Raw genomic sequence first — 57,671 nt, 5'->3', positions numbered from 1 at the left:
CAGACTTATACAGACGGTTCCTGAGCTCTTCATCAATAGTGTCATCGAATTTTGTATTCATCTAAAAGCACTCCCTACAAAACGTCAACGCGACTAATCGCCACGTCCTTTTGATCGCCAACGCAAGCCACTCTGAGCAGCTCGATATCGCCTGCCTCATGTCGCTCGTCGAAACCGGCAACCGCGCTATCCAGGCCATATTTAGCTAAATCGCGAATAAACGCTGCAACCATATCTTTCGCCGCAATTCTGCCGACCGCGCGGTGCTTGTTCCTGATGGCAGAGACAGCATGCTCGATAGAATTTAATTCTTCGTCGGTTATCGAAAAACCAAGCGCAACAAATATCGCCCGCACGTCCTCTTTCGCTTGCGGTGCAATATTCCTCCCTCTCACCCAAGCTCGGACCGCGCTTTTCGTTCGCGTTTCCGACACCTCTGAGTAAATCCTGTCTATTATTTCGGCATCTGTGTATCCAGCCATACGTGCGTCCTTAATTGGTTCACGCCATTTATGCGCCACAGCCAGCACGTTGTCGTAGTTTTCTGTGGACCTTTCAGATTCCCTTTTTATATACGACTTATCCGAATGAGTTCGCAAAACCACGTCCCCCGGAAGAAGAGCCGAAGCGGATTTCTGATCGGGCTCTGCACTTTTTCCAGCAAGACAATTGCTGATAACAAGAAGACGGCCACCCTTCCTACCCGAAGTTTTGGCTCTAAGCCAAACGTGAGTTCCATCATGAAACAACACCGGCGTTGCGAGAACTGATTCTTCTCCGTCTTTTGCAATGTCTTTGCTTATTCTCTTTTCCTCTAATTTACTAACGAAAGACGATGGCTGTTCTCCGCAAATAACTTCAGTTTCAACCGGTACACCTGCCCGTCTTGACGGCAAGACTCTATTTATTCTCTTAAGCGGCGAAACGTCCAATGCATCCAATGTCTTATCCGATATTTTGAGACAACGGTTCGTCATTTCATTCCATTGCAAGCGGGCATTTGTCCGCCAACCAACTTCTAGTCCACCGTTTCCATCTTCATATCCATAGAGAACGAGATAGACATTGTTCGCCAAACCGGCATGAAGGGCCTTGACCATAGTCCCCTTGTCATACCATCCGCTAAAAATAACTCGATCCTGGCTGCCGAGATATTTTCCTCGCAGATAGTCTCTTACCGCAATCACTTTAAATTGCTTCGCGCTATATCCGTTTAGCTCAAGTTCCTTTGCCCAATAAGCATAGACTTCGTCAACCCGATTTCTGTCAACAACAAGAATGGTAGACAAGTCATCCTCAATGCCGTCGACAATTAAATCGTATATGACCTGTTCTTTTGGCATTCGATGTCCCGCTCTAAATACAGCAGTTAAAATGCCGCATGCCTCAACGAGCAGATTGTAATCAGGGAGCATCAAAACTCTCGAGTCTTCGATCAATTCACGCGCGGAGTTGATAATGTCACACTGCAAATCGCTGTATTTTTTGTCAGGCGCTTCCGTCATTCGAATTGCAGACCCCAAAACAACATAGATGTCTTGGATTGCCCCGAGGACATCGTCGTCATCCACATCAATGCTGCCCAATGTGTTATATACGATCTCGGCCGCACGCGTTAAGCCCGCCCGTTCATCGGGCACCGGATACACAATTTCATGAGGCTTATCAAGAACCCTGCGCTGGATATCGGACAGAACTGGGTCATCTGACAACAGCGCGGCATTGCAGTCATCCCAGTCAAATAGCAGAAAGCCCTGATCGCCAAGCTGACGCAAACGATCCATAGTCCAACGATCACAGAAGCCTATAGCCTCAATTCCACAATCTTTTAAATCTAAGATGTCGCTTAGAAGTGTTGTGTTCATCAAATCGGGAGTAGAAATGTTCAGGGACACAAATTCAACGGGAAGCGATTCATCCATAGAGATGTCGATTATTTGAGAAATGCTACCTACTCCGTCTACCCGCGGACCAATATAAATGGATGGAGTGCATGCAAAAGGCCATTTAAAGCCACAGTGCTCCTCGCCGTTTTGGTCAACGTAAACCACTGGCATTGCTTCATTCAGGTCGTATTCCCGGCCCCCTATACGCACTTTGCCTTTACAGATGGCAGTCGGTGCATCATTCGCGTATTGGGATGGAGAGGTAACGTAACCAACTGGTTGAACGGTTCTGCCACATTGATTCAAAATGTCTCTGAGTGTTGGGGCAAGCGACTGATAGAGCTCTTCTTCTCTACGCCATGAATTGCGCTTGCGTTTTTTCGTGCTTCGCGTCAACGAGAGTTCCGCGGCAGCGGAAGCGTTGTGGGCAAGCGGAAACTCCCTCACCTCTCTGCTGAGGCCAAGCGATTCATCTTGAGAAGAAAATCTGACTGTTTTTTCGTCAATCGAGGTAATCTTGACGACACAGTTTCCGATCGCGACCTTATCGCCAACCTGAACCTTATGAAGTCCTTGGCGAGGCTCACCAGTCATCAAGTTCTCCAGCGCCGCCAAGAGCACAATAGCGATGGCTTCTCTTTCAAAATCAGGGCAGCTGACAATAAGGCCCGGGCATCCCTTTGTTCGAGCCCTGCGCAGCAAAGACAAGTTCGCCCGCGTGATCGACGTAATTTCAACCTCACCCATATTTGGGAAAGAGAAATGGATATCATTTCCTACGCAAGAATGAGAGTTAAATAGATCAGCGAATGACGCCCTTTGACTACTGTTCACAATACCCTCGTTATCTTGGCCATTCTGTTGTTTGGCCACCCGAAATGAAGCCAGCAACCCCATAACCTTGTCTTGAATTATATTCGGTTTCGTGATTTTTATTGCCAAACTCGGCATATTAACGATGAGCGGTATCTATTCTCTCGCCGCAGGTACAGCGCAAATTGTTGAACAACAATTCGGGTTTAAGACTCAAACACAGTCCGATATATTGCACCTAGACACATAGAGTATGAGACGCTCAAAATGCGGTCGCCTCTCATTCGAATAGCTTAGTTGCAAACGAGCTTTCCGATCTAGCACTTCAACATTTCGAAGACCGCTGATGAAGAATGGAGCAGAAGGAACAGCTTCTTGCATGTCTGCTTTCTTACCGGCTTGTACATCATCCCGTGCATCAGAAAATTTCGGTTGAGTTCGCCTTCGATATCGCGATTGAAGTTGTTTGCATTGTGGAAAAAGTAATCATAGGCAGTTAGGCAATTATTAAGCCAAATCAGAGACATTGCATCACTTTCAAGGCAATCAACACCCCGCTTCGCTTTTTCTAAAGCGGCCTTGCCATTTCGCCTCCTTTCCCCCTTGGGTATCTCAAGTATATTGCACCAGCAGCTCGTACGGCTCATTTTGATCTGACCTTGCTCCACGCCGAATTTGATGCAGAGTTAGGTCTCCACAATCTACCTACCTCCCCTCCGCCTTCAGCTTCAGCAGCAGGTCGCCCAGCTCGGGGCACTTGCTAGAAAGGCACGTCTCGGCTCGCTCGCCCATCCCCCACCGCTGGCGGATCTCCTGGGCGCGCGGACTCACGTGATAGTCCCCCTCCATCATCTGCTTGAGCAGCTTGGCGGTCACGCGCGCATCGGCTAGGGCGCTGTGGGCGTGGCCCGTCGACTCGTCGAACTCGATGCCAAACCACGTTGCCGCGTCGCCCAGCGAGACGCACCCGTGGCTGCCCACATCCATAATCGAGGTGTAAAACGCCTGCAGGTCGGCCCAGTCCGTTGGAAATGCGGAAAGGTCGATGTGCTTTACCTGGCACTCGGTCAAAAGCTGTCGACGGTCCGTCCCGCTCCAGCAAACCACCTGGGCGGAGTAGCGACCGATCCAATCGTTGAGCCTTTTGATCACCACATAGAGCGGATCGGCCATCGCGGTGTCCACGGCCGATATCCCCGTAAGCTCGCGGACGGGAAACGCAACGCCTTCGGTAAATTCCGTCTGCACAAACTGCGAAAACTCGCCCATAACGTTGCCGTGGTAATCGAGCTTAACGGCGCCGACCTCGATAATCTCATTGCGCAGCCCACGGCGCTGGCGCTGCTTTGGCACCGGCGCAAACTCAAAGTCCAGCACGATCTGGCGCGCAAAGTTCGTCGTATCGATAGCCGAGATACCCGGCGTCTTTTCAGCTGACACGGTTATGGCCTCTCTCCGTTGCCTGCCGCCTGCTACATAGGCGGCTACATTGCCGTAAGGATAGGCGCCCGTGCGGACATGAAAGCGGGGCGCAATGCCATGCGCCAAGCACACGCCATGCAGGCGGCCCCAAGGGAGTCGCCCGCTCTATTCAGATGCATGAAAAAGATTGAGGCCCGGTGACTTGAATCAGAGGTCATCCCGGGCCCATCAGAGCTCGTAGAGCTCTTGGTTGCTTTGGTCTCGCTCCTCACCGCGCTTATCGGACTTTCCGAGGCACTTAAGCAGCGTACGAAGCAAAAGAAGAGGGGTCGACACCGTTAAGGCATTGACCCCTTGAACTAAGTAACGGCGCTGCCCAGCTATCACCCTTGGGCTGCCGTCAACTTTATTCTATCCGCGGGCGCTTGGTTTAACAAATGGATTTTCGGCAACGAGGCCTCGGCGCCCGCTCCTGCGTTCGCTCAACTCGTCGCTCTACTCCAGCCACCACTCAACATCCACGGAGCACTCAACCGCAAATGCTAAAGACCACGCGATCGGGCAAAGCCCCATCACCAACAACACAGGACGGACCCTCAGCTTCCTTTACGTTATAGCTAGCTATATTATACTTTCCGATAATATAGCTAGCTATAACGTAATTCGACAAGCGGCGCACGCAAAAGGGGCGGTACACCACCGCACACGGACCGTTCCGGAAGCTCCTGACCGCTCTGGTCTCGCTCCTCACAGCGCTCATCGGACTTTCCGAGGCACTCAAGCAGCTTCCGAAGCATAAAAAGAGGGGTCGACGCCGTTAAGGCATCGACCCCTTAATCTAAACAACGACACTGCCCAGCTCTTCACCACTTGGGCTGCCGTCAGCCTTATTTTACCCACGGGACAAACCCTTTGAAGTGCGGCTTGGCGCCGCATGACGTCGGCGGACGAGGCGATGCGTCCGCCGGCGAATAGCACCAAATTGGTTACTTCTTGCTCTCGGGCAAGACCAGATCCACGGCAGCGTCCTTGGCAGCATCGATGTGCTGAGCCACGACCGGCGTCTGCGGAAGGATCAGGTTGAGCGCGATGGCCATGATGGCGGTGGGGGTTACGGCATTGGAGCCGATGACGGTGGAAACCCAGGTGGGCATGCCCTCGCCGGCAAGGCAACCGTTGGCCATCCAGATACCCAGGCCAAAGACGACGGAGGTACCGACAATGGTGGTGGTGCGCTGCGTGAGGCCCTCGCGGGTGAACATGCGCACGCCGTTCATGGTGATGGTGCCAAAGACGCCGACGGTCGCGCCGCCGATGACAGGCTGCGGGATGGCGGAGAGCACGGCAGAGAGCTGCGGGAACAGGCCGGCGATGGCAAAGACGGACGCGATGATCACAAAGACCCACTTGTTGACGACCTTATTGGAGCAGATGATGCCCACGTTCTGGCCAAGGGCGCTGGTGGGAAGACCGCCCAGCAGGCCGCCGCCGATGCGGCGGAAGGGAGCGAAGGCCTGAAGGGCCGTGTCGATTGCCGAAAGAATGAGCGCCACCTGAATGATGTCGGTGCTCTTTCTCATTCTCAATAATAATTTTTTGTTATCAGACTATTTTTCAGCTGAGACAACGCATTTCCGCAGGTCAGGAAAGTGTCTGGTCAAAATAACATCTAACTTTTCTTTTGGTCGACCGCTTACCGCCAAAATCCTACCGTTCGTCTGTATTACGCAATGTACCTGCGAATATACGAGTCAATAGACACCGTGTTACCATGAGAAAAAATTGTTATGAAACTTCCGATTTCATCCAAAGGAGTTGCCCGTGAACGAGACTGTACGTCGCTTTTTGCCGATGGTCGATTTCCTGGAGCAGATACTCGGCAAAAACAGCGAAATCGTGCTGCACGATTTCTCGGATCCCGACCACGCCATCGTCGATATCCGCAACGGCATCGTGAGCGGCCGCAAGGTCGGCGGTCCCGCCACCGATCTGGCACTCAAGATCATGCACGATCCCAAGTATCGCGACCTGCCGTTTATTACGGGCTACGAGGGGCGCGGTGCCGGTGGCAAGACATTGGAATCCGCAACGTACTTTATTCGCGAGGATAACGAGATCGTCGGCATGCTCTGCGTCAACACCGATCTTTCCACGGTACGCTCCATCAACGCCATGGCTCAGCAGCTCATGGCCTGCTTCGACGCTGTGCCAAGGCAGGCGGAGCCCGCGTCTATCGAGGTCGAAATTCTTTCGGAGTCTACACAGGAGCTCATCGACCACAGCATTTCCGAATTGCTCGAAAGCCGCGGCCAGGATGTCGCCTCGCTTGGGCAGGCCGATCGCGTGGACGTTATTCGCCACCTTAACGGCAACGGCGTATTTATGCTCAAGGGCGCTGTTGCCTGCGCTGCCACCGCACTGGGCATCTCGGAGCCCAGCGTCTACCGCTACCTGCAAAAAGTTCGCAAGGAGGGCTAACGAGCAAAATGGAGCTCGGGCAGTCTTTTTGGGACGGGGCTATTTTAGCTACCCTCCCTCTGCCCACGATTTCGATGAGCCGCAAGTAAAATCAATCCTGCATATAGGGGTAGCTAAAATGGCCCCGTCCCAAAAAGACTGCCCTTGGTGGCTCCGCAAGCGATCCGTCACGTGATAAAAGAACCCTGCAGCTCACACGCGCTGCAGGGTCTTTTTGCATGTCATGTTTAGTTGTTGCCAACGCCTTAGAGAGCGGCGACGACCTCGATCTCGACCAGACCGCCAGCCGGAAGAGCGGCAACCTGGAAAGCGCTGCGCGCGGGGAACGGGGCCTCAAACTTGGAGGCATAAATCTCGTTCACGGCGGCAAAGTCGGCGATGTCAGCCAGGTAGACCGTGGTCTTGACGACATCGGCAAACGTAGCGCCGGCAGCGGTCAGCAGGGCTTCGACGTTGGCGAGGGACTGCTTGGCCTGGGCCTCGATGCCCTCGGGCAGCTTGCCGGTCGCGGGATCGATGCCCAGCTGGCCGGACAGGAACACCATGTTGCCGGTCTGGATACCGGGGGAATACGGGCCGATGGCTGCGGGCGCGTTATCGGAAGACACGAGGGTCTTGCTCATGTTTTTCTCCTTACGATCAAATAGAGAGCGTAAGCGCGACGTTCGCACCGGGAGGCACAGTTCGGTCTGAACACCGCGCTTGATTGGGATAGTAGGGGATGATTTTGCCCGATGCAAGATAATTATCAGATTGCGATAATATTTTATCGCCCAGCGGTTTCCCCGAACCGCTGAACGGTTCTCCACGGGGTCAGCCAGCCCAGGCTACTGAAGACTTTGTCCTGCTTAGGCTGCGGGCATCGCCCATCGCGACGGCGCCACTATACTTTTGTGTATCTGAGCATTTTGAAAGGCAGGATATGACCGCAACCGCCAGCCGAACCACCAACCGCAGGCCCGAGCTTCTGGCCCCCGCCGGAGGCCCGGAGCCCTTTGCCGCCGCGCTCGCCGCCGGGGCAGACGCCATCTACTGCGGCATGGGCAGCTTCAACGCCCGCCGCAAGGCCACCAACTTTACCGATGAGGCCTTTGAGCAGGCCTGCCGCGCCGCGCACCTAGCCGGCTCGCGCGTCTACGTCACGGTCAACATCGTCATCAAGCAGTCCGAGATGAGCGATGCACTGCAGCTCATCCACCGCTGCTCCACGCTGGGCGCCGACGCCTTTATCATCCAGGACTGGGGCCTGTTCTTTGAGGTCAAGCGCACCATGCCCGGCATCGAGACCCATATCTCGACCCAGGCGAACATCCACGATGACCGCGGAACCATCTGGTGCCGTGAGCAGGGCGCCGACCGCGTGACCCTCTCGCGCGAGCTTTCCATCGACGAGATCGCCGCCATCCACGACGCCGCGCCCGACGTTGACCTGGAGGTCTTTAGCCACGGCGCCATCTGCTTTTGCTACTCGGGCCTGTGCCTGCTGTCGAGCTTTGCCATGGCGGGCCGCTCGGCCAACCGCGGCATGTGCGCTCAGCCCTGCCGTCTGCCCTACGAGCTGATCGACGAGAACGGCCGCACGCTCTCCCCTACCGGTCGCGAGCGCGCGCTATGCCCGCGCGACACCAACACTTCACAGCTTGTTCGCCGCCTGTATGACGCCGGCGCCGCATCGCTCAAGCTCGAGGGCCGCATGAAGGCGCCCGATTACGTGTACTCCATCGTCGATGTGTATCGTCATCAGATCGATGACATGCTGGCCGGGGCCGTCGTAGATAAGGACGAGGACGCCGCTCGCCAGCGCCAACTCAAGCGCTGCTTTAACCGCGACTTTACGCACGCCTATCAGGACGGCACCTCGGGCGACGAGATGATGAGCTACGAGCGCTCCAACAACCGCGGCCAGATTGTGGGCACGGTGCTGGGCAGCCGTCTGGCCAACCGCGACGTGCGCGGGCTCAAACCCGACGACCGTCGTCGCCGCGCCGCCATCGCCCGCATTGAGCTGTTTGAGCCCGTGGGCAAGGGCGACTTGTTGGAGCTTCGTCACGACGATGAGTTCGACCAATTCCTGACCACCATCGCTATCGATGATGCCGCCGCCGGCGACATCATCGAGTGCCGCGTTCCCCGCAGCATGCCCGAGGGCTGCCGCGTGCGCGTGATTCGCAGCCAGCGCGCCATTGACGCTGCCGGCGCTGCGCTCAAGCGCGACGTGCTACGCCGCCGCGCCGTAGACGTGTCCGTCGCGGCGCGTCTGGGCGAGCCGTTTACCGTCACGCTCACCTGCTGCGACGACCCCACGCTCACCGCCACCGCCACCGGCTTTACCGTCGAGGCCGCCGAGACCCGCGCGGTTGAGGCGTCCGATCTGGTGGAGCACGTGGGCCGCATGGGCTCCTCTCCCTTTGAGGCCGCGAGCTTTGATGTGGCGCTCGATGAGGGCTGTGGCATGGGCTTCTCCGCTGTGCACAAGGTGCGCGCCGCCGCTTGCAAGGCGCTCGAGGAGGCCATTCTGGCGCCTTACGAGGAGCGCGCCCACACGCTCGAGCTGCCGGCGATTGTCACCAGTGATTCCCGCCCCGCGCCCGAGCACTACCGCGATGAGCCGCAGATCTGCGCCACCGTCACCTCGCTCGACGCCGCCGAGGCAGCGCGCGCGGAGGGAGCCGCGCGCATCTACATGACCACCGACGCGCTCGATGCGGCCGAGCTCTCCCCCGCCGATGCGTTTGAGCAGGGTATTGTCCCCGTGCTCGATGAGGTCTGCCGCGCCGTCGACCACGCGCGCGTCGACCCGTGGGTCGTTGCCGGTGCCACGGTCGCTATTGGCAACATCTCTGAGCTTGCCCTGGCCGCCCAGGTTGGTGCCACGGCCGAGATTCGCTCTTGCCTGCCCGTGCACAACACGCCTTGCATGGAGGCACTCGCCGAGCGCGGAGCCGGGGCGTTTTGGCTCTCGCCCGAGATCACGCTCGACGAGATTATCTCGCTTGGCACCTCCGCGCCCGCAGCCCTGGGCATCACCGTTTTCGGCCGCCCGCGCGTTATGACGAGCGAGCACTGTATCCTGCAGGTGGCCAATGGCTGCATCCACGATTGCGCCCACTGCCGCCTGCGCGTCCGCAAGCTGTCGCTCAAGAATATCGACGGCAAGGTCATGCCGGTGCGTACCGACATCCACGGCCGCTCGCGCCTGTACGACGCCTACCCCATCGACCTCACACCGCAGGTTCCACAGCTCCTCGACGCCGGCGTGCGCCGTCTCATGGTCGACGGAACCCTGCTCGAGGCCGATGAGATTGGCCGCGCCGTCGCACGCGTCCGTCGAGCCGTCGAGGCCGCGCAGGCCGGCCGTAAGCCCGCCGCCCGCCTGCGCGGCGCCACTTCGGGCTGCATGTTTGTGGGAATTAGCTAACCGAAAGGCTTACACGTGAACGAAGAACCCCAAGTCCTCTACTGCGACGCCTGGCTCATGGCCATCGATAAGCCCGCCGGCATGATCGTCCACGGCGACGGCACCGGCGAGCGCACGCTTACCGACTATGCCAGCGACCTTTTGCTGGCGATGGGCGACGGCCTTGCCGCGACCGACATGCAGCCGCTCAACCGCTTGGACCGCGACACTACCGGCGTGGTGCTGTTCTCGCTCGACAAGCAGACGCAGCCCGCCTTTGACCAGATGGTCATCAACCACGCCTTCGAAAAGCACTATCTGGCGCTCGCCGAGGGCAAGATCGACTGGAACGAAAAGCTCATCGACAAACCCATCGCCCGCGACCGCCACGATAGCCGCAAGATGCGCGTCGGCGCCAGCGGCAAGCCGTCGCAGACGCGCGTGAAGGTGCTCAAGCGCCTTAAGAGCCGCCGAGGCCTGCCCACCCGTTCGTATATCGATGTTGAGCTGCTCACCGGCCGCAAACACCAGATCCGCGTGCACCTGGCAAGCGAGCGCCATCCCCTGGTTGGCGACGACCTGTACGGAACGCCGCGCCCCTGTGGCCTCATGCTCCACGCCCACAGCGTATCCTTTACCCATCCCGTAACCGGCGAGCACATCTACATCGAAGCCCCCTGCCCCTGGGAGCCCTAAAACCTGCCAAAAAGGGACAGGTTTATTTTGGCAGGTTTTATCTGCGCAAACGTCAAGCCGCCACGATGGCTCAGCCGCGGCGCCAAAACGTCTCGATCTGTAACAGTTAGAACCCATTTTCCGGTCTATCTGTTACAGATCGAGACATTCAAATCCCCCTCAAGGGATAATCTCGATCTGTAACAATAACTCGGCAAAATCGGTCCCAGATGTTACAGATTGAGACAAAGGGATGGTGCGGTTCGGAAGTATCTCAATCTGTAACATCTAACCCACTTTTAACGGTCCAGTTGTTACAGACTTAGACAAACCGGCGGACAACGAAAGCGGCAACGCCTGTGATGGACGTTGCCGCTTTTCTATTGAGAAAACTACTCGGTTTTCGTTACGAACCACCACAATGGGGACAGGCACCTTTGTGATGGTTTTGGCCTTGTCCCGTCGCTAGACCGTGATGACGTTGTCCATTGCCCGATACTTGGCGGGCACCTCGCCCGCGGTAATAATCGTTGCGTCGCGAAAATCTGCGAACTTGACGGGCGCCACCATGCCAAATTTACTGGCGTCCGAGATTACAAAGCGCCTGGCCGTATGGCGCATCGAGATGCGCTTAACCTGCGCCTCCTCGATATCGGGCGCCGTGAAGCCCTGCTCGGCGGCAATGCCGTTAGAACCCCAAAAGCCACAATTGAAGTTGTAGCGGTCTAAGGTTGCCAAGGCATCGGGGCCAACGAGTGCTTCGGTCTCGGGCTTGAGCTCGCCGCCCAGCACCACGGTACGCATGCCGCGCAAAGCGAGGTGCTGAGCATGGAGCACGGAATCGGTCACATAGGTGACATCTTCAAGGTGTGGAAGATGCTCGATGAGCTTGAGCGTCGTCGAGCCCGAATCGATGTATACAAAGCTCTCGGGCTCCACGAGCGCCGCGGCGCGGGCGCAGATACGCTCCTTATCGTCGTTATGGAGGTCGCTGCGCTCATTGAGCGTTAGGTCGCGCGTCACGTGCGCGCGCTCAAGACTCGTCGCTCCGCCGTGGACCTTGGCGATGCGGTGTGCTCGATCGAGCGTCTGCAGGTCGCGCCGAATGGTAGACGCCGTTACGCCCAGGGTATCGGCAAGCTCTTGCACAGTAACCGAGCCAGCCTGCTGGACCATCGACACGATCGCGTTGAGCCTATCCTCCGCAAGCATCGCTTACTCCTCCTCGGGGTACACGACTCCCCAGTCGGCGCGGAGCTTGGTCATAAGCTCCATGACATCAGAAGCATAATCCAGAAGCTCGCGCTTCGAATCATCGCCGGCAACGGCCTTCTCCAGGTCGGCCATCTCGTAGCACAGAGCGTATGCCTCGGTGCCGGTGTGGACCTCCTCACGGTGCCCGTCCGCAGTCCACACGATGGTCGCGTGATCGGCACGCGGATATTCGTTGACCTCGATATAGCACTTGTCAAAGCTGATGACCGAGCGCTTGGGGTGCTTGGAGTGAAGTGTAAGGCTCACCACGCCCAGCTGCTGCTCGGCATTACGGCAGACGATGCCGCCCGCAACGTCAACGCCGGTCTCGCAGGTGTTGCCGAGTGAAACGACCTCAACAGGCTGGCTTGCCATAAAGAGGCGCATGACGGACAGGGCATACACGCCAATATCGAGCATGGCACCGCCAGCAAGGTTGCGATTGTAGAAACGGTTGGTCAGGTCGCCGTATTCCTTGTAGCTGCCAAAGTTGAGCTGAGCGAGGTTCATGCGGCCAAACTCGCCGGCATCCATGCGGCGGCACAGCTCCCGATACAAGGGCATGTGGAGCACCGTGGTGGCGTCCATAAGGACCACGTTGTGCTCGTCGGCAATGGCACGCGCTTCGTCGAGCTCGGCGGAGTTGAGGGTGATGGCCTTCTCGCAGAGCACGTGCTTGCCAGCTGCCAGAGCGGCGCGCAGGTAGGTGATATGCGTGTTATGCGGCGTGGTGATATAAACGGCGTCGATGTCGGGATCGGCGTAGAGGTCCTCAACCGTCTCGTACACCTTCTCGACGCCATACTGCTCGGCAAAAGCCTGGGCCTTGGACAGCGTGCGGTTGGCGACGCCCGCAAGCTTGCGGCCGGCAAGGGCGAGAGACTGGGCCATCTGATTGGCGATAACGCCGCATCCGATCACGGCCCAACGAAGCTCGGGAGCCGTAAAGATGTCGTTAGGGAACGGCTGATCCTGGACCGAGGCAAACGCCGCCTTAGCGGCGGCTTCGGCGTCGAGCGGAGCCTGTTTGGAATCTGTCATCATGTGCCTCCTGAGTCACCGGAAGTTCTTCATTTCCAACAGCCTTATATTCGCACAAATTTGCGCGCATTTGCTTGTATTTGCGTGTTTATTTGTTTATCGGTTATTATTTAACCATAGTTTGCAGATATTTGCGCGGCTATGCGCATTATCGCGCAAGACTCTGTGCGTAAATACGCATGCAACGATCGTTATGATGCAGAAAAAGGCGGAACACCAAAACCCCTAAAGGCAAAGCAGGCTGTCTTACTCTGCCCCCTAGGGGCATCAGACATCAAAAGACCATCCCTAACTGCCGGCACATAGGGACTGTCCCAGGCTGCCGAAACCTGGGGGCGTTCCCCGTACGACGCTTTCGTGGCAAGACTGTCTCCATCAACTAGCCGTTAAAGAACGTCCCCAACGACTAGTCATTTATGTCTGTCCCCAATGAGTATAGCCACTCATTTATGTCTGTCCCCAATGAGTATGTCAGAAGTAGCCACTCATTTATGTCTGTCCCCAATGAGTCTGTCCCCAATGAGTAGGGATAGAAAAAGGCCCGGGTGCCGTGGCATCCGGGCCTTTGCTAGCAACTTAGATGTTGCGGGCAGCTTAGAACTTGTGGCCGCACTTCTTGCAGACGCGCAGCTTGTTCTTGCCGTCCTTCTCGTGACCGACGCGGGTAACCTTACCGCACTCGGGGCAAACGAGATTGACGTTGGAGGCATCGATAGGAGCCTCCTGCGAAACGATGCCGCCCTGCTGGTTGGCAGCGTTGGGCTTGACGGCCTTCTTGACGACCGAAACGCCCTCGACAACGACCTTGTTCTCGGCAGGGAGAGCACGCAGGACAACGCCCTGCTTGCCGCGATCCTTACCAGAGAGAACCTGGACCTTATCGCCCTTCTTGATATACATATATCTCCCCTAACTACAGGGTCTCGGGAGCGAGCGAGACGATCTTCATGTACTTCTTGTCACGAAGCTCGCGAGCGACGGGCCCGAAGATACGGGTGCCGACGGGCGAACCATCGTTGTTGATGACAACGCAGGCGTTATCATCAAAGCGAATGTAGGAGCCATCCTTGCGGCGGATCTCCTTAACGGTGCGAACGACGACGCAACGGACAACGTCCTTCTTCTTGACGTTGGCGCCAGGAGTAGCCTCCTGGACAGCACCGATGAACACATCGCCGATGCCTGCATAACGACGCTTGGAACCGCCAAGCACCTTGATGCAGCGAATCTTGCGAGCGCCGGAGTTGTCGGCGACGTTCAGCATGGTTTGCATCTGAATCATGGTAGATGTTCCTCCGAACTAAGAACCGAAGAGAGGTGCGCAGCCTTTATGCGGCCCGTGGTATGCAAGCCAGGCATACGCACATCTTCGGAAACGTACAAGTCGTAAGAGCGACTGCTTATTTAGCGCGCTCGACGACCTCGATGAGGCGCCAACGCTTCATCTTGGACATAGGACGGGTCTCCATAACGCGGACGGTATCGCCCACGCCAGCCGTGCACTCCTCGTCGTGAGCGTGCAGCTTCTTGGAGCTGGTCATCATCTTGCCGTACTTGGGGTGACGCTTGCGCTCGGTGATGGTGACAACGATGGTCTTGGCACCGGAGACGGAGGTAACGACACCCGTACGGACCTTACGCGAGTTACGCGAATCAGTCATGTTCTCTCCTTAGGTCCTACTCGGCGACAGCGGACTTCTCCGCTGCGATCTCGCGGGCGCGCTGCTCCGTGAGGACGCGAGCGATGTCCTTCTTCACGGTGTTGACGCGAGCGGTGTTGTCCAGCTGGCTGGTGGCCATCTGGAAACGAAGGTTAAAGAGCTCGGCGCGCATTTCCTTCAGCTTCTCAACGAGCTGAGCGTCCGAGAGCTCACGAATCTCTGCGGGCTTCATTAGTTCTCCTCCTCGGCCGTCTCTGTAGCGGCAGGCTTAGCGACGATCTTGGTCTTGATGGGGAGCTTGTGCTGCGCCAGACGCAGAGCCTCGCGAGCGACCTCCTCGGGCACGCCCTTGACCTCGAACATGATGCGGCCGGGCTTGACGACGGCCACCCACTCCTCGGGGTTACCCTTACCAGAACCCATGCGAGTCTCGGCAGGCTTCTTAGTGATGGGCTTATCGGGGAAGATCGTGATGTAGACACGACCACCACGCTTCATGTAGCGGGTCATGGCAACACGAGCGGCCTCGATCTGACGGTTGGTGATCCAATGGGCCTCGAGAGCCTGGATACCAAACTCGCCGAAATGCAGCTCGGTATTACCCTTGGCCTGGCCCTTCATGGAGCCACGCTGCACCTTGCGGTGAAGAATACGCTTAGGGGCAAGCACTACTGACCCCTCCTCTCGGAGTTACGACGACGAGGACGGGAAGAGCCCTCGAGTGCAGGGTTGGGAACAGGCTGGCCCGGGAGCTTCTCGCCCAGGTAGATCCAGACCTTCACGCCGCAGGCACCCATGGTGGTGCTGGCGACAGCCGTGCCGTAGTCGATCTTGGCACGGAGGGTGTGCAGAGGCACGCGACCCTCACGGTACCACTCACGACGGCCCATCTCGGCACCGCCGAGACGACCGGAGCACTGGATACGGATGCCCTTGGCGCCGGCCTTGCGGGCGGACTGGACAGCCTTGCGCATGGCGCGACGGAAGGCAACGCGGCCCTCGAGCTGCTCAGCGATAGACTGAGCAACGAGGTTGGCGTCGAGCTCGGGGCGCTTGATCTCGACAACGTCGACGGAGAGCTGGCCCTTGGAGACGCCAGCGACCTTCTCGAGCTCGGTGCGGAGGGTATCGATCTCGGCACCCTTCTTACCGATGACAACGCCGGGGCGAGCGGTGAAGATGATGACCTTCACCTTGTCGCCAGCGCGCTCGATCTCGACGCGGGAGACAGCTGCGCGGGAGAGACGCTTCTCGAGGTACTTGCGGATCTCGAGATCGTTACCGAGGGTCTTAGCGTAATCCTTCTCTGCGAACCAGCGGGAGCGCCAGTTCTCGGTGATGCCAAGACGGAAGCCGGTGGGGTAGACTTTCTGACCCATACAGCTTTACGCCTCCTTTCGAGGAGCAACGACGACGGTGATGTGGGAAGTACGCTTCAGAATGCGAGAAGCGGAACCCTTGGCGCGGGGACGGATGCGCTTAAGCGTCGGACCCTCGTCAACATAGGCAGCAGCGACAACCAGGTTGTCGGCACGCAGACCGTTATTGTTCTCGGCGTTCGCAACGGCGGAACGGAGAACCTTCTCGACATCCACGGCGACGGCGCGGTCGCAGAAGTGGAGGATGTCGAAGGCCTGAGCGACAGGCTTGCGGCGGATCAGATCGACCACCAGGCGGGCCTTGCTGGGGGAAACACGCACGTACTTAGCGACGGCGCGAACCTCGGTGGCCTCAGTTTCAATAGACTTAGTTGCCATTTACGGTTAACCCCCTATTTGGCCTTGTGGCCACGGAACGTACGAGTCGGCGCGAACTCGCCGAGCTTGTGACCAACCATGGACTCGGTAACATACACGGGCACATGCTTGCGGCCGTCGTGGACGGCGATGGTGTGACCAACCATCTCGGGGAAGATGGTGGACGCGCGGGACCAAGTCTTCACGACGTCCTTCTTGCCAGCCTCGTTCATCGCGGTGATACGCGAGAGAAGGCGAGTCTCCACGAACGGGCCCTTTTTGAGACTTCTGCTCATAAGTGCTTTCTCCTAAAACTCGGTATCCGAAATTACTTCTTACGGCGACGAATGATGTGCTGGTTCGAGACCTTCTTCTTCTTGCGCGTACGAAGGCCCTTCGTCGGCTTACCCCAGGGGGTAACAGAGGGACGACCAGAGGTGTGGTTCTTGCCCTCGCCACCGCCGTGCGGGTGGTCGACAGGGTTCATAACGGTACCGCGGACGGTCGGGCGCACGTTCATGTGACGCTTACGGCCGGCCTTGCCGATGACGATGTTGGCGTGATCGGCGTTGCCGACCTCACCGACGGTGGCGCGGCAGGTAACGAGGATGCGGCGCATCTCAGAGGAAGGCATACGGACGATGGCGTACTTGCCCTCCTTACCCATCAGCTGGCAGGAGTTACCGGCGGAACGGGCGATAGCGGCGCCCTTGCCCGGCTGGAACTCGACGGCGTGGATGAGCGTACCGACGGGGATGTCGGCGAGGGGCAGAGCGTTGCCCGGCTTGATGTCGGCGTCAGAACCGGACATGACGGTCTGACCGACCTCGAGGCCCTTGGGGGCCAGGATGTAGCGCTTCTCACCGTCAGCATAGTGCAGCAGAGCGATGCGAGCGGAACGGTTCGGATCGTACTCGATCGTGGCAACCTTGGCGGGCACGCCGTCCTTGTTGCGCTTGAAGTCGATCACGCGGTAACGACGCTTCACGCCGCCGCCCTGGTGGCGGGTGGTGATGCGGCCGTTGTTGTTACGACCGGCCTTCTTGGGCAGGGGCTCGAGAAGAGACTTCTCGGGCTTGGTGCAGGTGATCTCGGAGAAGTCGGAGATCGTCTGCCAACGCCTACCAGCGGAGGTCGGCTTAAGGTGCTTTACAGCCATTACAATCCCTTTCAATAGGTATCCGTTAGCCATCGCAGACAGGGATTCGAGGTTCTGCCTCGGGTGCGATGACACCGGACGTATACACGGTTCCGGGCGTGTCCATTTTATACGCCCAAAACCTTGAGCTCTCGCCTCCCCTATTTGGGAGGCATGAGCTCACTCAACAGCAGCGAGTCTTAGGCCTGGTTGCCAAAGACCTCGATGGTGTCGCCCTCGGCCAGCGTAACGATGGCCTTCTTCCAAGAACGGGTCTTGCCGGCGACATAGCGCACGCGCTTGGTCTTGGGCTTGACCGTCAGGGTGTTCACGCGAACGACCTTGACGCCGAAGATCTCCTCGACAGCGTCCTTGATCTGATACTTGTTAGCATCCTTGGCGACCTCGAACGTGTACTTGTTCTGCTCCATGCCGGAGAAGGAACGCTCGGACACGATCGGACGGATGATGATCTCGTGGGCGGTCATTTATGCAAGCACCTCCCCGAAGTGAGCGGCGATGTCGGCGGGCATCAGCACAGCGTTGTTGTTGACGAGATCATAGGTGTTGGCCTCGTCGGCAGTGATGATGAACGTCTTGGGAATGTTGCGGAACGACAGGTAGGCGTTGACGTCCTCATCGCGAACGATGATGGTCAGACGCTTGCCCTCAAGGCCAAGAGCCTTGAGCATGGCAACGGCAGCCTTGGTGGAAGGCTTCTCGAAGCCGTAGTCGTCGACGAGCACGAGCTCGCCATCGGCCAGCTTGGCGGACAGCGCAGAGCGCATAGCCAGCTTGACCTCCTTGTTGTTCATACGCTTAGCGTAGGAACGGGGCTTGGGGGCGAAGACAACGCCACCGTGACGCCACTGGGCAGCACGGATGGAACCCTGGCGGGCACGACCGGTGCCCTTCTGACGCCAAGGCTTCTTGCCGCCACCGGAAACCTCAGAGCGGCCCTTAGCGGACTGGGTGCCCTGACGCCAAGAGGCCATCTGGCACTTGACGATGTGGTGCATAACGTGGATGTTCGGCTCGATGCCGTACACCTCAGCGGCGAGCTCGGCCTCGGCGACCTTCTTGCCCTCGCTGTTCTTTACTTCAAACTTTGCCATTTAAGTGTTCTCCTTGGTATGACGCTGGGCTAAATGGGCTGGGCCCTTAGGCCATACGGATGGCGACGAGACCATTCTTGGCACCCGGGACAGCGCCCTTGACCAAGATGAGGTTCTGCTCGGCATCGATGCGGACAACGGAAAGGTTCTTGACGGTAACGCGCTCGTTACCCATGTGGCCGGCCATCTTGACGCCCTTGAGGACGCGCGCAGGATAGGCGCACTGACCGATAGAACCGGGGTGACGCTGGAAGTGAGAACCATGCGTCATAGGACCGCGGCGCTGACCCCAGCGCTTGATGCGACCCTGGAAGCCCTTACCCTTGGAGGTACCGATGACGTCGACCTTCTCGACATCAGCGAAATCAGCGACGGTGACGACCTCGCCGACCTTGTGCTCCTCGCCGTTCTCGACGCGGACCTCACGAAGGAAGCGGACAGGCTCGACGCCGGCCTTGGCGAAGTGACCAGCCATGGGCTTGTTCACGTTCTTGGCCTTGATGTCGCCGAAACCGATCTGGACGGCGTCATAGCCGTCGGTTGCCTGAGTTTTAACCTGCGAGACAGCGCAGGGGCCAGCCTGGATGACCGTGACGGGAACGACGTTGTCGTTCTCGTCCCAAACCTGGGTCATGCCAATCTTGCGGCCGAGAATCATGCTGATCAAGATATGATCCCAACTCTCGCGTGGTCTTGGGACAATGCGTACACCACCGAGCGTACGCCCCTAGAGGACCACTACTTACACGACGTGCTCCCCAGCCTTGTATTGCGTCCGAACTACCTGACAACCCTATTAAGCAGGCATTTTGTCCAGCCAGAATACTCCCCTGGTTACACACAGCTGTTTAGTATACACGGCTGCGGGCGTATCCATCGAGATTCATATTTCACTCACATTGTTTACGCAGGTAAAGTGCGTGAAGTCGCCTGGGCTTGGCAGAGGGGCGGCGAAATATATTAAATTTGCTGCTCTACAGTCCTGCGCAAGACGGAAAGCACATTAAGTGCTTTCCTTTGCGTGCGGAACTCGCGACAAACTTAATATATTTCGCCGCCCCTCTGCCAAGCTCGGGAGACGACACGTTGATGTCTGCTTAACTCTACTCGCTCAGCTAATGACTTTGTTGGGGATCCACAATTTGCTGCAAGGTGAACTTGCATTGGGGCGTATCGTCCTCTTCTCGCGCATCGTCGAAATCGAAGATCATAATGGCGCAGTTGGGGAGTTTTGCTGGGAGCTCGAAGCCCTCTGGAGCTGCAGCCTTGATGAATTGGCGGCTGGCGCTGCCGTGGCTTACTGCTAGGAGGGTTTCGATGCCCTCGGCGCCCATGAGATTGGTGAGGGTGTCTACCATGCGTTCTTGCAGCGCGCGGCTTCCTTCTCCTCCGAAGGGGACCAAATCCTCGCCCGGATCCCAAACGTCGGTAGGCAATGCGTCATGCGGGCCTTCCTCGAAGGTCCCATAGCCGCGCTCGATGATGCCTTCGCAGGGCTCGACAGTAGCATCCGGACCGAGAATCTCGCATGCGACGAGACTTGCCGTGTCCATGGCTCGGCCTAAAGGCGATGAGACCACTTTGTCGGGGACGACGCCGTGGGCTTTGAGCCATTCGGCTGCCGCTTGGGCCTGTTGACGGCCCAAATCGGTAAGCGGTGAATCACAGCGACCCTGGACGAGCTTTTTTACGTTGAATTCCGTCTGGCCGTGGCGGAGCAGATACAGCCTCTTCATATTCTCCCCTTCTGTATAACGTGCTTTGCCGGCGCAGACCTACTCGTGGGTATGCCCTACGTAGTCATCGTCGATCGTAATCTTGGCAATCGACTTGGGAAATTCCGATTCGACCCTCTGGGCCAACGCGTGCTTGAGCTCATCGGACCCCATGCCCAAATCCGAGGGACGCACGCAGTCAAAGATCACGTTGGTGTGCGTAGGACCCGGCACACAGCGCAGGTCATGAATCGAAAGGCGGCTATCGATCTGTTGGGCCATGGCGTGAATGCGCAAACGCATGCTCGCCACATTGGGGTCATCGGTCACGATGGGATCGTAGTGAAGCGTGACAATCATGTCGTCTTCGTCCCTAAATGCCTGTTCAATGTTGTCGAGCGTGTCGTGACTTTCCAGCGGGCTGGCCTCGGCCGCCATCTCGGCGTGAGCGCTTGCGAACTTCCTGCCCGGGCCGTAGTCGTGAACCATTAGGTCATGAACGCCCAAAACGCCAGGGTAGCTCATGATCTTGCCGCGAATATAATCGACCAGCTTGGGATCGGGCGCCTGACCCAAAAGCGGGCTCACCGTATCCTGGATGAGCTCAAAACCGCTCCAGCCAATATAGGCGCCAACGGCAAGGCCGACCCAAGCATCAAGATTGATATGCGTCACCTGCGAAACAATTGCGCACGCTAACACGGCGCCTGTGGCAAGGACATCGTTCTTGGAATCCTGCGCGGTCGCATGCAGCGTCTCAGACTCAATACGGTCACCGAGCTTTTGGTTGAGGGCCGCCATCCACAGTTTAACAACCATCGAAAGCGCCAAGACTGCCACCAGGGCAAGCGAGAACTCGACGGGTTCGGGGTGGACGATACGCTCAAACGAGGACTTCACCAGTTCGAGGCCGATGAGCAGCACGAGCGCCGCCACGACCAGACCCGAGAGATACTCGTAGCGGCCATGGCCGTAAGGGTGCTCGGGGTCTGCCGGCTTGCCCGCCAGCTTAAAGCCAAGCACGCTCACGATGTTTGAGCTGGCGTCGGACAGGTTGTTCATGGCGTCCGCCACAATCGAAACCGATCCCGACAGCACGCCAATTGCACCCTTCGCAGCGCATAGCGCCACATTGGCGAGAATACACACCACGCCCGCCAACGTGCCCACGCGCGCACGGTCGCCCTGCGCACGACGAACGATCCACTCGACCATCTATATCTGCCCCCAACAGTTTTACTCATACACTCGTCTGTCGAATAGCTCAGTAGTGTAGACCCTTTACCCCATCGATACAAAAAAGGCCGCAACCCTTAGGGCTGCGGCCTTACAAATCGCACTATCGAGCAAAAAGCTTAGAGCTTGATGTCGATGTCGACGCCAGCGGGGAGGTCGAGACGCATAAGCGAATCAACGGTGCCCGAGGTGGGATCGAGAATGTCGATGAGGCGCTTGTGGGTGCGCATCTCGAACTGCTCACGGGAGTCCTTGTCCTTGTGCGGCGAGCGGATAACCGTGTACAGGTTGCGCTCGGTGGGCAGGGGGACAGGACCGGAAACGCGAGCGCCGGTCTTCTGAGCGGTCTCGACAATGAGCTTCGCGGACTGATCGACGACCTCGTGATCATAGCCCTTGAGGCGAATGCGGATCTTCTGGGTAGCCAACTTAAACCTCCAAAGAGTGCGAGAGATGTTCTCGCGGATTACGTAACAGGGAGCTCGAACTTAGGCGTTCTTGCTCATGACCTCGTCCACGATGGACTTGGGCGCAGGCTCATAAGAGTCGAACTGCATCGTGTAGGATGCACGGCCCTGGGTCTGGGAGCGAAGGTCGGTAGCGTAACCGAACATCTCGCCCAGCGGCACCTTGGCACGGATGAGCTTGGTGTTCTTGCGATCCTCCATGCCCTCGATCTTGCCGCGGCGACCGGAGAGGTTGCCCATAACGTCGCCCATGTACTGCTCGGGGGTCTCGACCTCGACAGCCATGATCGGCTCGAGCAGCTGCGGATCGGACTTCTTGAGGGCGTCCTTGATAGCCATGGAACCGGCGATCTTGAAGGCGGCCTCGGAGGAGTCGACCTCGTGGTAAGAACCGTCGAACAGGGTGACCTTAACGTCGAGGACCGGGAAGCCGGCGATAACACCGGTGTTCAGGGCCTCCTGGATGCCCTTGTCGATGGACGGGATGTACTCCTTGGGCACGACGCCGCCGACGATAGCGTTGACGAACTCGTAGCCGAAGCCCTCCTCCATCTTCTCGAGCTTGATGACGGCGTGGCCGTACTGACCGCGACCGCCGGACTGACGGACGAACTTGCCCTCAGCCCTCTCGACGTCGTGACCAGCGGTCTCGCGGTAGGCAACCTGGGGCTTACCGACGTTAGCGTCAACCTTGAACTCACGGAGCAGACGGTCAACGATGATCTCGAGGTGCAGCTCGCCCATGCCGGCGATGATGGTCTGGCCGGTCTCGTGGTTGGTGGACACCGTGAAGGTCGGGTCCTCCTCGGCGAGCTTGGTCAGAGCCAGGGACATCTTGTCCTGCTCGGCCTTGGTCTTGGGCTCGATGGCAACGTCGATAACGGGCTTAGCGAACTCGATCTTCTCGAGGACGATCTCCTTGCCCTCGGCGCACAGGGTGTCACCGGTGGTGGAGTTCTTGAAGCCAACGCAGGCGACGATGTCACCGGCGCAAGCGTCGTCACGGTCGATACGCTCGGCGGCGTTCATCTCGAGGATGCGGCCGAGGCGCTCGCGCTGACCGTTGGAGGCGTTGACCACGTAGGAGCCGGACTCGGCGCGACCGGAATAAACGCGGACGTAGGTGAGCTTACCGACGAACGGGTCGGTCATGATCTTGAAGACCAGGCCGGAGAAGGGCTCGTCGAAGGAGGGATGACGCACGATCTCCTCGCCGGTTTCCGGATCGGTACCGGTGACGGCCTCAACGTCGAGCGGGCTGGGCAGGTAGTCGACGACAGCGTCGAGCAGCTCCTGAACGCCCTTGTTCTTGTAGGCGGAGCCCACAAAGACGAGGTTGAGCTCGTTGGCCAGAACGCCCTTGCGAAGAGCAGCCTTGAGCTCCTCGACGGTGAAGTCCTCCTCCATGAGGATCTTCTCCATGAGCTCGTCGTCAAAGCTGGCAGCGGCGTCGAGGAGCTCCTCGCGCTTGGTGGCAGCGATGTCGGCGAACTCAGCCGGGATCTCGTCCATCGGCTCGGGGTAGGTCATGCCCTTCTCGTCGGCCTTGAAGTCCCATGCAGTCATGGTGACCAGGTCGATGACGCCCCAGAAGTTGTCCTCGGCGCCCATCGGGACCTGAGCGGCCACGGCGTTGGCGTCGAGACGATCCTTCATGGTCTCGATAGCGTTGAAGAAGTCAGCGCCCACGCGGTCATACTTGTTGATGAAGGCGATGCGGGGAACGTTGAAGGTAGAAGCCTGACGCCAAACGGTCTCAGACTGGGGCTGGACGCCGGCAACGGCGTCGAAGACGGCGACAGCGCCATCGAGGACGCGCAGGCAGCGCTCGACCTCGGCGGTGAAGTCAACGTGGCCCGGGGTGTCGATGATCTGGATGCGGTAGTCCTTACCGTCCTTGTTCCAGAAGCACGTGGTAGCAGCGGAGGTAATGGTTACGCCGCGCTCCTGCTCCTGAACCATCCAGTCCATGGTGGCAGCGCCCTCATGGACCTCACCGATCTTGTGGGTCTTACCGGTGTAGTAAAGAATACGCTCGGTCGTGGTGGTCTTACCGGCATCGATGTGGGCCATGATGCCAATGTTACGGGTATCGGAAAGCTTGTGCTTAGCCTTAGCCATGTTAGTTCCTTACCTTAACTTACCAACGATAGTGAGAGAACGCGCGGTTGGCCTCGGCCATCTTGAAGACGTCCTCACGCTTCTTGACGGAAGCGCCCAGGCCGTTGGAAGCGTCCAGAATCTCGTTTGCGAGACGCTCAGCCATGGTCTTCTCCTTGCGAGCGCGGGAGAAGTTGACGATCCAGCGGATGCCCAGAGCGGTGGAACGACGGGAGTTGACCTCCATCGGGACCTGATAGGTAGCGCCACCGACACGCTTGGGCTTAACCTCGAGCGTGGGCTTGACGTTGTCCATAGCCTTCTTGAAGGTAGCGAGAGCGTCGCCACCCTCGGACTTCTCGGCAACGATCTCGAAAGCGGTGTAAACGATGCGCTCAGCGGTGGCCTTCTTGCCGTCAAGAAGGACCTTGTTGATGAGCTGAGTCACCAGGCGGTTGTTGTAAACGGCGTCAGGCTGAACCTCACGACGATTAGCTGCTGCACGACGCGGCATGTGAAATCTCCTTAAGTGTCTACCGTGCGGCGCTTAGGCGGCACACGGCGAAAGTATCAAAACGTTATCTGGCTTATTTGGCCTTGGGGCGCTTAGCACCGTACTTGGAACGGGCCTGCATACGGTTCTGGACCGGAGCAGCATCGTAAGCGCCACGGATGACGTGATAACGGACACCAGGGAGGTCACGAACACGACCGCCGCGGACGAGCACGATGGAGTGCTCCTGCAGGTTGTGGCCCTCACCCGGAATGTAAGCAGTAACTTCGATGCCGTTGACGAGGCGAACACGGGCAACCTTACGAAGAGCCGAGTTCGGCTTCTTGGGGCTCGTGGTGAAGACGCGGGTGCACACGCCGCGCTTCTGGGAGTTGTGCTGCAGAGCAGCGTTCTTGGACTTCTTGGGCGCGGAACGACGGCCCTGGCGAACCAGCTGGTTAATAGTAGGCAAAGCGTACTCCTTCTCGAATGATTCCAGCTTTCTGTAAAGTGCAACGGCTTGAATCGAGGGGTCAGCATCCCCCTACGAAACACGCAGTTCGATAGGATACGTGCCGTTAGCTGTGTCGTCAACAGACCACGCCGCCGGGCGTATCCTAAAATAGCCACATTTCCGCAAAGCCTACACAAAAGGAATCCCCTCCTGTGCGCGAGGGCGGATTCCCGGTCCGGGCGGCCCAGGGGTTAAGTTTGCTGCTCTACACTCCTGCGCAAGACGGAAAGCACATTAAGTGCTTTCCTTTGCGTGCGGAACTCGCGACAAACTTAACCCCTATGCCGCCCGTCCCGGAAATCCGACGTACTCGTCGGGGCAACGTTCCTCAACAAAAAAGACCCGCTTCCCTGTTGGGAAACGGGTCTTTGGAAGGGCGGTTAACGTACTGGGAAATTACTCCCCGTCGTTGTCCTTGGCCTCTTCGGCGTCGTCGGTGTCCACGAGCTGGTTGAGCAGCTCGTCGAGGGAAGCCATGTCCTCGTTGATGGCACCGTTGGCGGAAGCCTTCTTGTCGTCGATCGGGGCGCCCAGGAGCTCCTCGTCGGCATCGGCGTGATGCGTCGGAGCGGAGGTGCCCAGCAGGATGTCGTCCGGACCGTCGGGGCTAAAGACCATCTGCAGCAGCTGCGAAAGGTCTTCCTCGTCGGCAACGTCGTCGTTGTTCTCGAGGATGTAGAGCAGGTCGTGGGCCTCGAGGCCGTCACGGAGCTCCTCGATCGCCTTGGCACCGATGCCATCGATGCGCAGCAGATCCTCCTCGGACTTGCCAACCAGGTCGCCGACCGTCTCGATGCCGACCTCGCTGAACTTGTTGGTCCAGCGCTGCGACACGCCCAGGTCGTCGAACAGGTACAGGCGAGCCTTCTCGGCGGAGATGGTGTGGCCGTTGCGGGTGAACGAACCGTCAGCACCACCAAACTCGTCGTAGCCGGCCCAGTCGAGCTGCTGTGGGAGCCGCTCGTCCAGGTCCTTGAGCTCCACGGGAGCCCACTCGGGCAGTGACTTGGCGTTGGGCGAAGCCGGACCATCGATGTCCACGTAGCCGTCGGCCGTGCGATACGTCAGCTTGGCGTTAGCGTACGGCTTGAGGCCGGTACCAGCCGGGATCTTCTTACCGACGATGACGTTGGACTTAAGGTCGAGCAGGTGGTCGACCTTGCCCTCAATAGCGGCCTCGGTAAGGACGCCGGCGGTACGGATGAACGAAGCGCTCGACAGCCAGGAGTCGATGTTGGACGCAACCTTGAGCGTACCCAAGATGACGGGCTCAGCCACGGGAGCCTGACCGCCCAGACGGGCAACGCGCTCGACCTCGTCGGCGAACTCGTAGCGGTCGACGTACTGACCAAGCAGGTACTTGGAGTCGCCGGGGTTGGTGATCTGAACGCGACGCAGCATCTGACGTGCGAGCACCTCGATGTGCTTGTCGTTCAGGTCGACGCCCTGGCTGGTGTAGACGTCCTTGACGCTCTCGACGAAGGTGTGCATCGTCGACTCGATGTCGGTCAGCTTGCGCAGGTTGCGGAAGTTGACGAAGCCCTTGGTGATCTGGTCGCCGGCGCGAACCTCGCAGCCGTCCTCGATCTCGGGCATAAAGCGCACCGAAGCGGGAACGCGACGCTCGTCGAGGACACGGGTGTGATCCTCGGAGTCGGTGAGCGTCAGCACGTACTCGGACTTCTCGGGCTTAATCGAGAGGTGGCCGGAGTACGGAGCCAGCTCGGCCTCGCGACCCAGGATCTTCTCGTTGACGTTGCCGACGATATCGAACATACGGCTGACCGTAGGCAGACCCTGCGTAATATCGTCGACGCCAGCGACGCCGCCGGAGTGAATGGTACGCATCGTAAGCTGCGTACCGGGCTCGCCGATGGACTGGGCGGCAATAATGCCGACTGCGGTACCGATGGCGACCGGACGACGGGTGGAAAGATCCCAGCCGTAGCACTTCTGGCACACGCCGTACTTGGAGCGGCAGGTGAGCAGCGCGCGAAGCTTGACCTTCTTAAGGCCCGCATCGACCATCTTCTGGATGTCGGCGACCTTCTCGATATAGCCGTCCTGCTCAAAGAGCACGGTGCCATCGGGAGCCACGACGTCCTCAATGAAGCAACGGCCGACAAGATCGGTGTTGAGGTCGGTGGTGCCGGGGATGATGAGGTTGTAGGTGACACCCTCGTGCGTACCGCAGTCCTCCTCGCGGACGATGACGTCCTGGGCCACGTCGACCAGACGACGGGTCAGGTAGCCAGAGTCCGAGGTGTGGGATGCGGTATCGACCAGGCCCTTACGGGCGCCGTAGGTCGAAATGAAGTACTCGAGCGGCAGCAGGCCCTCGCGGAAGTTCGCCTTAATGGGAAGGTCGATCGTCTCGCCGGACATATCTGCCATCAGGCCACGCATGCCGCCGAGCTGACGCAGCTGGGTCTTAGAACCACGGGCGCCGGAGTCGGCCATCATGTACAGCGGGTTCTCCTCGTCGAACATGTCGAGCATGAGCGCTGCGACCTTGTCGGTACAAGCGGTCCACTCGTTAACGACTTCGATGTGGCGCTCCGTCTCGTTGATGAAGCCCTCCTCGAAGTACTCGTTGATCTGGTCGACGTTGGCCTGGGCGCGGTCGAGCAGCTCCTGCTTCTCGGCAGGGATGAGAGCGTCCCACACCGAGATGGTGAGGCCGGCGCGGGTAGCGTAGTGGAAGCCGGAGTACTTGATAGAGTCGAGGATCGGGCCGACCTTGGCCTCGGGGTAACGATCGCAGCAGTCGGCAACCAGCTTGGCCACATCGCCCTTGACCATCTTGTAGTTCATGAACTCGTAGTCTTCGGGCAGGCACTGGCGGTTGAAGATGATGCGGCCGATAGACGTCTCGAAGCGTGCGGTCTTGTTACCGGTGACATCGTAGTCGACGAACTCGTTCTTGCCGTTCTTGACGCGGAAGATACGGGTACCGTCCTCGTTGATGACGTTGGCGTTCTCGGCGGACACGCGGACCTGAATCTTGGCCTGCATGTCGACCTCGGAGCGGCAGTCATAGGCGTGCAGCGCGTCGTCGAAGCTCGAGAACACGTGGTTCTCGCCCGGCAGACCGTCGCGGACCTGGGTCAGGTAGTACACACCAATGATCATGTCCTGCGAGGGGATGTTGACCGGCTTGCCGGATGCCGGCGAGCGCAGGTTGTTCGCAGAGAGCATGAGCACGCGGGCCTCGGCCTGAGCCTGGCTGGACAGCGGCACGTGGACAGACATCTGGTCGCCGTCGAAGTCGGCGTTGAAGGGCGCGCAGACCAGCGGGTGCAGGTGGATAGCCTTGCCCTCGACCAGCACCGGCTCAAAGGCCTGGATGGACAGACGGTGCAGGGTCGGTGCACGGTTGAGCAGCACGACACGACCGTCGATGACCTCTTCGAGGATGTCCCACACAAAGGTGGCACCGCGGTCGATAGCGCGCTTGGCGCCCTTGATGTTCTCGACCTTGCCAAGCTCGACCAGGCGCTTCATGACGAAGGGCTTGAAGAGCTCCAGCGCCATGGTCTTGGGCAGACCGCACTGGTGCAGCAGCAGCTTGGGGTCGGTAACGATTACCGAACGGCCAGAGTAGTCGACACGCTTGCCCAGCAGGTTCTGGCGGAAACGACCCTGCTTGCCCTTGAGGGCCTCGGCGAGCGACTTGAGCGGGCGACCACCACGGCCAGAGACCGGGCGCCCACGGCGGCCGTTGTCGAACAGGGCGTCCACGGACTCCTGGAGCATGCGCTTCTCGTTGTTCACGATGATCGCAGGGGCGTCCAGGTCGAGCAGGCGCTTGAGTCGGTTGTTACGGTTGATCACGCGACGATACAGGTCGTTGAGATCGGACGCGGCGAAGCGGCCGCCGTCGAGCTGGACCATCGGGCGCAGATCGGGCGGAATGACCGGGATGACATCCAGAATCATGTTCGCGGGGCTGTTGCCGCCCTTCAGGAAGGCGTCAACGACCTCGAGGCGCTTGACGGCCTTCTCGCGCTTCTGCTTCTGGGAGTCCTCGTCGGCGATGATGGCCTTGAGCTTCTCGGCCTCGGAGGGGAGGTCGATGGCAGCGAGCAGGTCGCGGACGGCCTCGGCACCCATGCCACCCTTGAAGTACATGGAGTAGTAACGGGTCATCTCGCGGAACAGCGGCTCATCGGAGATGAGGTCGCGCTCGGTGAGCTTCATGAAGGCGTTGAAGGCGTCCGTGCGGAGCTGCTTCTCGTCCTTGCACTCTTCCTCGATGTCGACGATGCCGGAGGCGATCTCCTCGGGGGTCAGCGGCTCCTCGTCGGAGAACTCGTCAAAGTTCTCGGGGTTGCCCTGCTCCTTGAGGGACTCGATCTGGCGGGCGCACTCGGCATCGATCTCTTCCAGATCGGCGGCGAGCTCCTCACGCAGATCGTCAGCGTCGGCCTCGCGAGCCTCGTAGTCGACCTCGGTGATGATGTAGCTGGCAAAGTACAGAACCTTCTCGAGGTCCTTGGACTTGATGTCGAGCATACGGCTCATCGGGAAGCTCGTGGGGCTCTTGAAGTACCAGATGTGGGACACGGGAGCGGCGAGCTCGATATGGCCCATGCGGTCGCGACGCACCTTGGCCGAGGTGACCTCGACGCCGCAGCGCTCGCAGACGATGCCCTTAAAGCGGATGCCCTTGTACTTGCCGCAGGAGCACTCCCAGTCCTTGGCGGGACCGAAGATCTTCTCGCAGAACAGGCCGTCCTTCTCGGGCTTGAGGGTACGGTAATTGATGGTCTCCGGCTTCTTGACCTCACCGTGCGACCAGGAACGGATCTGGTCGGCGGAGGCAAGGGAGATCTTTACCGAGTCAAATTCAGTAGCTTCGAAATCTGCCACAGTCAACTACTCCTTATCAGTGGTCGTGGCGGCGACAGCCTCGGGTGCCTCGGCGGTCTCGGCATCCTGGGCCTCGACGTCGGCGTCAACGCCGGCGAGCGCAGCCAGGTCATCGAGGGCAGAGGTCTCCTCGGCGGTCACGGGGGCGGAGGCGTCCTCGTCGGCATCGCGCATGGGCTCGATGTCCAGTGCGAGGGAACGGATCTCCTTGACGAGAACCTTGAAGGACTCGGGGATACCCGGAACCGGGACGTTCTCGCCCTTGACGATGGACTCGTAGGTCTTGACGCGGCCCACGGTATCGTCGGACTTGACGGTCAGGATCTCCTGCAGGACGTTGGAAGCACCGTATGCGTACAGTGCCCAAACTTCCATCTCGCCGAAGCGCTGGCCGCCGAACTGGGCCTTGCCGCCCAGCGGCTGCTGGGTAACCAAGCTGTAAGGGCCAGTCGAACGGGCGTGGATCTTGTCGTCGACCATGTGACCGAGCTTGAGGATGTAGGACGTACCCACGGTAATGGGCTCGCGGAACTCCTCGCCGGTACGGCCGTCAAACAGGCGGGTCTTTCCGCGCTCGTCAAGCTGGGTGACAAACTCGGGGCGCATGTGATCGCCAAAGGCAGCGGTGGCCTTGTTGAGCATATTCTTGTTGGCACGACGGATGACCTCGGCGATCTCGTCCTCCTTGGCGCCGTCGAAGACGGGCGTCGCGGTAAAGAACGGACCGGGGACGTACTTGTCGGAATCGGCATCCTCGGTATCCCAACCGCAGGCAGCAGCCCAGCCAAGGTGGCACTCGAGCAGCTGACCGACGTTCATACGCGAAGGAACGCCCAGCGGGTTGAGGATAACGTCGATCGGGGTACCGTCAGCCATGTAGGGCATGTCCTCGACCGGCAGAACGTTACAGATAACACCCTTGTTGCCGTGGCGGCCGGCAATCTTATCGCCCTGCTGGATCTTACGACGCTGGGCGACGTAGACGCGCACCTGCTCGTTGACGCCGGGGGCCAGGTCGTCGCCGTTCTCGCGGCTAAAGCGGACGACGTCGATGACGCGGCCGTAAGCGCCGTGAGGCATCTTAAGGGAAGTGTCGCGAACGTCGTGAGCCTTGGCACCGAAGATGGCGCGCAGCAGGCGCTCCTCGGCAGTCAGAGCACTCTCGCCCTTAGGGGTAACCTTGCCGACCAGGATGTCGCCAGGGCCGACCTCAGCGCCGATGCGGATGATGCCGTCCTCGTCGAGGTTGGCAAGCATGTCCTCGGAGAGGTTCGGGATCTCGCGAGTGATCTCCTCGGGGCCGAGCTTGGTATCGCGGGCGTCGATCTCGTGACGGGTGATGTTGATGGTCGTCAGCAGGTCCTCGGCCACCAGGCGCTCGGACACGACGATACCGTCCTCGTAGTTGAAGCCTTCCCACGGCATGTAGGCCACGGTGAGGTTCTGGCCCAGTGCGAGCTCGCCGTGATCGGTCGAAGGACCGTCGGCCAGAGGCTCACCCTGCTCAACGGTGTCGCCGACGCGCACGAGCGGGCGGTGGTTGATGCAGGTGGACTGGTTGGAGCGCTGGTACTTGGCCAGGTGATACTCGTCCATGCCGCCGGCATGCTTGACGATAATCTTGGAGGCGTCGGCAAAGATGACCTCGCCGGCGTTCTTGGCCAGGGTGACCTCGCCAGAGTCCAGGGCGGCGCGACGCTCCATGCCGGTACCGACATAGGGAGCGGCGGGGTGAACCAGCGGCACGGCCTGACGCTGCATGTTGGCGCCCATGAGCGTACGCTTAGCGTCGTCGTGCTCGAGGAACGGGATCAGCGTGGCTGCGACGGAGAGCATCTGGCGCGGCGAGACGTCCATGTAGTCGACGTCCTCGACAGGCACGTCGGCGGGAGCGCCGAAGGAGCCGTCGAAGTCGCGGGTACGGGCGATCACGGAATGCGGACGGACGATCTTGCCCTCGGCATCGGTCGTGATGAACTCGTTGGTCTTGGGATCGAGCGGCGTGTTGGCCGGCGCGATAACGTGCTTCTCTTCCTCGTCAGCGGTCATCCAGTCGATCTGGTCGGTGGCAACGCCGTTCTCGACGCGGCGGAACGGGGCCTCGATGAAGCCATACTCGTTGACGCGGGCGTAGAGGGCAAGCGAGCCGATCAGGCCGATGTTGGGGCCTTCGGGGGTCTCGATCGGGCACATGCGGCTGTAGTGCGAGTTGTGAACGTCGCGGACGGCCGTCGGCACGTTGGTGCGGCGGCTGGAGCCCGACTTGTGGCCGGCAAGACCGCCAGGGCCGAGTGCGGACAGACGGCGCTTGTGGGTCAGACCGGTCAGAGGGTTCGCCTGGTCCATGAACTGCGAGAGCTGCGAGGAACCGAAGAACTCCTTGATGGAGGCCACGATCGGGCGGATGTTGATGAGCGACTGCGGGGTAATCTCGTCGATGTCCTGGGAGCTCATGCGCTCACGGACGACGCGCTCCATACGGCTCATGCCGATACGGAACTGGTTGGCGACGAGCTCGCCGACGGTGCGGATACGGCGGTTGCCAAAGTGGTCGATGTCGTCAACCTTGAAGCCCTGCTCGCCGGCAGCGAGGGACAGGAGGTAGCGCAGCGTCGCGACGATATCCTCGTCGGTGAGCACCGTGACCTCTTCCTCGGTGGTGAGGTTGAGCTTCTTGTTGACCTTGTAGCGACCGACGCGGGCCAGGTCGTAGCGTTGCGGGTTGAAGAGCAGGCCCTCGAGCAGGCTGCGGGAAGCATCCACGGTGGGAGGCTCGCCCGGGCGCAGGCGACGGTAGATCTCGATAAGAGCATCCTCGCGGGTGAGGGCGGTATCGCGCTCGAGGGTGCGCTTGATCACATCGGAGTTGCCGAGCAGCTCGATGATGTCGTCGTTGGTGACGGCGATGCCAAGGGCGCGCAGGAACATCGTGGCGCTCTGCTTGCGCTTACGGTCGACGGAGACCATGAGCTGGTCGCGCTTATCGACCTCAAACTCAAGCCAGGCACCGCGGGACGGGATGATCTGAGCCTTGTAGATCTGCTTGCCCGAATCCATCTCGGAGCTGAAGTACACGCCCGGGGAGCGGACGAGCTGCGAGACGACGATACGCTCGGTACCGTTGATGATGAAGGTGCCCTGATCGGTCATCATGGGGAAGTCGCCCATAAAGACGAGCTGCTCCTTGATCTCGCCGGTCTCCTTGTTGGTGAGACGGACGTCGGTCAGAAGCGGAGCCTGATAGGTCATATCCTTCTCGCGGCACTCCTCGACGGTATGCGCGGGGTCGCCAAACTGATGCTCGCCGAAGGTAACCTCGAGAACATGGTTCTGGCTCTGGATGGGGCTGGATTCCTTAAACGCCTCACGAAGGCCCTCGTCCTTAAAACGCTCAAAGGATTCCCTTTGAACAGAGATAAGGTTGGGGAGCTCCATGGCCTCCGGGATTTTCCCGAAGCTGACGCGCTTGCGCTCAGTGGCAGTGTATGCGTAGGTCACCAGGTTTTTCCTCCTTCACGGAAATGCTCGGTGGGTTGGCGAGGCATAGCTTCGCCAGTTATCGCAACCTAATAGTTTATCAGGTACCGACCGTTGGGCAAGAAAAGCCTTGACGCGATTGTGTTTTTGGAGTAGCAAAGTTTTTCGACAGAAAATGCGCAGGTAGATATGTATATATCGAACATATGTTCATATATTTTCTGTGAACAGAGTTGCTGATGCGCGTCGCTGAATGGCGGAATGACGGCGAAGGCTGATCGGGCGGAAACTGCGTCCCGTTTTGAGGCCTCAAACTGGGTCGTAGTTTCCGATTGAGCCCTGTTTGGGAAACTGTATCCCGTCCTGAGCCGATATTCTGGGATGCGCTTTCCGCTAGGGTCCTCAGCCGGAAAGCGCATCCCAGAATTCGACCAAATTGTGGGTCGCACTTTCCGGAGCTAAGCGGCAGTTCGCAAAAAAACGGGTGCAGACCGAAGTCCGCACCCGTAAGCGCTGTTTACTTGCGCATCAAGCCGCCGCGCTCGTCGATGGCATCCCAGAAGGCATCGGCAAAGCGAGGATCGCTTGCGGCCATAAGGGCGTTGGTGGCCATCCAGCCAGAAGGCGTGCCGGTGTCGTAGCCCGAGAGCGGGTCGATGACGACAGCGTACATAGCCTCGCGGTCGAGCGAACGGGCCATGGCGTCGGTCAGCTGAATCTCGCCGCCCTTGCCGGCCTGCTGGTCGGCAAGCAGCTCCATGACCAGCGGGCTCAGCAGATAGCGTCCGACGATGTAAAGGTTAGAAGGCGCAGCCTCGGGAGCAGGCTTCTCCACCAAGCCGCCGATACGCCACACGGCGCCAGGCTCGGCATCGCCAACGCCCTCAGCGCCCTCGAGGGAGCCCACGCGCTCGCCGGCGATAACGCCATAGCGGCTGACCTCCTCGGGAGCACACGCGGCAACAGCGATAACCGAAGCGCCGCCATGCTCCTTGGAGACGGCAAGCATCTTGTCGCAAATGTCATGGTTGGGCACAACATAGTCGCCCAGAAGAACCAGGAAGTTCTCCCCCGCCACAGCATCGGCCGCCGAGCGAATGGCATGGCCGAGACCCTTGGGCTCGTACTGATAGCGGAAGTCGACCGGCATACCGCCAGCGTGGGCGACGGCATCGGCATAGGCGTTCTTGCCGCGCTCGCGCAGCAGGTTCTCGAGCGAACGGTCGGGCTGGAAGTAGCTCAGCAGCTCGGGCTTACCGGGAGAGGTAACGATGATGGCGTCGTCGACCTCCTCGGGGTCGAGTGCCTCCTCAACGACATACTGAATGACCGGCTTGTCGAGCACCGGCAGCATCTCTTTGGGCGTGCACTTAGTGCCAGGCAGAAAACGCGTGCCAAGGCCGGCGGCGGGGATGATTGCCTTCATGTTATTCAAGGATCCTTTCGCAGGCGCAAAGCGCCCCAAGCGTGCGGCACGGCGGCCGCAGACCAAATTGCGATACCGAAGTATCTTACCGCCGGAGACATACGTCGCCGTAAGGCAAACGCAATTCTTCAGCAGGTCAACGCAAATTATTGCTCGAATGGTGCAATTTTATGCCCCAGCGGTAACGGGATTGGCACGGCGAAGACAGCAGTGTTCTGCGTGCCGAGCAATGGGAATGAGGGGGCAAAACAAAAAAGACGGGGCTCGCAATGCGAACCCCGTCTGCAAAGAAATCTGGCGAGAAAGCCTGATTACTTGAGGGTGACAGCAGCGCCAGCAGCCTCGAGCTTCTCCTTGGCAGCCTCGGCGTCCTCCTTCTTGGCGCCCTCGAGAACAGCCTTGGGAGCGCTCTCGACGACCTCCTTGGCCTCCTTCAGGCCAAGGTTGGTGAGCTCACGGACGGCCTTGATGACCTGGATCTTGTTGTCGCCGAAGCCCTCGAGCACGACGTCAAACTCGGTCTTCTCCTCGGCCTCAGCAGCGCCAGCAGCGGGAGCGGCGACAACAGCGGCAGGAGCAGCGGCGGAAACGCCGAAGGTGTCCTCGATAGCCTTAACGAGCTCGGAAGCCTCGAGAAGGGTCATTTCCTTAAGAGCATCGATGATCTCATCGGTGGTAAGCTTAGCCATTTCTAAGTCCTTTCGGTTTCCGTGTCTGTGCACGGAGATCAGTTAAAACACGGCGCGAATGCGCCAGGGGTGCGGCGTTGCCGCCGCGGGTGAAAACAGCGACTAGGCTGCCTTCTGCTCGGAGACCTGCTGGATCGAACGAGCGAGACCAGAGGAAACGCCGTTGACGCAGACAGCGATGTCGCGAGCGAAACCGGAGATGAGACCGGCGATCTGGCCGAGAAGCTGGTCCTTGGTGGGCAGCTCGGCGATAGCCTTAACATCATCAGCGGAAACGGCCTTGCCGTCGGAGATACCGCCCTTGATCTCAAGGACGCCCTTGGACTTAGCGGAGAAGTCCTTAAGGGTCTTAGCGGCCTCGACCGGCTCGGTCTCGTAGAACACATAAGCGACGGGGCCGGCGAGGATCTCGTCGAGCTCGGGCTGCTCCTGGTTCTTGAGAGCGATCTTGACCAGGTTGTTCTTGTAGACCTTCATCTCGGCGCCGCACTCGCGAAGCTGATGACGCAGCTCCTGAGCCTGCTTAACCGTCAGACCGTTGTAGTTGACGACGAACAGACCGGCATTCTCGGCGATACGGGACTCGATCTCTGCAACCTTGTCGATTTTGTACTGCTGGGGCATGAATTACACCTCCTCGAATTCTTTCCGGGCACGGTCCGCCACAAGGACGTGACGGGGGCATGTCCAAAAAGAAAGCCCCCGCGCTGCATGAGCGACGGGGGCGAGAAGACATATCTACTCGACCACCTCGGCTGGCGGGATATCCCATTAAGCTCGCGGGCAATGCCCGTTTGCACCGGCTGTCTCTGGCAGCGGATTCGTGCGTGAACCGAAAGTATTATGGCGGGGACCCCGGCTTCGGTCAACGGCAACCCTGGCTGCACACAATTCCACCATCTCGGTCGCGCCGCCAAAGGCCAGGCGCAAGCTTTTCGCTCGGTCAGGTCCTGGGCTCGCACGAAGAGCACATTTAGTGCTCTTCGGCTCGTGCGGAATCTACGAAAAGCTTGCGCCTGGCCTTTGGCGGCGCGACCTGTGTTGACTTTGGGGCAGCCAGGGTTGCCGTTGGCCGACGCCCCCACGCATAACCCTTATGTCGGTGGGCTGATGTGTTGCGTCCCTGATGGTTATAGGGTTGAGACGAAGGTGGACAGGCGGCGGAGGCCTTCGTCCAGATTTTCATCGCTTACGCAGTAGCTGAGGCGGATGTGGCCTTCGGTGCCGAAGCAGTCTCCGGGGACTAGGGCTACGTTGGTTTCTTTGATGGCTTTGATGCAGAAGTCTTCGCTTGTTAGGCCGAACTGTTTGATGCTGGGGAAAGCGTAGAAGGCGCCGGCTGGTTCCACTACGTCGAGGCCCATGGTATCTAAGGCTGCGAGTACGCGTTCGCGGCGGACTCGGTAGACTTTGAGCATGGGGGTTGGGTCGACGGTCAGGGCTCGGGCTGCGGCGTCCATCTCAAAGGAGACGGCGCTCGATACTAGGTATTGGTGAGCCTTTGCGATTTCGGCGATGACGGGGGCTGCAGCTGCGAGCCAGCCCAAGCGCCAGCCGGTCATAGCCCATGGCTTGGAGAAGCTCTCGATGACCACCGTCTGCTCGTGTAGCTCCGGGTGGCGCTGGGCAAAGCGCTCATAGCCATCCACATAGACCAGGCGGTTATATACGTCGTCGCAGATTACGTAGATGCCCGCTTGCTCTGCCACGTGTGCCACGGCGTCGAGCGATGCCGCGTCGAGGATACAGCCCGTAGGATTGTTGGGCGTGCAGATGACGATGGCCTTAGTCGTCGGCGTCACGCAGGCGCGAAGCGCGTCCTCGTCAATCTGAAATTGCGCGGGCTCCGTATCCAAGAAGACCGCCTTGGCATGGTTGGCCACGACGATGCTCTCGTACAGACCAAAGGCTGGCGTGGGGATAATAACCTCGTCGCCGGGGTTGAGCATGGCCATAAATGTTGCCGACAGGGCCTCGGTCGCGCCGTCGGTCAGGATGACCTCGTCGGCCGAAAACGTAAGGCCCGCGTCTCCCATGTAGGTAGACAGCGCCTCGCGCAGGGCGGGACGGCCGTTGTTGGGCGGATAGTGCGTGTCACCGCGGCCCAGCGCGGCGGTCACCTCGGCGCTAATCACATCGGGCGTGGGAAAATCGGGCTCGCCAAGCGCAAGCGCGATGCACCCCGGGTGCTGGGCGGCGAGCGCGTTGATCCGGCGAATGCCGGAGGGCTTGAGCGTGGCAAGCGAGGTATTCATGGGTAGACGCATGGCGTTCCTTTCGTAAGGGTTGCACTAGGATAGCGCGCCCGCGCGCCACCAGACGGTGTAACCTAAACGTAAACCAACCGGAAAGGAGGCGGCATGGAGACAACTGCACGCGGCGATGTACCAAAAACGCTGCAAACCATTGCATATATCAGTATTCCCGAGAGCGCCGATCTTGAGTTTTTGCTTTGGGACCTGCAGGATGCCATCGCCGCCTATGCTCAGCTTTCCGGCACCGCGCTCCCCCGTTCGGTCGATTTGGAGGCGGATGATGCCGGTGTAGTCGATGGCATGGTGTTCGCTGTTGATGATGCATTTGATGATGAGGCGATGATCGCTATCGAGCAGGTACTCGATCGCTTCGGGGATACAGAGACACGCGTCTATGTCGTCGTCCAGGCCCTGTCAAAAAACAACAAGCAGGCGGACGAAGTCCTCGACCACCTGTACCGGGCATGTATTCTACGTGACCTGCCATGGTGCGGTGGCGTTGTCGTCTGCGTCGGCAGCGGTATTGCGGCGCTTCGCCACTCCCCGCGTATGGGTCTCTTACGCCGGCCATTTTCCGAAGCGATGGATAAGCTTGTGGGCGCCGTGCGCATGGGCTGCTCCATAGAGCATGCGCAGCTGCTTGGCGGCGGCGATGCCGATGGTGTCGATGTCGACGGCATGGTGCGCGTCAAGCCCGCCGTGCCCGCACCAATCTGGCGCGCCATCATCAAACGCCTCGGCGCCCATGCTCAATAAAGGATCTAGATTACCGTGCGATCCAGTCAACTGCCCCGCGCCAGCGCTCGACAAGCCGCTCCAGGCGCCAGGCCGCGTTAGCGGGACTAGTCGACGGCAACACGACAGCGGACAGACCCGTCCGCTCCTGTAGATAGCGCTTATAGAGGCGCCCCGCCGTACCTCCGTTGCATACCACCCGCTCGATGGGCGCAGCTCCAGTGATGCGTTCGATATATGCCGGCACAACGTTTTTGATGCTCGCGTCGCTCGACCCCTTAATGTCGCAGCTCTCGATCACATCCCACAGGGCCACACCACCGTTCAACAGCATGGATCGCTTGGCGGCAATAGAGGCGTCGAGCGTCGCGGGCTCGCCGCCCACCAAAGGGTCGCCCTCGTTGGGTGGTACAGGCACACCAAGGCATGCGGCCATCACGCGCCAAAAGCGATTCTGAGGGTTGCCGTAATAAAAGGCATTGGCGCGCGAAAGCACCGAGGGAAACGACCCGAGCACCAAAACGCGCGAGCGCTGGTCGAACACGGGCTCAAACCCATGCTCAATATGTTGATAGCCCACGTCTGACGCCGCCATGACCTAGGCCCTCAACAGATAGCGCACCTCGTAGGGCGCAAGTTCAAGGGAGCCCGGCAGCTCGACCGTGGGTGCATCGTCGGCAAGTAGGTCGACGAAGGAACCGTTGAGTTCGCCGGCTCCAAAGGTATAAGGCTCGTTCACGGCATTGACCGCCACGAGCACCGTCGCGTCGTCGCAGGCGCGCTCGAACAGCAGTTGTTTGTTCTGAATCATCACGTTGCGATACGCACCGTAGTTGAGGGCACGGGCCGCCGCGTCGTCGGCCGAGCGCAGGTGCGTAAGCTGTGTGATGAAGGCCGTCAGCTCGTTGGGCGCAGGCTCATCGAGCGCAGGGCGCAGCGCCCAGTCGCCATCGGGGCCGCCCTTTTCGCCAGCAATTCCCCACTCGCTGCCATAGTAGATGCACGGGATGCCCGGCATGCCAAAGAGCATGCCATAGGCGGGACGCAGGCACGACTTGTCGGTAAGGATGCTCGCCAGGCGTGGCACATCGTGGTTGTCGACAAACGACAGCAGGTGCTTGCCGCGGTAGATGCACCACGGGTCGCCGCCAAACTGACGGTGCAGCGAGTGGGCGATCTCGAACATGTTGATCGAGTTAAAGCTGGAGTACAGTCCCTTGTAACACTCGTAGTTGGTGCAGGAGTCGAGCATCTCGTCGTTGACGATCTGGTTGTAGTCGCCGTGGAGCGTCTCGCCGATCAGCACAAAGTCGGGCTTGAGCTCACGGGCAAAGGCGTGCAGGCGGCGCATAAAGTCGCGGTCGAGCATATAGGCGACGTCCAGGCGCAGACCGTCGACGCCATAGACATCGGCCCAACGGCGCACGGACTCGAGCAGGTAATCGACCACGGCGGGGTTTTGCAGGTTAAGCTTTACGAGCTCAAAATGGCCTTCCCAGCCCTCGTACCAAAAGCCGTCGCCGTAGCACGAGTCGCCGTCAAAGCTGATGTGGAACCAGTCCTTGTAGGGCGAGTCCCACTTGCGCTCCTGCACATCGCGGAAGGCCCAAAAGCCGCGACCGACGTGGTTGAAGACGGCGTCGAGCACCACGCGGATGCCGTGGGCATGCAGCGTCTCGCACACGGCGGCAAAGTCGGCATCCCCACCCAGGCGACGGTCGATGTGGCGCAGGCTGCGCGTGTCGTAGCCATGGCTATCGGACTCGAGCGGTGGGTTGATGAGCACAGCGCCAATACCGAGTTCCTGCAGGTAGTCGGCCCATTGGGCGATTTTCATGATGGGGGCATCGGGGTTGGGCGCGTCGTTGGCGGCCTGGGCAAGCTCATCCTCGGCAACGGGCGCGGCGTTTTCGCGCGGAGCTCCACAAAAGCCCAGCGGATAGATTTGATAGAACGTCGTCTCGTATGCCCACATAGCAACCTCCCGGTAAGCTCAACACAACGACATCCATTGTATGCCCGGCTTGCATCCTCTTCCCCAAAATTAGTTGCGGTGGAATAGTTCCCGCTTGGACCTTCAGGGGCCTTAAACAGGAACTATTCCACCGCAACTGATGAGGAAACGTGATTAGGCGACGGGCTTTGCGCGGCGTATGGCCGGGAACATCACCGTGATGGCGAGGATGACGCCCACGACGGCAATCGCCCCGCCCACGAAGCCGATCCAGGCGATACCGGGGCCCGAAACCACGGCGCCGCCGATCGCGGTGCCCGTGCCGATACCCAGATTAAACAGGCCCGAGAAGATCGACATGGCGACAGCCGACGAATCCGCCGGCGTGTACTTGATGAGCTCGGCCTGGAACGCCACGTTAAAGGCCGTGGCGCAGCAGCCCCACAGCACGCAGACGGCAAGCACTGCTGCGAGCGACGATGCGGCCGAACCTATGAGCAGCAGGGCCGCTGGCACGCCGGAGAGCGTGATAGCCAAAAACGGGAAGCGGTGCCCGTCGAACAGGCGGCCAAACAGCCAGCTGCCCACCAGACCGGAGCAGCCAAACGCCGTCAGCGTCATGGTAATGGCGCCCGCGTCGACGTGCGCGACCTGCGCCAGGAAGGGCTCGATATAGCTGTAGCCTGTGTAATAGCCGGTCGCCATAAAAACCGTGACCGCGTAGAGCGCGATGAGGAACGGGTTCTTGAGCAGCTCGGGCAGCTGTTTAACGGCAAAGCGCTCACCCGCCGGCATGGCCGGGAACACCGCTGCCTGGTACACCACCGCGGCGGCAGAGAAGGCCCCGACCACAGCAAACGTCATGCGCCAGCCCACAGCCAGCCCGATGGCGCGGCCGATCGGCAGGCCAAAGATCTGCGCGATGGACGAGCCCGTGGCGATCATGCTGATGGCGAGCGCCCCGTGACGGGTGTCGACCAGGCGCGAGGCCATAATCGAGGCGACCGACCAGAACACGGCATGTGCGCAAGCGACCACCAGGCGTGCACAGACCAAAATAGGATAGGTGGGCGCCACGGCGGACAGGAACTGACCCAGAGAGAACACGGCGAGCACGCCGAGCAGCATACGCTTGAACTCAAAGCGCGAGGCAAACACCATAAGCGGCAGCGACAGCAGCATGACGCCCCAGGCGTAGACCGAAATCATGATGCCCGCCTGGGCCTCGGTGAGCGAGAACGACGCGGCAATATCAGTCAGAAGGCCGATGGGCATGAACTCCGATGTGTTGAACACGAACGCGCAGCAGGCGAGCCCGATAAGCGGGAACCACTGCTTGAGCGAGATGCCATCTTGTCTTGCCTGAGTCATGTAGGAAACCTCTCCGATTGTCTTGGGCGGTGGGCGATTATAGCAATGAGAAGTCTATAAATGCGCAATAAAAGAATTCTTGGAAAACGATCGTTAACAGACGGCGCGCCAATTCCGCTTAGAAAGTAAGGTGTGCAGGAACTCAATGTCGAAAACGCGGCTTCATCTTCGGGCTATCGCGCCTGCTCGGATACGCACAAGGACACCCCCATGAGCACGTCAATTTCGAGCCAACTCGCAACCGCACAATGAACTAGCAAAAGCAGCATATAAGCAAACGCCCCATAATAAAGTCCCTCATGTACAAGCGACGTCACTGAAAGTGCCGACGGCAGCGCCGCACTCGAAACTACCCATCCGACAAGAACAGGGATAGCGCAACTTGCAACCAGATTCCATGTCACCAGCAGCATTGCGGGACGCGCGATTTCTCTGCAGGAGGAACGAAGCGCCGTGACCGAACGCATGATGTAGCGTGGTGCAAACCGAATGCCTCGTAGCCCCCTCTGCCCCACGTCCGCATCTTCAATTAACACAAATACGAACGACGCGGAAAGAAGCGTCACGATTACTGCCACCACCAGCGAGCACAACACCCCGAGCTGACTGCTCGCAAGCGAGGCAAAGACTACAATTGCCGATAAAATCAAGTGAACCAAATAAATTAGCAGCGCCCCAGAAATCTGGAGGGGAACCGTCGAGGCTAAGAGGTAAACCGAAGGGGTTCGAGCCGGTTGCAGCGTCTCTTTGGACCGGCCGACGGCAAAAAACGAAAAAGCCACATTCGATAGAAGCAGGTTTAAAAAGGCTGCGACCACAGTGCAAATAAGCGTAATGGACGGATTGATATAGGCGAGCTCAGTTGCAACGTTTGATACACCAAGTTGAAGCGCGCTCATAACAAACAAGGGGATATATAACGCCATCGTGCAGCCACTCCGGCATCCCTTCGCCCGATCGCCCGATTCCAGAAAGACATTGAAGTTCTCTCGTAAGTTCACTCTATACCCGTTTTCTTACTAAGCAGGGCGAACGGGCGCCAATATAAACGCCGGTCCGCCCATCCACATTTCTAGTTTTAACGTCCAGACTAGTCTGTCCAGCCGTCGATGTAGTCGCGGTTAAGATCAATGTACTGCGCGGCGATATCTTTCGCCAAGGAGTACGAATTAACGAGCGGGTGCATCGCAAGGCTCTCGACAATGTCGCGCTTCGATCGGTTAACGATGCCACGCGCCACGGTGCGCTCGTAGTACTTGACGCGACGAATCAATTCGAGGTTTCCCGCGGGCACAGAATCGGCTTCGACGCGATGCGGTACGCAACCATCGGTGGAGATATCGCACGTTGATTCAATGACATCTGTATCGAGAAGACCGGGGATGGCGCCATTGTTGGGGGTGCACAGGATCATCTGCTGCGTCTTGCCAGAGCGAGCAATATCCATAAAACGGAGCGCGACACCTGCGTATCCGCCAGCATCTTTACCGTACACGTCAAACGTCCACGGCTTGTCACGATGAATACCCGTCTCGGCCGCCATGTAGTTGTTTTCGCGCATTCCATACCACTTCTCAAAGCACGCCAGGCCTTTTTCGAAGTCGTTCTCAATATCGATAGTTGCAAGCTCGCTCGTCATTTCTCGATTAATTTCTTCGATTAGTTCGCCGCGCGTCTGGGGCGAAGAGAGAACGTTGGCAACGGCACGCTCGCGATAGTAGAAATAGTATAGGTACTCATTTGGCACGCATTCGCGATTTAGGACGAGGTCCTTCTCGAAGAACCTAAGATCTGTATGAGCATATGCCCCGTCGTCGTGGATCAAGTCGGGCATGATGTCCTCGCCGTCAACCGTCACACTGCGGAAGAACGAGAGGTGGTTGAGTCCATAGCACTCGCCCTGAACCGATGCGGGATCAACACCTTTATATTCGGCAAACTGATGCAACATGCCCGAGGGGGCATCGCAAATGCCATAAGTAAAATCATAGCCCATATCACGTAGGGCCTGAGATACGACGCCAGCGGGATTAGTAAAGTTAAACACCTTGACGTCCGGCTTTGCGTACTTCTTGATTAACTCGCAATACGAAGCAAGCGCAGGGATGGAGCGCATGGCAAAAGACACGCCGGCTGCGCCAGTCGTCTCTTGGCCAAGAACCCCATGTGAAAGGGCAATGCGCTCATCGCGAACGCGCATATGGTCCCCTCCGACGCGAATCGTGGTGATCACGTAATCGGCGTCCTTAACGGCCTCGACTGCATCACCCGTCAGTGAAAAATTAAGCGCGGGGCAAAGCATGCCCGAGACATGGGCGGCGAGGCCGCCGTAGATGCGCAACTTCTCAGGATCATTGTCCATAAACACAAGTTCGTCGATCCCAAGCGATGACGCCTGCTGGGCTATGCTCTTTGCCAAAAACATGGAGCGGACGCCGCCGCCGCCTATGACCGTAAGTTTCATATCGAAACCCCCAATTAGCACATTCAATATTGCATGGTTCGCCTGTGTTTGGATATTGTATCCAGCATGGAGGGCCGCTTCCCGCCCCGGCTGCAAGGCGGGAAAGGAATTCCCCAAGGAGTTATTATTTACGCAACGGAAGCGGCCACACACGTCCGGCGGGAAGGGGCACCGATGGTTGATAAAAAGCAGATTTCCAAGCTCTACTCAGCCGCAAAGCTATCCGAAACCGAGCAAAGCGTACTCGAATACCTGCTCAACAATATCGACACCCTCGATGATATTGGTATAAAACCCGTCGCTATGGCATGCTTTACCAGCATGACGACAGTCATCAGGCTTTCGAAAAAGCTCGGCTACCGTGGCTACCGCGAAATGATGTACGATCTCAAGCACCTTCAGCATGTCTCCCGCGAAATGAATCAATCACTCAAAGACAGTAGCGTCCACTTCGTATGCCACACCGGAGATGTAGACGTATTCATCGCCGCCCTGCATCGCAACAGAATGATCGGAGTAAACGGAGAGGGCTTCTCACGCATCGTTGCGCAGTACATGGCGACCAAGCTCGTTGGACTTGGCTTTTTGGCCGTCATACAGGACTTCCTAGAAACCGATCAGTTTGTCGAATCCAACCGAAATACGCTCAGCTGCATGATGCTCATATCCAAATCGGGCCAGACAGAAGCCATCCTGGAAACCGCAAGGGCATGCCACGACGCGGGCATTACGACCCTCGCGTTTACCGGCAACGAAGACAGCGAGCTCGCCAAGACGGCAGACGCGATCTTTACGATACACGACGATCACCCAATGGATCTTAAGAACGTTAAGCCTAACTGCTTTACCGGAAGTTGTATTCTCGCATTCGAAGAACTATTGAGTATCTGCCTTGACAATCTAAAACAAGAAGGCTTGGCCCCCTAAATCATGCGATAGGAAGCCAAGCCCTAGAATTGCGCTATGCAATTGCAAACCACTTGCGCGTTTTACTCGTCACCGAGAACGTCGTGCACCTCAGAAGCGACTTCGCCGACACGAGGACCGTAAATGACCTGGATTGCCTTGTCGCTCAGGCGGATAACGCCCATAGCTTCAAGATTCTTGGTGAACACCTCGTCGTCTGCAACCTTAGAACCATCCTTGACAATCACGCGAAGACGTGAGATGCAGTTGTCAAGATCATCAATGTTGTCGGCTCCACCAAGCGCTTCGACAATGCCAACAGCAAGCGCGCTGTCCTTGGTCGCATGGCCCTGGACTGCCTTTTTGGGAGTGCTACCAGACTCGCCCTTTGCCTCAGCGGCCTTTGCCTCGAACTCGGCTCTGCTGTTGATCAACTCGATATCGTCACCGTCATCTCGACCGGGCGTCTTGATATCGAACTTAGTAATAAAGAACCGGAAGAGGAAGAAAGCTGCCAGGAAAAAGGCGGGGAGCAGAATAAGGTACGGAAGCAGATTAAGCTTCTCGGGGCGGAATAAGAATGGGATCAGGTCCTTGATATTTCCCTGGTACACCGAAACGCCCATTGCCTCCGAGAGAACTTCACCCAGTCCAGAAAGCGGAGCATAAACGCCAAAGTAGAGCCAGGGAGCGGCAAACAGGAACGTAAAGAGAATCGGCTCCGTAACACCAAAGAAAACAGTCGAAATCACTGTGGGGATTAAAAGACCGGCAACCTTCTTGCGGTTCTGGGGCTTGGCACAAGACCACATAGCAAGAGCGATGCCCGGGAACAATGCGTAATCGTTAATGCCATAGCCAGCCATGAAAGCCCTAACCAAGAGCTTGTCGCTGCTGGGAGAAGCGAGCTGTGCAAGCTGAATGGCGCTATTGCCCACCACGCGCGTTCCATCTACGACCATGGAGCCGCCAAGCTCAGTCCAATACATGGGCGTCTCGAGCAGCGGATGCAAGCCAAACGGCACAAGGCTCTCAAGTACCCAGCGATAGACAAACGTACCGAACAGACCGGAGCCTTTCACGAACGTCGCAATACCCGAAAAGCATCCACCGATGACGGGCCAGACGAAGTACATGATGCCGCCCAGGATGCCACCGGCGATCAGCGATACAATGGGGACCGTTCGACTACCCGCAAAAAACGCTAGCGCCGTTGGAAGCTTGGTCTTGTAAAAACGGCCGGTGATCCAGGCGACCAGGCAGCCCACGATAATGCCGCCAAAGACACCAGAGCTGTAGCCAAAAAAGCCGAGCGAGGTAGTGTAGAGTGCGGACTGCTCACTCGCCTGAATGGACGTAAGGCCGACGGCCTGAAGAGCTTCCACCGTTGTATTGTCGGCAGCCAAGCCAGCTGCTCCAAGCAGAATCTCAACCGTCTTGAGCATGGTGAGATAACAAACAAGGGCAGAAAAGGCAGCCCAGCCCTTCTCTTTGCGAGACAAGGAGAAGGCGCAGCCGACGGCAAACAAAACACCGAGGTTTCCAATGATTACCTCGCCGAGACCCTTAAATACCGAGAAGAACGTAAAGAGCGGCGAAGCGGCATACCAATCCCAATTAACGCCAAGGGATACAAGGGTCAGTTCGGTCGTAAAAACGCTACCGATACCCAAAAAGAGACCGGAAATGGCAATGAGCGTAATCGGAACGAGCATTGCCTTTCCGAACGATTGGAATTTTTCTTTCATCAATTCCCTCCTCAATGATCCTCTATAAACGACTATCGCGCCCCACGTCCCCACACAGGCGAAACGGAAGACATGTTCGGCAATAGAAGCAAGGTGATTGTAGAAAGGAGTACACAAAATGCGAATCGACATCGCGCAATACGGTTAAATCGACCGACGATTGCAAGTATTTACGAATCCGTAAACGGCAGCAAATCGGCAGCGAACGGCAATCTGCAGCGTAGGACAGTCCCCGCGGGCCGACAATTGCCGGTATTTTGGCTCATATTTATTGAATTGTTGCTCGCCCAAAAGCGCGGAGCATCAACGCACCCCTAAGCCAACCCCAGCAATATGCCCGCCGAATGCACGATAAACGCCACAATCCAGGCGACCATCACCTGAAACGCGAACACGGCAACGGCATAGCGCGCGCCCAACTCGCTCTTGACGGCACCGATTGCCGCCACGCAGGGCGGATACAGCAGCGTAAAGACCAAGAACACGTAGGCGGTAAACGGCGAAAACATGGTCGACAGCGCCGCGGGTGACGTTGCATCCAAAAGCACGGTGAGGGTCGAGATGACGCTCTCCTTGGCGATAAGTCCGGTGACGAGCGCCGTGGATGCACGCCAGTCGCCAAAGCCAAGCGGCGCCAACGCCGGCGCGATGATGCTACCCAGACCGGCAAGTAGACTCTGCGACTGATCGGCGACCACATTAAAGCGGATGTCAAACGTCTGGAGGAACCAGATGACCACGGTGGCGGCAAAGATGATGGTAAAGGCCTTGGTAATAAAGTCCTTGGCCTTATCCCACGCCAGCATCACCGTCGTCTTGATGCTCGGCAGGCGGTAGTTGGGAAGCTCCATGATAAACGGCACCGGGTCGCCCTTAAATGCCGTGCGGTTGAGCACCAAAGCCGCGATGCAACCGACCGCAATGCCAATCAGATAGAGCGAGACCATGGCTGGGACCGTCGCCTGCGGGAAGAATGCTCCGCACAGCAAGCCGTAAACCGGCAACTTGGCCGAGCAGCTCATGAACGGCGTGAGCATGACCGTCATCTTGCGATCATGCTCGGATGGGAGTGTACGGGTCGACATGATAGCCGGCACGGTGCAGCCAAAACCGACGAGCATGGGCACAAAGCTGCGGCCCGACAGGCCAAAGCGACGCAGCACCTTATCCATGACAAAGGCCACGCGCGCCATGTAGCCGGAGTCTTCCAGAATGGAGAGGAACAAGAAGAGCACGACGATAATCGGCAGGAAGGTCAGCACGCTGCCCACGCCCGTAAGCACGCCGTCGACAGCCAGCGAGCGCACCACGTCGTTGGTTCCAAACGCCTTGAGACCCGCATCGGCCGAGGCGATGATGGCAGCGATGCCGTCCTCCATAAGTCCCTGCAACGCCGCGCCGATCACGCCAAACGTCAGCCAAAAGACGAGGCCCATGATCACCAGAAACGCCGGGATGGCCGTGTAGCGACCCGTCAGGATGCGGTCGATCTTAACGGAGCGCACGTGTTCGCGGCTCTCGTGCGGCTTGACGACGCAGCGCCCGCACACGTCGCCGATAAAGCTAAAGCGCATATCGGCCAGCGCGGACAGGCGGTCGGTGCCAGCCTCGCCCTCCATCTGGGTAATGATGTGCTCGATAGCGTCAAGTTCGTTGCGATCCAGGTGAAGTGCCTCGGTCACCAGCTCGTCGCCCTCAACCAGCTTGGTCGCCGCAAAACGCACCGGAATGCGGGCCGTCACGGCATGGTCCTCGATCAGGTTGGCAATGCCGTGGATGCAGCGATGCAGCGCACCGCCGTCCGGGCCATCGGGCGCGCAGAAGTCCAGGCGACCCGGGCGCTCGCGGAACCGCGCCACATGCAGAGCGTGATCCACCAGCTCGCCGATACCCTCGTTGCGGGCAGCGCTAATGGGGACAACAGGCACGCCCAACAGGCTCTCGAGCAGGTTGACGTCCACGGCGCCGCCGTTGGCCGTCACCTCGTCCATCATGTTGAGCGCGATGACCATGGGGCAGTCGAGCTCCATAAGCTGCAGCGTCAGGTAGAGGTTGCGCTCGATATTGGTGGCATCGATGATGTCGATGATGGCGTCGGGATGCTCGTCAAGGATAAACTGGCGGCTGACGATCTCTTCGCCCGTGTACGGAGACAGCGAATAGATGCCGGGCAGGTCGGTAACGCTCGCCTCGGGGTGGTTACGGACAGTACCGTCCTTGCGGTCGACCGTCACGCCGGGAAAGTTACCAACATGTTGGTTGGAACCCGTCAGCTGGTTGAACAGCGTGGTCTTGCCGCAATTTTGGTTGCCGGCGAGGGCAAAGTGCAGCGGCGCGCCCTCGGGCACGGCCGTTTTTGCCGCGCGGGGCGAATACGTCCCCTCACCGAGCGCCGGGTGCTCCGTCGTGCCGATTGCGGCGTTAACGCGCGGGCTCGTATCGGTGTCGTGAATACCCACGAGCTCAATGCGAGCAGCATCGTCTTTGCGCAGCGTCAACTCGTAGCCACGCAGGCGAATCTCGAGCGGGTCGCCCATGGGGGCGTACTTCATCATGGTGACTTCGGTGCCCGGCGTTAAGCCCATGTCCAAAATATGCTGTCGGAGTGCCTGATCGTCCGATGCCACCGATGCGACAACGGCGTCCTTTCCAATCTCGAGTGTATCGAGCTTCACGTCCGTGTTCCTCCCCCGACGCCCACAGGGCGTTGCATTTATGTTCACCATTGCTAACCGTTTGCCATGGCTAACCAATTTTAACCATGCATGATAGCGCGAACATGCAGCGACGTTCAATCAACAGATTGTTGCAATGGGGATTCCGGACCCCGGTTTTCCAGACGAGCCTGCTGCGGAAACTGCATCCCACTACTCAGGCGAATTCCGGTCCCCGATTTCCCGATGGGGCCTCTCGGGGAAACTGCGTCCCACTCTGAAGCTTCAAAACGGGATGCGTTTTCCGGTTGAGGCATCTTGCGGAAAATGCATCCCGGAATCGTCGCTCAGACCGGGACGCATTTTCCCGATCGACCCTCTGCGGGAAACTGTATCCCACCTTGAGGGGCAAAACTGGGACGCGGTTTCCGGTCCGGGCATCAAAACGAAGTTGCGGTGGAATAGTTCCTGCTTGGGGCTTTAACCAGCAAAAACAGGAACTATTTCACCGCAAGTTATGAGGGACGGGAGGGACTGGCCCTCTTACTCTTACAGATGGCGCTCCAGGAAGCGGAAGGCTAGGCGAATCCAAGGGCGAACCGCCACCTGCTTGTCCTCGTTGTCGACCGCGGTATTGGCATTGCCGAGCGAAAGGCCGTGACCGCCTTGGTCAAAGACGTGCATCTCGCAAGCGACGCCCTCCTCGGCCATACGCTGAGCAAACGGATAGACCTGCGCGATCGGCGCCGTTTTGTCATCGGACACGCCCCACACAAAGGTCGGCGGCATCTGACGCGAAACATGCGTGGTAGGGCAGATATCGGCCAGGCGTTCATCGGTCGCCTCGCCGCCGGTCACCATCGACAGGTAATCGTTGAGCAAATCGCGCCCCGTCTTGCCACCTGTCTTGGGCACGCGCAAGTCGATGCGCGGATCGCGCGTCTGCATGTCGCGGACATAGGCAAAGTCGAGCAATGGATAGCCCAGCACCACGGCATCGGGACGAATGTCGTCCGGACGCGCCCCGACAAGTGCCGCGAAGGGACCGGTCTTCCACTGCGTTGCCAGCGAGGCGCAAATCATGCCGCCCGCCGAAAAGCCCACAACGCACACGCGCTTGGGATCGACATGCCACTCGTCGGCATTCGCACGAACCGTGGCGACCATCTTGGCAAGATCTGCCTGGGGGTGCGGAAAGCTCACGTCACCCGTGCCACTCGTGACATAGTTGAGAACAAAGGCCTGGTACCCGTGATCCAAAAAGGCAAACGCCACCGGATCCTGCTCGTGCGGAGCGATGTGCGTAAACGCGCCTCCGCCGCAGATGATCACTGCCGGGCGACGACCATTGGGCTTGCCGGGCAGCGGTTCGGCCCCCATATAGGTAAACGTCGCCGGATATTCCTCGGTCGGCTCCTCGCCCCACAGCGCATGGCTCTCGACGATCATATATGCTCCCTTCGCGCGATTCGTGCGCACGTTATGTATCGCCTTCAAGCGTACCCCACTTGGACGCACGGCATCGAAACGTATCCGCAATAAGTTCCCTTCAACTGATATATCACATAATCCCAGCTCAGAGCCGTCGTTGAGCAGCGTAAAATAGAGACGCTGACCGAACCGGAAACACACAAGAAACGTTTCCGGCAAAACTACGCGTGCGCCACATGCGCACTTGATACGTTGGAGGCATCTATGGGTCTGCTCGATTCGCTCAAGTCCACGTTCAACTCGTCGGGCGAGGCGTCCGTACCGCCCGCAGCAAGCTTCGCCACCCGCGAAGGCGTCATCTACGCTCCCGTTAACGGTGTGCTCGTCAATCTAAACGAGATTCCCGACGAGACCATCGCCTCGGGTATGCTCGGCCAGGGCTACGGCATCGAGCCCATCACCGGCACCATCTATGCGCCCGCTAACGGCCGCATCGGCGCCACCACCGTCACCAACCACTCTATTGGCATGATCACCGAGGACGGCCTTCGCGTGTTCATCCATGTCGGCCTGGGCACCGTACAAATGAACGGCAAGGGTTTTGCCCGCTTTGTCGAGATGGGCGATGTGGTCAAGGCAGGCCAGCCGCTCATCAGTTTCGACCGCGATGCCATTAAGGCCGCTGGCCACGAGGACATCGTGACCGTCATCATCTCCGAGCTCGATCGTCTTAAGAGCATCGACCATGTCGGCGAGTCTGGAACGCTTATCGGCGGCAACCCGCTCGTCAAGCTGGGCGACCCGCTGCTGGTGGCTAAGACCAAGTAACGAGTCCTGCGCCGTACAGCCAATAGGCAACACGCCAAGCGCCCACGACCATCTGGCCGCGGGCGCTTTTCGTTTGAAAACCGTCCCGTCAATGCCTTATCTGTATAGCCCAAATGAGCCGAGCTGCTAGAATATCGAACTATATGGATAACTATCATTCAACCGTTATGGGAGGATACGTGAACCGCACCAAAATCGCGCAGCTCTATGCCGATTCCGAGTCGCTCGGCGGCAAGACCGTCACTGTCGCCGGCTGGGTCAAGTCCGTCCGCGACATGAAGAACTTTGGCTTCGTCACGCTCAACGACGGCAGCTGCTTCCGCGACCTGCAGGTCGTCATGAACCGCGAGACGCTCGGCAACTACGACGAGATCGCCCACCAAAACGTCTCGGCTGCACTCATTTGCACCGGCACCGTCAAGCTGACCCCCGATGCGCCCCAGCCTTTCGAGCTTTCTGCCACCTCCATCGAGGTAGAGGGCACGAGCGCCCCGGACTACCCGCTGCAGAAGAAGCGCGCAACCGTCGAGTTTCTGCGTACCCAGCAGCACCTGCGCCCGCGCACCAACCTGTTCCGTGCCGTGTTCCGCATCCGCTCTGTCGCGGCTGCCGCCATCCACCGCTTCTTCCAGGAGCAGGGCTTTGTCTACGTCAACACCCCCATCATCACCACGAGTGACTGCGAGGGCGCCGGCGAGATGTTCCGCGTGACCACGATCGACCCCAAAAATCCGCCTCTCACCGAGTCCGGAGAGGTCGACTGGAGCCAGGACTTCTTTGGCAAGCACGCAAGCCTTACCGTGTCCGGCCAGCTCAATGCCGAGAACTTTGCCATGGCCTTTGGCGACGTGTACACCTTTGGCCCCACCTTCCGCGCCGAAAACTCCAACACCACGCGCCACGCCGCCGAGTTTTGGATGATCGAGCCCGAGATGGCCTTTGCCGACCTGAACGACTACATGGATAACGCTGAGGCCATGCTCAAGTACGTTCTTAAGGACGTTATGGCCACTTGCCCCGACGAGCTCAACATGCTCAACAAGTTTGTGGACAAGGGCCTGATCGAGCGCCTGAACCACGTGGCCAACTCCGACTTTGCCCGCGTCACCTACACCGAGGCCGTCGAGATCCTGGAGCAGGCCGTCGCCGCCGGTCACAAGTTTGACTATCCTGTCAGCTGGGGCATTGACCTGCAGACCGAGCACGAGCGCTTCCTGACCGAGGAGCACTTTAAGCGCCCGACCTTCGTGACCGACTACCCGGCCGAGATCAAGGCCTTCTACATGCGCATGAACGACGACGGCAAGACCGTCGCCGCCGCCGACTGCCTGGTTCCCGGTATCGGCGAGATTATCGGCGGCTCCCAGCGCGAGGAGCGCCTGGATCTGCTCGAGGCCCGCATCAAGGACCTGGGCATGGCCCCTGAGCAGTACAAGTACTATCTTGACCTGCGCCGCTATGGCTCCTGCAAACACGCCGGCTATGGCCTGGGCTTCGAGCGCTTGGTAATGTACCTGACGGGTGTGGGCAACATCCGCGACGTCCTTCCGCACCCCCGCACCGTGGGCAACGCCGATTTCTAATCGCCACAGCTCCGTCCCGCGCGTTACAGCGTGTCGCACCAGCGCCTCTCGGCAAGCTGAGGGGCGCTTTTTTCAACAGCATCCGTCAAGCTTTTGTCAAGCTTTCGGTCAGCTGATCAGGGCTGTTGAAAACTCGACCCGCCGCTTGCCGACGACTACCGACCACCCAGAGTGCCCTGTGCCCCTAAGCAAACCCCGTGTCCTAGGCTCCGTACCGTCATCACCCAAAAACGGAAAGGACGTGAACGCAATGGCCAAACCCGCTGTTGAGAACTACGAGGCCACGACCAGGGGTGCTGCTTCCATGGCAGCCTATCGCGCTGTGCGCATCCTGCAACTCTTAAGCGAGCATACCGGTGAGGACAAAGCGCTTCCTCCCGATGAGCTGATCGAGCGTCTCGCCCATCCCGACGACCCCGCTCGCATGCCCATCTCGGCAGCGCGGCGCAGCATCCATACCGCGATTTCCGCCCTGCGACATGCCGGATACGAGATTGAGTACAAGCGCGGCGCGGGTTACCGACTTCTCACCCGACCGCTCTCCGACGAGGAAATCATTCGACTCCATGGCATGGTCATGCGCAACCGCTCCACACCCATCGCGACCAGGAAAAGCATAGCGCGCCATCTGGTCGCCATGGCAAGCGCCGACGTTCGCGGCTATCTCGATACGTCCGAGCCGGCACCAAGCGCAGAAGGCAAACCCGCCAAGGCCACACGACCGCCCGCCAAACGCATCGATACCTGCGAGCTCATCGAGCGGGCCATCGACCACGGAACCACGGTGAGCTTTGACATTTCAAGCGTCACGACACATGACAAGATCGAAGTGACGAGGATGACCGTTCGGCCTTTTGCCATCAAACAGCGAGACGACGTCTCGTATCTGCTGGGAACGGTCGTCGACGGGCACGGCTCCGACGACACCCTACGCACCGTCGAGGTCGGCCGCATGAGAAACGTTAGCACGCGCCTGCTCGACGGCAAGAAGCTCTTTGCCGCGCTGGACGAGGGGGAGCGGCCCGCGCCCGCCGCCTAAGTCTTGCCGTTGCCCGCCAAATCCCCCGCCGTCCATCCGGTTCAGTATTAAAAAACCCGACAGGTTGTTGAAAAAATGGGCATCGGCGCTACTATAGACCCACTTGCACTTTGTTTGAGTGCAGTGTTTCCAGCAATTTCTATACTGGGGGTAATGACATGAACGACATCACCATCAGCCGCAGGAGCCTTCTGGTCTCCGCCGGCCTGCTCGCACTGGCCCCGCTCGCCGGATGCGGCGGCAACTCTGGTTCCGGCTCTGCAGCCGCCGGTTCCGACTACACCATCGGCGTTCTGCAGCTCACTGAGCACCCCGCGCTCGACGCCGCCAACGACGGCTTTGTCAAGGCCATCAAGAAGAGCGGACTCAAGGTCAAGATCGACCAGAAGAACGCCCAGAACGACCAGTCCACGTGTAAGTCCATCGCCGACAAGTTTGTGGGCGACAACGTCAACTTGATCTACGCCATCGCCACGCCTGCCGCACAGGCTGCCGCCGGCGCCACGGCCGATATCCCCATCGTGGGCTGCGCCATCACCGACTACGCCGCCTCTGGCCTGGTCCAGGACAACGACAAGCCCGGCACCAACGTCACCGGCGCCTCCGACCTCACCCCGGTCGCCGAGCAGCTCGAGATGATGCAGAAGGTCCTGCCCGACGTTAAAAAGGTCGGTCTGCTCTACTGCACCGCCGAGTCCAACTCCGACGTCCAGATCAAGGCCGCCAAGAAGGAACTCGACAAGCTGGGCCTGGAGTACACCGATTTCACCGTCTCGAGCTCCAACGAGATCCAGTCCGTCGTCGAGTCTGCCGTAGGCAAGGTCGACGCGCTCTACTCCCCTACTGACAACACCATCGCCGCGGGCGCTTCGCAGGTCGGTCAGATCTGCAAGGAGAACAAGCTTCCCTTTGTGACCGGCGAGGAGGGCATGTGCATGGCCGGCGGCCTGTTCACCCTTTCCATCAACTATGAGGACCTGGGCTACGCCGCGGGCGAGATGGCCGTTAAGATTCTGAAGGGCGAGGCCAAGCCCGAGGATATGCCGATCAAGCACCTCCCAAGCAAGGATCTGGTCGTCGTCAAGAACGACGAGATGGCCGAGGCCCTGGGCATCGACCTTTCCGCTCTAGACGAGTAGCACCATGCGCGGTAACGCAGCTAGGCACGCGCTTGCGCCATAGCTGTGTTATTCAATATCTGAGTCATTGGGGCGAACGCTAAAGACCGGCGTTCGCCCTGCTTGTTTTTGGTAAAACAAAATGTCCGTCCGCTGCTCTTTTATGCATTGGTACCGCTATTATGGAAAATCACGTGTCCACCCTATCCTAGGAGGTATGAAGCATGCTCATTGCATTGCAGGGCGCCGTTTCGCAGGGTGTCCTCTGGGGCATTATGGTGCTTGGCGTGTTTATCACGTTCCGCCTGCTCGACATCCCCGATATGACCTGCGACGGCAGCTTTGCCCTCGGCGGCTGCGTCTGCGCCGTGCTCATCGTCAGCAACAATGTCGACCCGTTGCTCGCCGTTTTGGCCGGCATGTGCGCCGGTGCCATTGCGGGCGCGGTCACGGGCATTCTGACCACCGTCTTTGAGATTCCCGCGATCCTCGCCGGAATCCTCACCCAGATCAGCCTGTGGTCCATCAACCTGCGCATCATGGGCAAATCCAACACGCCTATCCTTGCCAAGGGCACCGTGTTCTCGGCCGTCAGCAATATGACGGGCCTGCCGCAGTCCACCGTTGCCATCATCCTGGGCATCTTGCTCGCCGTGGCTATCGTTGCCATCCTGTATTGGTTCTTTGGCACCGAGATCGGCTCGGCGCTGCGCGCCACCGGCAACAACGAGTACATGATCCGTGCCCTGGGCGTCAACACCAACTCCACTAAGATGATCGCCCTCGTGCTCTCCAACGCCCTCATTGGCCTTTCGGGCGCGCTCATCTGCCAGAGCCAGAAGTACGCCGACATTGGTATGGGCACTGGCGCCATCGTTATCGGTCTCGCCGCCATTGTTATCGGCGAGGTGCTCGGCCGCCTGCTGCCCGGCGGTCTCACGCAGTTTAGCGTCCGTCTTGCCTCCGCCGTCTTTGGCTCCGTGGTGTACTTCCTCATCCGCGCCATCGTGCTGCAGCTGGGCATGGACGCCAACGACATGAAGCTGCTCTCCGCCGTGATTGTCGCCGTGGCCCTATGCGTGCCCGTGGTTTGGGAGCGCTATAAGCTCTGCAGCTCCTACACGAAGGGGGATGAGGCAGATGCTTAAGCTCTCGCACGTCAAGAAGACCTTTAACAAGGGCACCGTCACCGAAAAGCGCGCTCTTACCGGCGTCGACCTTACCCTCAACGACGGCGACTTTGTAACCGTGATTGGCGGCAACGGCGCCGGCAAGTCCACGCTGCTCAACATGATCGCCGGCGTGTATCCGCTCGATTCGGGCGTTATCGAGCTCGACGGCACCGACATCTCGCGTCTGAGCGAGTCGCAGCGTGCCAAGTACCTGGGCCGCGTGTTCCAGGACCCCATGCGCGGCACCGCAGCCGACATGCAAATTGCCGAGAACCTGGCACTCGCCAAGCGTCGCGGCCAGCGTCGCGGCCTTTCGTGGGGCGTCACCAAGGCCGAGAAGGACGAGTACGTCAAGCTGCTCAAGCGTCTGGACCTTGGTCTGGACACGCGCCTCAACGCCAAGGTCGGCCTGCTCTCGGGCGGCCAGCGCCAGGCACTCACCCTGCTCATGGCCACGCTCACCAAGCCGCGCCTGCTGCTGCTCGACGAGCATACCGCAGCACTTGACCCCAAGACGGCCTCTAAGGTGCTCAATCTGACCGAGGAGATCGTCGACGAGAACCACCTGACCACGCTCATGGTCACGCATAACATGAACGACGCTATCCGTCTGGGCAATCGCCTGATCATGATGCACGAGGGCCACGTAATCTACGATGTGGCGGGCGATGAGAAGAAATCGCTCACCGTGGCCGACTTGCTTCAGAAGTTCGAGGAAGTCTCGGGCGGCGAGCTCGCCAACGACCGCATGCTGCTGAGCTAAACCTACCAAAAAGGGACAGGTTTATTTTGGCAGGTTTTATCTGCG

The 57,671-nt window shown here is 59.1% G+C and carries 50 protein-coding genes (1 of these 50 cut by a window edge); 11 read left to right on the top strand and 39 right to left on the bottom strand.

Annotation, left to right across the window (positions count from 1 at the left end):
- The 4 genes from ACQRC0_RS01405 to ACQRC0_RS01390 all read right to left on the bottom strand — a co-directional run.
- On the bottom strand, positions 1-61 hold the beginning of the coding sequence (locus ACQRC0_RS01405; RefSeq protein WP_427727140.1) for a helicase-related protein. It extends 3,230 nt beyond the left edge of the window; only the first 61 of its 3,291 coding nucleotides appear in the window; it begins with the start codon at positions 59-61; its stop codon lies off the left edge, out of view.
- A 13-nt stretch (positions 62-74) separates the two neighbouring features.
- Positions 75-2,828, bottom strand: coding sequence for a hypothetical protein (locus ACQRC0_RS01400; RefSeq protein WP_427727138.1), 2,754 nt, complete (start codon positions 2,826-2,828; stop codon positions 75-77).
- A gap of 576 nt (positions 2,829-3,404) precedes the next feature.
- A complete protein-coding gene (locus ACQRC0_RS01395) occupies positions 3,405-4,139 on the bottom strand; it encodes an exonuclease domain-containing protein (protein WP_427727136.1) in 735 nt (244 codons plus the stop codon).
- A 968-nt stretch (positions 4,140-5,107) separates the two neighbouring features.
- A complete protein-coding gene (locus ACQRC0_RS01390; RefSeq protein ID WP_427727134.1) occupies positions 5,108-5,701 on the bottom strand; it encodes a solute carrier family 23 protein in 594 nt (197 codons plus the stop codon).
- 241 nt (positions 5,702-5,942) lie between these two features.
- Here ACQRC0_RS01390 and ACQRC0_RS01385 point away from each other — a divergent pair, with 241 nt between their 5' ends.
- Entirely contained in the window at positions 5,943-6,599 is a 657-nt protein-coding gene (locus tag ACQRC0_RS01385) for a helix-turn-helix transcriptional regulator (RefSeq protein ID WP_427727132.1), read from the top strand.
- Between the two features lie 245 nt (positions 6,600-6,844).
- Here ACQRC0_RS01385 and ACQRC0_RS01380 read toward each other — a convergent pair whose 3' ends face one another.
- Positions 6,845-7,222: a RidA family protein gene (locus ACQRC0_RS01380; RefSeq protein ID WP_427727130.1), complete on the bottom strand. Its 378-nt coding sequence runs from the start codon at positions 7,220-7,222 to the stop codon at positions 6,845-6,847.
- A 299-nt stretch (positions 7,223-7,521) separates the two neighbouring features.
- Between ACQRC0_RS01380 and ACQRC0_RS01375 the strand changes: the two genes are divergently transcribed.
- Positions 7,522-10,017 (top strand): DUF3656 domain-containing U32 family peptidase, encoded by a 2,496-nt coding sequence (locus ACQRC0_RS01375; protein WP_427727128.1) that lies wholly within the window; start codon positions 7,522-7,524, stop codon positions 10,015-10,017.
- Between the two features lie 15 nt (positions 10,018-10,032).
- The gene (locus ACQRC0_RS01370; protein ID WP_427727125.1) at positions 10,033-10,692 is read left to right on the top strand and encodes an RluA family pseudouridine synthase; all 660 of its coding nucleotides are present in this window, start codon (positions 10,033-10,035) and stop codon (positions 10,690-10,692) included.
- Positions 10,693-11,136: 444 nt separating this feature from the next.
- Here the strand turns inward: ACQRC0_RS01370 and ACQRC0_RS01365 are convergent, their stop codons facing one another.
- The 26 genes from ACQRC0_RS01365 to ACQRC0_RS01240 form a co-directional block, all read right to left on the bottom strand.
- The gene (locus tag ACQRC0_RS01365) at positions 11,137-11,883 is read right to left on the bottom strand and encodes a DeoR/GlpR family DNA-binding transcription regulator (RefSeq protein ID WP_427727123.1); all 747 of its coding nucleotides are present in this window, start codon (positions 11,881-11,883) and stop codon (positions 11,137-11,139) included.
- 3 nt (positions 11,884-11,886) lie between these two features.
- Positions 11,887-12,966, bottom strand: coding sequence for a Gfo/Idh/MocA family protein (locus ACQRC0_RS01360; RefSeq protein ID WP_427727120.1), 1,080 nt, complete (start codon positions 12,964-12,966; stop codon positions 11,887-11,889).
- 594 nt (positions 12,967-13,560) lie between these two features.
- Positions 13,561-13,866 carry a 50S ribosomal protein L24 gene (gene rplX / locus ACQRC0_RS01355; RefSeq protein ID WP_006235043.1) on the bottom strand — a complete coding sequence of 102 codons (306 nt, stop codon included), beginning with the start codon at positions 13,864-13,866 and terminating at the stop codon, positions 13,561-13,563.
- A 13-nt stretch (positions 13,867-13,879) separates the two neighbouring features.
- Complete coding sequence (rplN, locus tag ACQRC0_RS01350; RefSeq protein ID WP_117734331.1) at positions 13,880-14,248, bottom strand: 50S ribosomal protein L14; 369 nt, start codon at positions 14,246-14,248, stop codon at positions 13,880-13,882.
- 118 nt (positions 14,249-14,366) lie between these two features.
- The gene (gene rpsQ, locus ACQRC0_RS01345) at positions 14,367-14,627 is read right to left on the bottom strand and encodes a 30S ribosomal protein S17 (protein WP_006235040.1); all 261 of its coding nucleotides are present in this window, start codon (positions 14,625-14,627) and stop codon (positions 14,367-14,369) included.
- Between the two features lie 16 nt (positions 14,628-14,643).
- The gene (rpmC, locus tag ACQRC0_RS01340) at positions 14,644-14,859 is read right to left on the bottom strand and encodes a 50S ribosomal protein L29 (protein WP_006235039.1); all 216 of its coding nucleotides are present in this window, start codon (positions 14,857-14,859) and stop codon (positions 14,644-14,646) included.
- Complete coding sequence (gene rplP, locus ACQRC0_RS01335) at positions 14,859-15,296, bottom strand: 50S ribosomal protein L16 (RefSeq protein ID WP_427727118.1); 438 nt, start codon at positions 15,294-15,296, stop codon at positions 14,859-14,861. The genes rpmC and rplP overlap by 1 nt, the downstream gene beginning before the upstream one ends.
- Entirely contained in the window at positions 15,296-16,006 is a 711-nt protein-coding gene (gene rpsC, locus ACQRC0_RS01330) for a 30S ribosomal protein S3 (protein ID WP_154514689.1), read from the bottom strand. Before rpsC ends, rplP begins: the two co-directional genes overlap by 1 nt.
- A gap of 6 nt (positions 16,007-16,012) precedes the next feature.
- A complete protein-coding gene (gene rplV, locus ACQRC0_RS01325) occupies positions 16,013-16,384 on the bottom strand; it encodes a 50S ribosomal protein L22 (RefSeq protein WP_006235036.1) in 372 nt (123 codons plus the stop codon).
- 14 nt (positions 16,385-16,398) lie between these two features.
- On the bottom strand, positions 16,399-16,659 hold the full coding sequence (gene rpsS / locus ACQRC0_RS01320) for a 30S ribosomal protein S19 (RefSeq protein WP_006235035.1): 261 nt from the start codon (positions 16,657-16,659) through the stop codon (positions 16,399-16,401).
- Between the two features lie 32 nt (positions 16,660-16,691).
- The gene (rplB, locus tag ACQRC0_RS01315; RefSeq protein ID WP_117583062.1) at positions 16,692-17,522 is read right to left on the bottom strand and encodes a 50S ribosomal protein L2; all 831 of its coding nucleotides are present in this window, start codon (positions 17,520-17,522) and stop codon (positions 16,692-16,694) included.
- A 179-nt stretch (positions 17,523-17,701) separates the two neighbouring features.
- Positions 17,702-17,989 carry a 50S ribosomal protein L23 gene (gene rplW, locus ACQRC0_RS01310; RefSeq protein ID WP_006235033.1) on the bottom strand — a complete coding sequence of 96 codons (288 nt, stop codon included), beginning with the start codon at positions 17,987-17,989 and terminating at the stop codon, positions 17,702-17,704.
- Complete coding sequence (gene rplD / locus ACQRC0_RS01305) at positions 17,990-18,616, bottom strand: 50S ribosomal protein L4 (protein ID WP_006235032.1); 627 nt, start codon at positions 18,614-18,616, stop codon at positions 17,990-17,992.
- Between the two features lie 46 nt (positions 18,617-18,662).
- Positions 18,663-19,283: a 50S ribosomal protein L3 gene (gene rplC / locus ACQRC0_RS01300; protein ID WP_089572481.1), complete on the bottom strand. Its 621-nt coding sequence runs from the start codon at positions 19,281-19,283 to the stop codon at positions 18,663-18,665.
- A gap of 448 nt (positions 19,284-19,731) precedes the next feature.
- Entirely contained in the window at positions 19,732-20,352 is a 621-nt protein-coding gene (locus ACQRC0_RS01295; RefSeq protein WP_427727116.1) for a histidine phosphatase family protein, read from the bottom strand.
- Positions 20,353-20,391: 39 nt separating this feature from the next.
- Positions 20,392-21,546: a cation diffusion facilitator family transporter gene (locus ACQRC0_RS01290; protein WP_427727114.1), complete on the bottom strand. Its 1,155-nt coding sequence runs from the start codon at positions 21,544-21,546 to the stop codon at positions 20,392-20,394.
- Between the two features lie 140 nt (positions 21,547-21,686).
- On the bottom strand, positions 21,687-21,995 hold the full coding sequence (gene rpsJ / locus ACQRC0_RS01285) for a 30S ribosomal protein S10 (protein WP_427717612.1): 309 nt from the start codon (positions 21,993-21,995) through the stop codon (positions 21,687-21,689).
- Positions 21,996-22,055: 60 nt separating this feature from the next.
- Positions 22,056-24,155, bottom strand: a complete 2,100-nt coding sequence (fusA, locus tag ACQRC0_RS01280) for an elongation factor G (protein ID WP_154514697.1) — start codon at positions 24,153-24,155, stop codon at positions 22,056-22,058.
- A 19-nt stretch (positions 24,156-24,174) separates the two neighbouring features.
- On the bottom strand, positions 24,175-24,648 hold the full coding sequence (rpsG, locus tag ACQRC0_RS01275; protein WP_006235013.1) for a 30S ribosomal protein S7: 474 nt from the start codon (positions 24,646-24,648) through the stop codon (positions 24,175-24,177).
- Positions 24,649-24,721: 73 nt separating this feature from the next.
- Complete coding sequence (gene rpsL / locus ACQRC0_RS01270; RefSeq protein ID WP_154514699.1) at positions 24,722-25,099, bottom strand: 30S ribosomal protein S12; 378 nt, start codon at positions 25,097-25,099, stop codon at positions 24,722-24,724.
- Between the two features lie 438 nt (positions 25,100-25,537).
- Positions 25,538-30,013 (bottom strand): DNA-directed RNA polymerase subunit beta', encoded by a 4,476-nt coding sequence (locus ACQRC0_RS01265; RefSeq protein ID WP_370450532.1) that lies wholly within the window; start codon positions 30,011-30,013, stop codon positions 25,538-25,540.
- Between the two features lie 6 nt (positions 30,014-30,019).
- Complete coding sequence (locus tag ACQRC0_RS01260; protein WP_427727189.1) at positions 30,020-33,448, bottom strand: DNA-directed RNA polymerase subunit beta; 3,429 nt, start codon at positions 33,446-33,448, stop codon at positions 30,020-30,022.
- A gap of 559 nt (positions 33,449-34,007) precedes the next feature.
- Positions 34,008-34,916 carry a UTP--glucose-1-phosphate uridylyltransferase gene (locus ACQRC0_RS01255; RefSeq protein ID WP_368136490.1) on the bottom strand — a complete coding sequence of 303 codons (909 nt, stop codon included), beginning with the start codon at positions 34,914-34,916 and terminating at the stop codon, positions 34,008-34,010.
- Positions 34,917-35,227: 311 nt separating this feature from the next.
- Positions 35,228-35,605: a 50S ribosomal protein L7/L12 gene (rplL, locus tag ACQRC0_RS01250; RefSeq protein WP_154514707.1), complete on the bottom strand. Its 378-nt coding sequence runs from the start codon at positions 35,603-35,605 to the stop codon at positions 35,228-35,230.
- Positions 35,606-35,707: 102 nt separating this feature from the next.
- Positions 35,708-36,229 carry a 50S ribosomal protein L10 gene (rplJ, locus tag ACQRC0_RS01245; protein WP_117646079.1) on the bottom strand — a complete coding sequence of 174 codons (522 nt, stop codon included), beginning with the start codon at positions 36,227-36,229 and terminating at the stop codon, positions 35,708-35,710.
- Positions 36,230-36,735: 506 nt separating this feature from the next.
- Positions 36,736-37,872, bottom strand: coding sequence for a pyridoxal phosphate-dependent aminotransferase (locus tag ACQRC0_RS01240; protein ID WP_427727110.1), 1,137 nt, complete (start codon positions 37,870-37,872; stop codon positions 36,736-36,738).
- Positions 37,873-37,965: 93 nt separating this feature from the next.
- Between ACQRC0_RS01240 and ACQRC0_RS01235 the strand changes: the two genes are divergently transcribed.
- A complete protein-coding gene (locus ACQRC0_RS01235) occupies positions 37,966-38,616 on the top strand; it encodes a hypothetical protein (RefSeq protein WP_427727107.1) in 651 nt (216 codons plus the stop codon).
- A 10-nt stretch (positions 38,617-38,626) separates the two neighbouring features.
- On the opposite strand, the gene ACQRC0_RS01230 is transcribed toward ACQRC0_RS01235, so the two are convergent.
- The 5 genes from ACQRC0_RS01230 to ACQRC0_RS01210 all read right to left on the bottom strand — a co-directional run bounded on the left by ACQRC0_RS01230 (position 38,627) and on the right by ACQRC0_RS01210 (position 44,384).
- On the bottom strand, positions 38,627-39,190 hold the full coding sequence (locus ACQRC0_RS01230) for a uracil-DNA glycosylase family protein (RefSeq protein WP_427727104.1): 564 nt from the start codon (positions 39,188-39,190) through the stop codon (positions 38,627-38,629).
- A 3-nt stretch (positions 39,191-39,193) separates the two neighbouring features.
- Positions 39,194-40,570: an alpha-amylase family glycosyl hydrolase gene (locus tag ACQRC0_RS01225; RefSeq protein WP_427727101.1), complete on the bottom strand. Its 1,377-nt coding sequence runs from the start codon at positions 40,568-40,570 to the stop codon at positions 39,194-39,196.
- Positions 40,571-40,723: 153 nt separating this feature from the next.
- Complete coding sequence (locus ACQRC0_RS01220; RefSeq protein ID WP_427727098.1) at positions 40,724-41,920, bottom strand: MFS transporter; 1,197 nt, start codon at positions 41,918-41,920, stop codon at positions 40,724-40,726.
- Between the two features lie 173 nt (positions 41,921-42,093).
- Positions 42,094-42,846: a hypothetical protein gene (locus ACQRC0_RS01215; protein WP_427727095.1), complete on the bottom strand. Its 753-nt coding sequence runs from the start codon at positions 42,844-42,846 to the stop codon at positions 42,094-42,096.
- Between the two features lie 164 nt (positions 42,847-43,010).
- Positions 43,011-44,384: a 6-phospho-beta-glucosidase gene (locus ACQRC0_RS01210; RefSeq protein WP_427727092.1), complete on the bottom strand. Its 1,374-nt coding sequence runs from the start codon at positions 44,382-44,384 to the stop codon at positions 43,011-43,013.
- A gap of 174 nt (positions 44,385-44,558) precedes the next feature.
- On the opposite strand from ACQRC0_RS01210, the gene ACQRC0_RS01205 reads away from it, so the two are divergent.
- The gene (locus tag ACQRC0_RS01205) at positions 44,559-45,311 is read left to right on the top strand and encodes a MurR/RpiR family transcriptional regulator (protein WP_158550125.1); all 753 of its coding nucleotides are present in this window, start codon (positions 44,559-44,561) and stop codon (positions 45,309-45,311) included.
- 62 nt (positions 45,312-45,373) lie between these two features.
- Here ACQRC0_RS01205 and ACQRC0_RS01200 read toward each other — a convergent pair whose 3' ends face one another.
- From ACQRC0_RS01200 to ACQRC0_RS01190, 3 genes are all read right to left on the bottom strand, one after another.
- A complete protein-coding gene (locus ACQRC0_RS01200; protein ID WP_427727089.1) occupies positions 45,374-47,038 on the bottom strand; it encodes a PTS transporter subunit EIIC in 1,665 nt (554 codons plus the stop codon).
- 314 nt (positions 47,039-47,352) lie between these two features.
- A complete protein-coding gene (feoB, locus tag ACQRC0_RS01195; protein WP_427727086.1) occupies positions 47,353-49,764 on the bottom strand; it encodes a ferrous iron transport protein B in 2,412 nt (803 codons plus the stop codon).
- 477 nt (positions 49,765-50,241) lie between these two features.
- Positions 50,242-51,141 carry an alpha/beta hydrolase gene (locus tag ACQRC0_RS01190; RefSeq protein ID WP_427727083.1) on the bottom strand — a complete coding sequence of 300 codons (900 nt, stop codon included), beginning with the start codon at positions 51,139-51,141 and terminating at the stop codon, positions 50,242-50,244.
- A gap of 246 nt (positions 51,142-51,387) precedes the next feature.
- On the opposite strand from ACQRC0_RS01190, the gene ACQRC0_RS01185 reads away from it, so the two are divergent.
- From ACQRC0_RS01185 to ACQRC0_RS01160, 6 genes are all read left to right on the top strand, one after another.
- On the top strand, positions 51,388-51,951 hold the full coding sequence (locus ACQRC0_RS01185) for a PTS sugar transporter subunit IIA (protein WP_154514730.1): 564 nt from the start codon (positions 51,388-51,390) through the stop codon (positions 51,949-51,951).
- Positions 51,952-52,130: 179 nt separating this feature from the next.
- On the top strand, positions 52,131-53,534 hold the full coding sequence (gene asnS, locus ACQRC0_RS01180; protein WP_427727080.1) for an asparagine--tRNA ligase: 1,404 nt from the start codon (positions 52,131-52,133) through the stop codon (positions 53,532-53,534).
- A 250-nt stretch (positions 53,535-53,784) separates the two neighbouring features.
- Complete coding sequence (locus ACQRC0_RS01175; protein WP_427727077.1) at positions 53,785-54,573, top strand: hypothetical protein; 789 nt, start codon at positions 53,785-53,787, stop codon at positions 54,571-54,573.
- Between the two features lie 158 nt (positions 54,574-54,731).
- Entirely contained in the window at positions 54,732-55,712 is a 981-nt protein-coding gene (locus ACQRC0_RS01170; protein ID WP_427727074.1) for an ABC transporter substrate-binding protein, read from the top strand.
- 203 nt (positions 55,713-55,915) lie between these two features.
- Positions 55,916-56,839 carry an ABC transporter permease gene (locus ACQRC0_RS01165; protein WP_427727071.1) on the top strand — a complete coding sequence of 308 codons (924 nt, stop codon included), beginning with the start codon at positions 55,916-55,918 and terminating at the stop codon, positions 56,837-56,839.
- Positions 56,832-57,626 (top strand): ABC transporter ATP-binding protein, encoded by a 795-nt coding sequence (locus tag ACQRC0_RS01160; RefSeq protein WP_117839998.1) that lies wholly within the window; start codon positions 56,832-56,834, stop codon positions 57,624-57,626. The genes ACQRC0_RS01165 and ACQRC0_RS01160 overlap by 8 nt, the downstream gene beginning before the upstream one ends.
- Positions 57,627-57,671 lie beyond the last annotated feature (45 nt).

The sequence above is a fragment of the Collinsella sp. SGI.033 genome, assembly GCF_050315135.1.
Taxonomy (GTDB): domain Bacteria; phylum Actinomycetota; class Coriobacteriia; order Coriobacteriales; family Coriobacteriaceae; genus Collinsella.
This window is presented reverse-complemented; position numbering and strand designations above follow the sequence as displayed.

Bases quoted from the DNA above. Each gene is read 5' to 3' on its own strand.
- ACQRC0_RS01175 (WP_427727077.1), top strand. From the start codon at position 53,785: ATGGCCAAACCCGCTGTTGAGAACTACGAGGCCACGACCAGGGGTGCT.
- feoB (WP_427727086.1), bottom strand. From the start codon at position 49,764: ATGGTGAACATAAATGCAACGCCCTGTGGGCGTCGGGGGAGGAACACG.
- rplB (WP_117583062.1), bottom strand. From the start codon at position 17,522: ATGGCTGTAAAGCACCTTAAGCCGACCTCCGCTGGTAGGCGTTGGCAG.
- rpsS (WP_006235035.1), bottom strand. From the start codon at position 16,659: ATGAGCAGAAGTCTCAAAAAGGGCCCGTTCGTGGAGACTCGCCTTCTC.
- rplV (WP_006235036.1), bottom strand. From the start codon at position 16,384: ATGGCAACTAAGTCTATTGAAACTGAGGCCACCGAGGTTCGCGCCGTC.
- ACQRC0_RS01200 (WP_427727089.1), bottom strand. From the start codon at position 47,038: ATGAAAGAAAAATTCCAATCGTTCGGAAAGGCAATGCTCGTTCCGATT.
- rplD (WP_006235032.1), bottom strand. From the start codon at position 18,616: ATGGCAAAGTTTGAAGTAAAGAACAGCGAGGGCAAGAAGGTCGCCGAG.
- rplJ (WP_117646079.1), bottom strand. From the start codon at position 36,229: ATGCCCCAGCAGTACAAAATCGACAAGGTTGCAGAGATCGAGTCCCGT.
- ACQRC0_RS01240 (WP_427727110.1), bottom strand. From the start codon at position 37,872: ATGCGTCTACCCATGAATACCTCGCTTGCCACGCTCAAGCCCTCCGGC.
- fusA (WP_154514697.1), bottom strand. From the start codon at position 24,155: ATGGCTAAGGCTAAGCACAAGCTTTCCGATACCCGTAACATTGGCATC.
- ACQRC0_RS01365 (WP_427727123.1), bottom strand. From the start codon at position 11,883: ATGCTTGCGGAGGATAGGCTCAACGCGATCGTGTCGATGGTCCAGCAG.
- rpmC (WP_006235039.1), bottom strand. From the start codon at position 14,859: ATGAAGCCCGCAGAGATTCGTGAGCTCTCGGACGCTCAGCTCGTTGAG.
- ACQRC0_RS01230 (WP_427727104.1), bottom strand. From the start codon at position 39,190: ATGGCGGCGTCAGACGTGGGCTATCAACATATTGAGCATGGGTTTGAG.
- ACQRC0_RS01295 (WP_427727116.1), bottom strand. From the start codon at position 20,352: ATGAAGAGGCTGTATCTGCTCCGCCACGGCCAGACGGAATTCAACGTA.
- ACQRC0_RS01160 (WP_117839998.1), top strand. From the start codon at position 56,832: ATGCTTAAGCTCTCGCACGTCAAGAAGACCTTTAACAAGGGCACCGTC.
- ACQRC0_RS01375 (WP_427727128.1), top strand. From the start codon at position 7,522: ATGACCGCAACCGCCAGCCGAACCACCAACCGCAGGCCCGAGCTTCTG.
- rplL (WP_154514707.1), bottom strand. From the start codon at position 35,605: ATGGCTAAGCTTACCACCGATGAGATCATCGATGCTCTTAAGGAAATG.
- ACQRC0_RS01170 (WP_427727074.1), top strand. From the start codon at position 54,732: ATGAACGACATCACCATCAGCCGCAGGAGCCTTCTGGTCTCCGCCGGC.
- ACQRC0_RS01225 (WP_427727101.1), bottom strand. From the start codon at position 40,570: ATGTGGGCATACGAGACGACGTTCTATCAAATCTATCCGCTGGGCTTT.
- ACQRC0_RS01380 (WP_427727130.1), bottom strand. From the start codon at position 7,222: ATGAGCAAGACCCTCGTGTCTTCCGATAACGCGCCCGCAGCCATCGGC.
- rpsG (WP_006235013.1), bottom strand. From the start codon at position 24,648: ATGCCGCGTCGTGCAGCAGCTAATCGTCGTGAGGTTCAGCCTGACGCC.
- ACQRC0_RS01360 (WP_427727120.1), bottom strand. From the start codon at position 12,966: ATGACAGATTCCAAACAGGCTCCGCTCGACGCCGAAGCCGCCGCTAAG.
- ACQRC0_RS01205 (WP_158550125.1), top strand. From the start codon at position 44,559: ATGGTTGATAAAAAGCAGATTTCCAAGCTCTACTCAGCCGCAAAGCTA.
- rplW (WP_006235033.1), bottom strand. From the start codon at position 17,989: ATGACCGCCCACGAGATCATCATCCGTCCGATCGTGTCCGAGCGTTCC.
- ACQRC0_RS01390 (WP_427727134.1), bottom strand. From the start codon at position 5,701: ATGAGAAAGAGCACCGACATCATTCAGGTGGCGCTCATTCTTTCGGCA.
- ACQRC0_RS01165 (WP_427727071.1), top strand. From the start codon at position 55,916: ATGCTCATTGCATTGCAGGGCGCCGTTTCGCAGGGTGTCCTCTGGGGC.
- ACQRC0_RS01185 (WP_154514730.1), top strand. From the start codon at position 51,388: ATGGGTCTGCTCGATTCGCTCAAGTCCACGTTCAACTCGTCGGGCGAG.
- ACQRC0_RS01210 (WP_427727092.1), bottom strand. From the start codon at position 44,384: ATGAAACTTACGGTCATAGGCGGCGGCGGCGTCCGCTCCATGTTTTTG.
- ACQRC0_RS01215 (WP_427727095.1), bottom strand. From the start codon at position 42,846: ATGGCGTTATATATCCCCTTGTTTGTTATGAGCGCGCTTCAACTTGGT.
- rpsQ (WP_006235040.1), bottom strand. From the start codon at position 14,627: ATGACTGATTCGCGTAACTCGCGTAAGGTCCGTACGGGTGTCGTTACC.
- ACQRC0_RS01255 (WP_368136490.1), bottom strand. From the start codon at position 34,916: ATGAAGGCAATCATCCCCGCCGCCGGCCTTGGCACGCGTTTTCTGCCT.
- ACQRC0_RS01235 (WP_427727107.1), top strand. From the start codon at position 37,966: ATGGAGACAACTGCACGCGGCGATGTACCAAAAACGCTGCAAACCATT.
- ACQRC0_RS01290 (WP_427727114.1), bottom strand. From the start codon at position 21,546: ATGGTCGAGTGGATCGTTCGTCGTGCGCAGGGCGACCGTGCGCGCGTG.
- rplN (WP_117734331.1), bottom strand. From the start codon at position 14,248: ATGATTCAGATGCAAACCATGCTGAACGTCGCCGACAACTCCGGCGCT.
- ACQRC0_RS01220 (WP_427727098.1), bottom strand. From the start codon at position 41,920: ATGACTCAGGCAAGACAAGATGGCATCTCGCTCAAGCAGTGGTTCCCG.
- ACQRC0_RS01260 (WP_427727189.1), bottom strand. From the start codon at position 33,448: ATGGAGCTCCCCAACCTTATCTCTGTTCAAAGGGAATCCTTTGAGCGT.
- rpsC (WP_154514689.1), bottom strand. From the start codon at position 16,006: ATGGGTCAGAAAGTCTACCCCACCGGCTTCCGTCTTGGCATCACCGAG.
- rplX (WP_006235043.1), bottom strand. From the start codon at position 13,866: ATGTATATCAAGAAGGGCGATAAGGTCCAGGTTCTCTCTGGTAAGGAT.
- ACQRC0_RS01190 (WP_427727083.1), bottom strand. From the start codon at position 51,141: ATGATCGTCGAGAGCCATGCGCTGTGGGGCGAGGAGCCGACCGAGGAA.